At 71.9% G+C, this 56240-nt stretch carries 48 protein-coding genes (1 of these 48 running past the window's edge); 14 read left to right on the top strand and 34 right to left on the bottom strand.

Annotation, left to right across the window (positions count from 1 at the left end):
- The 10 genes from AB0D59_RS33390 to infC form a co-directional block, all read right to left on the bottom strand.
- Positions 1-276, bottom strand: the 5' portion of a protein-coding gene (locus tag AB0D59_RS33390) for an NUDIX hydrolase (RefSeq protein ID WP_362573586.1). The gene continues 261 nt to the left of window position 1, outside the view; only the first 276 of its 537 coding nucleotides appear in the window; it begins with the start codon at positions 274-276; its stop codon lies beyond the left edge, outside the window.
- 88 nt (positions 277-364) lie between these two features.
- On the bottom strand, positions 365-1705 hold the full coding sequence (locus tag AB0D59_RS33385; RefSeq protein WP_362573583.1) for a transcriptional regulator: 1341 nt from the start codon (positions 1703-1705) through the stop codon (positions 365-367).
- Between the two features lie 229 nt (positions 1706-1934).
- Positions 1935-3053: a PP2C family protein-serine/threonine phosphatase gene (locus AB0D59_RS33380; protein ID WP_362573581.1), complete on the bottom strand. Its 1119-nt coding sequence runs from the start codon at positions 3051-3053 to the stop codon at positions 1935-1937.
- A gap of 265 nt (positions 3054-3318) precedes the next feature.
- Positions 3319-5886 (bottom strand): phenylalanine--tRNA ligase subunit beta, encoded by a 2568-nt coding sequence (pheT, locus tag AB0D59_RS33375; RefSeq protein WP_362573578.1) that lies wholly within the window; start codon positions 5884-5886, stop codon positions 3319-3321.
- Positions 5886-7007: a phenylalanine--tRNA ligase subunit alpha gene (gene pheS / locus AB0D59_RS33370; RefSeq protein WP_362573575.1), complete on the bottom strand. Its 1122-nt coding sequence runs from the start codon at positions 7005-7007 to the stop codon at positions 5886-5888. The genes pheT and pheS overlap by 1 nt, the downstream gene beginning before the upstream one ends.
- 161 nt (positions 7008-7168) lie before the next feature.
- Positions 7169-8317, bottom strand: a complete 1149-nt coding sequence (locus AB0D59_RS33365) for an ATP-binding protein (protein ID WP_362573573.1) — start codon at positions 8315-8317, stop codon at positions 7169-7171.
- A gap of 53 nt (positions 8318-8370) precedes the next feature.
- Positions 8371-9225: an RNA methyltransferase gene (locus tag AB0D59_RS33360; RefSeq protein ID WP_362573570.1), complete on the bottom strand. Its 855-nt coding sequence runs from the start codon at positions 9223-9225 to the stop codon at positions 8371-8373.
- A gap of 202 nt (positions 9226-9427) precedes the next feature.
- Entirely contained in the window at positions 9428-9811 is a 384-nt protein-coding gene (gene rplT / locus AB0D59_RS33355; RefSeq protein ID WP_018549117.1) for a 50S ribosomal protein L20, read from the bottom strand.
- Positions 9812-9909: 98 nt separating this feature from the next.
- On the bottom strand, positions 9910-10104 hold the full coding sequence (gene rpmI / locus AB0D59_RS33350; protein ID WP_046726698.1) for a 50S ribosomal protein L35: 195 nt from the start codon (positions 10102-10104) through the stop codon (positions 9910-9912).
- Between the two features lie 134 nt (positions 10105-10238).
- Complete coding sequence (gene infC / locus AB0D59_RS33345) at positions 10239-10901, bottom strand: translation initiation factor IF-3 (RefSeq protein ID WP_362573916.1); 663 nt, start codon at positions 10899-10901, stop codon at positions 10239-10241.
- A gap of 400 nt (positions 10902-11301) precedes the next feature.
- On the opposite strand from infC, the gene AB0D59_RS33340 reads away from it, so the two are divergent.
- The gene (locus tag AB0D59_RS33340) at positions 11302-11685 is read left to right on the top strand and encodes a DUF1844 domain-containing protein (protein ID WP_362573566.1); all 384 of its coding nucleotides are present in this window, start codon (positions 11302-11304) and stop codon (positions 11683-11685) included.
- A 3-nt stretch (positions 11686-11688) separates the two neighbouring features.
- Here the strand turns inward: AB0D59_RS33340 and AB0D59_RS33335 are convergent, their stop codons facing one another.
- Positions 11689-12420, bottom strand: a complete 732-nt coding sequence (locus AB0D59_RS33335; protein WP_362573564.1) for an SseB family protein — start codon at positions 12418-12420, stop codon at positions 11689-11691.
- Between the two features lie 150 nt (positions 12421-12570).
- Here AB0D59_RS33335 and AB0D59_RS33330 point away from each other — a divergent pair, with 150 nt between their 5' ends.
- Positions 12571-13593: a serine hydrolase gene (locus AB0D59_RS33330; RefSeq protein ID WP_362573561.1), complete on the top strand. Its 1023-nt coding sequence runs from the start codon at positions 12571-12573 to the stop codon at positions 13591-13593.
- Between the two features lie 96 nt (positions 13594-13689).
- Here the strand turns inward: AB0D59_RS33330 and mycP are convergent, their stop codons facing one another.
- Positions 13690-14853: a type VII secretion-associated serine protease mycosin gene (gene mycP / locus AB0D59_RS33325; protein WP_362573558.1), complete on the bottom strand. Its 1164-nt coding sequence runs from the start codon at positions 14851-14853 to the stop codon at positions 13690-13692.
- Positions 14850-16010: a hypothetical protein gene (locus AB0D59_RS33320; RefSeq protein WP_362573555.1), complete on the bottom strand. Its 1161-nt coding sequence runs from the start codon at positions 16008-16010 to the stop codon at positions 14850-14852. Before AB0D59_RS33320 ends, mycP begins: the two co-directional genes overlap by 4 nt.
- A 1371-nt stretch (positions 16011-17381) precedes the next feature.
- On the opposite strand from AB0D59_RS33320, the gene AB0D59_RS33315 reads away from it, so the two are divergent.
- A complete protein-coding gene (locus AB0D59_RS33315) occupies positions 17382-18584 on the top strand; it encodes an amino acid deaminase/aldolase (protein WP_362573552.1) in 1203 nt (400 codons plus the stop codon).
- Here AB0D59_RS33315 and AB0D59_RS33310 read toward each other — a convergent pair.
- The 4 genes from AB0D59_RS33310 to AB0D59_RS33295 are packed head-to-tail and all read right to left on the bottom strand — an operon-like array spanning position 18581 to position 22973.
- Positions 18581-19399, bottom strand: a complete 819-nt coding sequence (locus tag AB0D59_RS33310; RefSeq protein WP_362573913.1) for a DUF2510 domain-containing protein — start codon at positions 19397-19399, stop codon at positions 18581-18583. The two genes, AB0D59_RS33315 and AB0D59_RS33310, sit on opposite strands and share 4 nt — an antisense overlap.
- Positions 19400-19438: 39 nt before the next feature.
- The gene (locus tag AB0D59_RS33305; protein ID WP_362573549.1) at positions 19439-20230 is read right to left on the bottom strand and encodes a 3-oxoacyl-ACP reductase; all 792 of its coding nucleotides are present in this window, start codon (positions 20228-20230) and stop codon (positions 19439-19441) included.
- Positions 20227-21606 carry an aldehyde dehydrogenase family protein gene (locus AB0D59_RS33300; RefSeq protein WP_362573546.1) on the bottom strand — a complete coding sequence of 460 codons (1380 nt, stop codon included), beginning with the start codon at positions 21604-21606 and terminating at the stop codon, positions 20227-20229. Before AB0D59_RS33300 ends, AB0D59_RS33305 begins: the two co-directional genes overlap by 4 nt.
- Before the next feature lie 8 nt (positions 21607-21614).
- Positions 21615-22973, bottom strand: coding sequence for a glutamine synthetase family protein (locus AB0D59_RS33295; RefSeq protein ID WP_362573543.1), 1359 nt, complete (start codon positions 22971-22973; stop codon positions 21615-21617).
- A gap of 95 nt (positions 22974-23068) precedes the next feature.
- On the opposite strand from AB0D59_RS33295, the gene AB0D59_RS33290 reads away from it, so the two are divergent.
- A complete protein-coding gene (locus tag AB0D59_RS33290) occupies positions 23069-23803 on the top strand; it encodes an FCD domain-containing protein (RefSeq protein WP_362573540.1) in 735 nt (244 codons plus the stop codon).
- A gap of 53 nt (positions 23804-23856) precedes the next feature.
- On the top strand, positions 23857-24543 hold the full coding sequence (locus AB0D59_RS33285) for a gamma-glutamyl-gamma-aminobutyrate hydrolase family protein (protein WP_362573537.1): 687 nt from the start codon (positions 23857-23859) through the stop codon (positions 24541-24543).
- On the opposite strand, the gene AB0D59_RS33280 is transcribed toward AB0D59_RS33285, so the two are convergent.
- Both AB0D59_RS33280 and AB0D59_RS33275 read right to left on the bottom strand, forming a co-directional pair.
- Entirely contained in the window at positions 24527-25480 is a 954-nt protein-coding gene (locus tag AB0D59_RS33280; protein ID WP_362573534.1) for an aminoglycoside phosphotransferase family protein, read from the bottom strand. The two genes, AB0D59_RS33285 and AB0D59_RS33280, sit on opposite strands and share 17 nt — an antisense overlap.
- Positions 25481-25689: 209 nt before the next feature.
- Positions 25690-26619 carry a LysR family transcriptional regulator gene (locus AB0D59_RS33275; RefSeq protein ID WP_362573532.1) on the bottom strand — a complete coding sequence of 310 codons (930 nt, stop codon included), beginning with the start codon at positions 26617-26619 and terminating at the stop codon, positions 25690-25692.
- 70 nt (positions 26620-26689) lie between these two features.
- Here AB0D59_RS33275 and AB0D59_RS33270 point away from each other — a divergent pair, with 70 nt between their 5' ends.
- A complete protein-coding gene (locus AB0D59_RS33270) occupies positions 26690-27808 on the top strand; it encodes a TDT family transporter (RefSeq protein ID WP_362573529.1) in 1119 nt (372 codons plus the stop codon).
- On the opposite strand, the gene AB0D59_RS33265 is transcribed toward AB0D59_RS33270, so the two are convergent.
- The 5 genes from AB0D59_RS33265 to AB0D59_RS33245 all read right to left on the bottom strand — a co-directional run bounded on the left by AB0D59_RS33265 (position 27720) and on the right by AB0D59_RS33245 (position 33118).
- Complete coding sequence (locus tag AB0D59_RS33265; protein WP_362573526.1) at positions 27720-28436, bottom strand: helical backbone metal receptor; 717 nt, start codon at positions 28434-28436, stop codon at positions 27720-27722. The two genes, AB0D59_RS33270 and AB0D59_RS33265, sit on opposite strands and share 89 nt — an antisense overlap.
- On the bottom strand, positions 28436-29005 hold the full coding sequence (locus AB0D59_RS33260) for an XRE family transcriptional regulator (protein WP_351700387.1): 570 nt from the start codon (positions 29003-29005) through the stop codon (positions 28436-28438). The genes AB0D59_RS33265 and AB0D59_RS33260 overlap by 1 nt, the downstream gene beginning before the upstream one ends.
- A 150-nt stretch (positions 29006-29155) precedes the next feature.
- Positions 29156-30133 carry a hypothetical protein gene (locus AB0D59_RS33255; RefSeq protein WP_362573523.1) on the bottom strand — a complete coding sequence of 326 codons (978 nt, stop codon included), beginning with the start codon at positions 30131-30133 and terminating at the stop codon, positions 29156-29158.
- Between the two features lie 131 nt (positions 30134-30264).
- Entirely contained in the window at positions 30265-32052 is a 1788-nt protein-coding gene (locus AB0D59_RS33250) for an ABC transporter permease/substrate binding protein (protein WP_362573521.1), read from the bottom strand.
- The gene (locus tag AB0D59_RS33245; RefSeq protein WP_362573518.1) at positions 32045-33118 is read right to left on the bottom strand and encodes a glycine betaine/L-proline ABC transporter ATP-binding protein; all 1074 of its coding nucleotides are present in this window, start codon (positions 33116-33118) and stop codon (positions 32045-32047) included. Before AB0D59_RS33245 ends, AB0D59_RS33250 begins: the two co-directional genes overlap by 8 nt.
- Before the next feature lie 216 nt (positions 33119-33334).
- Between AB0D59_RS33245 and AB0D59_RS33240 the strand changes: the two genes are divergently transcribed.
- Positions 33335-34264 carry a 5'-3' exonuclease gene (locus AB0D59_RS33240; protein WP_362573911.1) on the top strand — a complete coding sequence of 310 codons (930 nt, stop codon included), beginning with the start codon at positions 33335-33337 and terminating at the stop codon, positions 34262-34264.
- A 115-nt stretch (positions 34265-34379) separates the two neighbouring features.
- On the top strand, positions 34380-35228 hold the full coding sequence (locus tag AB0D59_RS33235; RefSeq protein ID WP_362573515.1) for a siderophore-interacting protein: 849 nt from the start codon (positions 34380-34382) through the stop codon (positions 35226-35228).
- Between the two features lie 88 nt (positions 35229-35316).
- Here AB0D59_RS33235 and AB0D59_RS33230 read toward each other — a convergent pair whose 3' ends face one another.
- From AB0D59_RS33230 to AB0D59_RS33220, 3 genes are all read right to left on the bottom strand, one after another.
- The gene (locus tag AB0D59_RS33230) at positions 35317-36093 is read right to left on the bottom strand and encodes an ABC transporter permease (RefSeq protein WP_362573512.1); all 777 of its coding nucleotides are present in this window, start codon (positions 36091-36093) and stop codon (positions 35317-35319) included.
- The gene (locus AB0D59_RS33225; protein WP_362573509.1) at positions 36090-37097 is read right to left on the bottom strand and encodes an ATP-binding cassette domain-containing protein; all 1008 of its coding nucleotides are present in this window, start codon (positions 37095-37097) and stop codon (positions 36090-36092) included. Before AB0D59_RS33225 ends, AB0D59_RS33230 begins: the two co-directional genes overlap by 4 nt.
- Positions 37098-37280: 183 nt before the next feature.
- Entirely contained in the window at positions 37281-37931 is a 651-nt protein-coding gene (locus AB0D59_RS33220; RefSeq protein WP_362573506.1) for a PadR family transcriptional regulator, read from the bottom strand.
- 232 nt (positions 37932-38163) lie between these two features.
- Between AB0D59_RS33220 and AB0D59_RS33215 the strand changes: the two genes are divergently transcribed.
- Positions 38164-39693, top strand: a complete 1530-nt coding sequence (locus AB0D59_RS33215; protein ID WP_362573503.1) for an amino acid permease — start codon at positions 38164-38166, stop codon at positions 39691-39693.
- Between the two features lie 193 nt (positions 39694-39886).
- Complete coding sequence (locus AB0D59_RS33210) at positions 39887-40843, top strand: RluA family pseudouridine synthase (RefSeq protein ID WP_362573500.1); 957 nt, start codon at positions 39887-39889, stop codon at positions 40841-40843.
- On the opposite strand, the gene AB0D59_RS33205 is transcribed toward AB0D59_RS33210, so the two are convergent.
- The 6 genes from AB0D59_RS33205 to AB0D59_RS33180 all read right to left on the bottom strand — a co-directional run bounded on the left by AB0D59_RS33205 (position 40840) and on the right by AB0D59_RS33180 (position 46361).
- On the bottom strand, positions 40840-42336 hold the full coding sequence (locus AB0D59_RS33205) for a cytochrome P450 (RefSeq protein WP_362573498.1): 1497 nt from the start codon (positions 42334-42336) through the stop codon (positions 40840-40842). The genes AB0D59_RS33210 and AB0D59_RS33205 overlap by 4 nt on opposite strands.
- A gap of 22 nt (positions 42337-42358) precedes the next feature.
- The gene (locus AB0D59_RS33200) at positions 42359-42979 is read right to left on the bottom strand and encodes an ATP/GTP-binding protein (protein WP_362573495.1); all 621 of its coding nucleotides are present in this window, start codon (positions 42977-42979) and stop codon (positions 42359-42361) included.
- Entirely contained in the window at positions 42960-43388 is a 429-nt protein-coding gene (locus tag AB0D59_RS33195) for a DUF742 domain-containing protein (RefSeq protein WP_362573492.1), read from the bottom strand. Before AB0D59_RS33195 ends, AB0D59_RS33200 begins: the two co-directional genes overlap by 20 nt.
- A complete protein-coding gene (locus AB0D59_RS33190) occupies positions 43385-43792 on the bottom strand; it encodes a roadblock/LC7 domain-containing protein (protein WP_351700336.1) in 408 nt (135 codons plus the stop codon). Before AB0D59_RS33190 ends, AB0D59_RS33195 begins: the two co-directional genes overlap by 4 nt.
- Positions 43789-45411, bottom strand: a complete 1623-nt coding sequence (locus AB0D59_RS33185) for an ATP-binding protein (RefSeq protein ID WP_362573489.1) — start codon at positions 45409-45411, stop codon at positions 43789-43791. The genes AB0D59_RS33190 and AB0D59_RS33185 overlap by 4 nt, the downstream gene beginning before the upstream one ends.
- A 323-nt stretch (positions 45412-45734) precedes the next feature.
- Complete coding sequence (locus AB0D59_RS33180; protein WP_362573487.1) at positions 45735-46361, bottom strand: TetR/AcrR family transcriptional regulator; 627 nt, start codon at positions 46359-46361, stop codon at positions 45735-45737.
- Between the two features lie 185 nt (positions 46362-46546).
- Between AB0D59_RS33180 and AB0D59_RS33175 the strand changes: the two genes are divergently transcribed.
- Genes AB0D59_RS33175 through atzF form a run of 4 tightly spaced genes read left to right on the top strand, consistent with a single transcriptional unit; the run spans position 46547 to position 53154 of the window.
- Complete coding sequence (locus AB0D59_RS33175; RefSeq protein ID WP_362573484.1) at positions 46547-47371, top strand: urea amidolyase associated protein UAAP1; 825 nt, start codon at positions 46547-46549, stop codon at positions 47369-47371.
- Complete coding sequence (locus AB0D59_RS33170; protein ID WP_362573482.1) at positions 47368-47970, top strand: urea amidolyase associated protein UAAP2; 603 nt, start codon at positions 47368-47370, stop codon at positions 47968-47970. Before AB0D59_RS33175 ends, AB0D59_RS33170 begins: the two co-directional genes overlap by 4 nt.
- Positions 47967-51479 (top strand): 5-oxoprolinase/urea amidolyase family protein, encoded by a 3513-nt coding sequence (locus tag AB0D59_RS33165; protein WP_362573479.1) that lies wholly within the window; start codon positions 47967-47969, stop codon positions 51477-51479. Before AB0D59_RS33170 ends, AB0D59_RS33165 begins: the two co-directional genes overlap by 4 nt.
- Positions 51480-51498: 19 nt before the next feature.
- Positions 51499-53154 (top strand): allophanate hydrolase, encoded by a 1656-nt coding sequence (gene atzF, locus AB0D59_RS33160; RefSeq protein ID WP_362573476.1) that lies wholly within the window; start codon positions 51499-51501, stop codon positions 53152-53154.
- A 96-nt stretch (positions 53155-53250) separates the two neighbouring features.
- Here the strand turns inward: atzF and AB0D59_RS33155 are convergent, their stop codons facing one another.
- Complete coding sequence (locus tag AB0D59_RS33155) at positions 53251-56103, bottom strand: DEAD/DEAH box helicase (RefSeq protein ID WP_362573473.1); 2853 nt, start codon at positions 56101-56103, stop codon at positions 53251-53253.
- Positions 56104-56240 lie beyond the last annotated feature (137 nt).

Below are 56240 nucleotides of genomic sequence, written 5' to 3'. Positions count from 1 at the left end.
CTCCTCCAGTTCCCTGGCGGCCGCGACGGCGATGTCCTCCCCGTCCTCGACCACCCCGGCCGGGAGTTCCCACCCCCAGCTGTCGGTGATGAAACGGTGGCGCCACAGGAGAAGGACCTCACCCGCCTCGTTGACCACCGTCGCCACGGCCACGGGCCGCAGCCGTATCAGGAAGTGGTCGAGATGCCGACCGTCCGGCAGCTCGACATCTGCGAGATTGACGCTGAACCAGCGGTTTTCATACACAGTTTGTTCGTTCAGTTTCGTCCACTGCACGGTTCTGCCACCTTCCGCCGAGTAAGTGGCAATATCGCAGCAGGGACTCCTCAGGCCTACAGTGCGCCTCGCTCGACGGGGGTGCGGTCTACAGCGGTACGCGCAGTGCGCTGTCGATGAGCTCGGCGGCCTCGGCGGTTCCGGCCGAACCGCTGCGCACCAGGTGCTCGCGCACCGCGCGGAGTCTGTCGCGCAGTCGCTGGGACTCCATTCCGCGGGCCTGTTCGGCCATCTGCACGGCCGTGGCCACCGCGTTGTCCGCGTTTCCCTGACGCAGTTCGATGGTGCTCAGCATGGCCAGCCGGTGCACCCGGCCCCGGTCGTGGGCGGGGTTGTCGACGGCGGCCGCGGCATGCTCCCGGGCGGCGGCGAGTTCGCCCAGGCTGAGCAGTGCCTCGGCCACCTGCACATTGACCAGGCCGGGTTGGACATAGCCGGTCTCGTCGGGTTCGTAGCCCCGCCGGATGCGTTCGGCGGCCGCCTCCGCCCGCCGGATGCAGGACAGCGCGCTCGTGCCGTCGCCGAGGTGGGCGTACGCCTTGGACTGCATCGCGTAGAGGTCGGAGGCGAGCGCGGGGGTGATGTGCTTGCCGGCGGCACGCAGCGCGGCCTCCGCGAACGCGACGGCCTGCCGGAACTCCCGCATGAACAGGGCCTGGTTGACAAGGAGCGCGATGACGTACGCGCCGAGTCCCCGGTCACCGCTCGCCTTCGCCAGGCGCAGCGCCTGGTGGAAGTAACGCTGTGCGAGGCCGTGGGCGTCGGAGTCGTAGGCGCAGATCCCCACGATGGCGACCAACCCGCCAGTCGCCCGGTGCAGTTGACGCCCCGTGGCGTCCGTGTAGCTGCCCCGCAGCAGCGGAGCCGCCTCGGCGTTGAGGAAGCCGACGACCCGGGTGCGGGTCGCCATCCCGCCGGCCTTGCGGTACATCTGCTCGTAGTGGGCGCGGGCGGCCCGCAGCATCTCCAGGTCGGCCGGGGTGACCCGGTGCCGGCCGCCGCGCGAGACGTCCACGTCCTCAGGGGGGTTCTCCCACTCCCACACGGGCATCACGGCGGGTGTGCCGGTGACGGCGGGGGCGCCGAGTATGTGCGGGCGCTGCTGCTCGTCGGAACGCCACAGAGCGGTGGCCCGTTCGACGAACCCGGAGAGCGAGGTGGTGTGCGGGACACTGGGCCCGCCGGGCACACCGAGGCCGATGTCGTCGAGGGTGACCGTGCGGTGCAGCCGGGCGGCGAGTACTTCGCAGATCAGGTCGGGCACCTGGCCGCGCGGCCGCTGGCCCTTCAACCAGCGGGCCACGGCGGTGTGTTCGTAGCGGAGCGAGAGTCCACGGGCGCGGCCCGCCTGGTTGACGTGGGCGGCGAGACCCGCGTGCGAGATCCCCGCCTCGTCCAGGATCGCGTCGAGCAGAGAGTTGGGCTGCATGGATGCCCCCCGAGTGGCCTGGTGCCGTCAGCGTAGTGCGTGGGTGTTCACACGGGGTGTGAACGGAGTGCGCGAATCCGCAGCGTACGCGCGGTGTCGCGGAGCGTGTCGGGCCGGTTGACTGAACTGCCTCGCAAGAGGCCGGCCGGGCCGCCGGCTCCCCCCTCGTACAGTGCGGTGGCCTGGCCGTCGGCTTGGCTCTCGGCTTGGCCGACGGCTTGGCCAACGGCTAGAGAAGGGGCCGCTGAAGGTGGTTCGTCGGCTGCGGGTCGTATGCGGCTGGTCGCGCGGTACCCCGCGCCCCCGACGTGAGTCTGTGCTGGCGCTCGTTGCGCAGGACCAGGAGTGCGATGTCGTCGGTGGGGCGGCCGCTCGTGTGGTGGAGGAGGGCGGTGAAGACCGTCCTCAGGATGCTCTGGGGGGAGACCGGGCGATCCCGTACCGCTTCCGCCAGGGCCTGCGGCAGGGAGAAGAAGTGGCCCCTGGCATCTCTCGCGTCCTCCGCGCCGTCCGTGAACAGGACCAGGGAATCGTCGGGGCGCAGCTGACCGCAGTGGGTGGCGGCGAGGTCCGACGGGAGCGGGAAGGGGCCGAGAGGCGGCAGCGGATCGGCCCGTGACAGGGAGTCCACGCGCGCCCCGTGCACCACATACGGCCATGGATGGCCGCAGTTGAGGGCATGTACTTCGCCGTCGCCGGTGATCTCCAAGAGGAGTACGGTGACGAACTCCTCGGCGACCGGATTGTTCGGGTCCAGGCCGCCGGCGGGGTGTTCCGCCCTGGCTCGTTCTCGTAGGTGTCTGGCCAGGGCGCGGTCCAGCCGGCCGAGGACACGGCCCAGTTCGGGCTCGTCGTGGGCGGCCTCGCGGAAACTGCCGAGGACGGCGGCGACGGTGCCGATGGCGGCCAGTCCGTGGCCGCGTACGTCGCCCATCACGACCCGTACGCCGTGCTCGGTGGCGACGGCCTCGTAGAGGTCGCCTCCGATGGTGGCGCCCCGGTCGGCGGAGAGTTGGGCGGCGGCGACGTTCAGCCCGGCGAGACGGGGCGGCAGTGGCCGCAGCAGCACGCTCTGCGCGGCGCCGGCGACCTTGCGGGCCTGCCGTAGCTCCCGGAGCAGGGCCCGCCGGACATGGAGTATCAGCCCGGTGCCGACCGCGAAGAACACGGCACTGGTGACGATGCGCGCGCCGAGCCCGTTCTGCTCGGCCAGCGGGCATCCGAATTTGTACGAGACCGCGACGGCCCCCCACACCGTGGGCAACCCCAGGGTGAGCGCACAGCGCGAGCGCCGAGAGCTGGTCCGGGGCCGCCTTCTGTGGGGAACCCCAGCCTTGATGCGGATCATGCCGATGGCCCCCAAGTAGGCCCTGACAGAACAGACGGACCGACCCCGAAAGGCCGGTCCGATTCTGTCGACGGCATGCCCCGAAAGGGCCATGTCCGGGATGGATCTCACCCAAATGAGTGACCATCAACAGGACACCCGCATTTATGCAGGTGGCAGCACATGTTTCACGCCGCGAAGGGCAGCGCCCCGTCAGGGGCGCGGGGAACTGCGCGATCAGCCACGACGAAGGCGCAGCCGACCGACAACAGTCCCCCTACGGCGACTAGCCTCGCAGCACCGCTCCCGTACGCTCCCCCGCGAGGGCGACAGCCGCATCCCGAGCAGCCGACGCCTCGTCCACGGTCAGCGTCCGGTCACCGGCCCGGAACCGCAACGCATACGCCAGGGACTTCTTCCCCTCGCCAAGCTGCGCAGCATTCTCGTACACGTCGAACAGCCGGATGCCTTCGAGCAGTTCACCGGCGCCGTCGCGCAGCGCGGCCTCGACCTCGGCGGCCGGTACCGGCATGTCCACCACGAGGGCGACATCCTGCGTGGCCACCGGGAACGTCGAGATGCTCGGCGCCTGCGGCGTACCGTCGCCGGCCCGCTCCAGCGCGTCCAGGTTCAGCTCCATCGCGGAGGTACGCGCGGGCAGCCCCAGCGCCTTGAGGACACGCGGGTGCAGCTCACCGGCGTGGCCCACGACCCGCTCGATGCCGTCGGCGAGGACCACCAGCTCGGCGCACCGGCCGGGGTGCCACGGCCCGTACTGGCCGGACCGCACGATCAGCTCGGCGCCGGCCTCACGGGCGACCGCGCGCCCCGCCTCGACGGCGTCGGCCCAGTCGGCCGGACGGCCCTTGCCCCACCAGCCGGCCTGCTCGCGGGCGCCCGCGAGGACGACGGCGACATGGCGCGGCTGCTCGGGCAGCACGGCGTTCAGCGCGGCGAGTTCCGCGTCGGTCGGACGGCGGTCGACCGGCAGATGACCGGCGACGCCCTGCTCCTCGCGCGGGAGGAAGACCAGGCCGGTCTCGAAGAGCGCCAGGTCGTGCGCGCCCCGCCCGTCATTGCGCCGCAGCGCACCGAGCAGACCCGGCAGCAGCGAGGTGCGCAGCGCGGGCTCCTCGTCGTTGAGCGGGTTCGTCAGCCTGACGACACGGCGGGCCGGGTCGTCGGCGGCCAGACCGAGCTGGTCGAAGACCTGCTCGCCGACGAACGGGTAGTTCGGCGCCTCGACATAGCCGGCCCCGGCCAGCGCGCGGCCCACCCGGCGGTGCAGCCGCTGCCGGTGGGTCAGGCCCCGGCCGGACGGCGGCTTGGGCAGCGTGGAGGGCAGGTTCTCGTAACCCTCCAGACGGATGACCTCTTCGGCCAGGTCGTTCTGTTCGAGCAGGTCGGGCCGCCAGGACGGCACGGTGACGAGCAGTTCGTCCTGCCCGCCCGTCGCCCGACCACCACCACCCAACGACGCGTTCCACGCGGCAGGATTTCCATAGACGTCGCAGCCGACCTCCTGGAGGCGGCGGACGACGGTCTCCCGGCCGTACTCGACACCCGCGACCTTGTCGGGGTGGTTCGCCGCGATCGTGATGGTGTGCGGCGCGGACGGCGCGATGGCCTCGGTGACGCCGGCCTCGGCGGTGCCGCCGGCGAGCAGCACCAGCAGGTCGACCGTGCGCTGCGCGGCGGCGGCCGCGGCCTGCGGGTCGACCCCGCGCTCGAAGCGGCGGGAGGCCTCGGAGGACAGCTTGTGCCGGCGGGCCGTGCGGGCGATCGCGACGGCGTCGAAGTGGGCCGCCTCGATCACCACGTCGGTCGTGGCGTTGTCCACGTCCTCGTGGTCGGCGATCTCGGTGTTGGCACCGCCCATGACGCCCGCGAGGCCGATCGGGCCGCGGTCGTCGGTGATCACCAGGTCCTCGGCGTGCAGCTTCCGCTCGACGCCGTCGAGGGTGACGATCTTCTCGCCCTCGGCCGCGCGGCGGACCCCGATGGTGCCCTGGACCAGGTTGCGGTCGTAGGCGTGCAGCGGCTGGCCGAGCTCCATCATCACGTAGTTGGTGACGTCGACGGCGAGCGAGATCGGGCGCATGCCGACCTTCTGGAGCCGGCGCTGGAGCCAGATCGGCGAGCGGGCCTCGGGGCTCAGCCCGGTGACGGTGCGCGCGGTGAAGCGGTCGCAGCCGAGCGGGTCGGAGACCTGGACCGGGTAGCCGAAGGCGTTCGGGCCCGGCACGTCGAGCAGCGCCGGGTCGCGCAGCGGCAGGCCGTAGGCGATGGCGGTCTCGCGGGCCACGCCGCGGATGGACAGGCAGTCGCCGCGGTTGGCGGTGACCGCGATGTCCAGGACCTCGTCGACCAGCTCGAGGAGCTCGATGGCGTCCTTGCCGACCTCGGTCTCCGGCGGCAGCACGATGATGCCGTGAGTGCCGTCGGAGCCCATGCCCAGCTCGTCGCTGGAGCAGATCATGCCGTGGGAGGTCTTGCCGTACGTCGTGCGGGCGGCGATCGCGAAGTCGCCGGGAAGCACGGCCCCCGGCAGGACGACGACGACCTTGTCGCCGACGGCGAAGTTGCGGGCGCCGCAGACGATCTCCTGCGGCTCACCGGTGCCGTTGGCGGTGCCGACGTCGACGGTGCAGAAGCGGATCGGCTTCTTGAAGCCCTCCAGCTCCTCGATGGTGAGCACCCGGCCGACGACCAGCGGGCCCTTGAGGCCGTCGCCGAGCTGCTCGACGGTCTCCACCTCCAGACCGGCCGAAATCAGCTTGGCCTGCACATCGCGGCCGGTCTCGGTGGCCGGCAGGTCGACGTACTCCCGCAGCCAGGAAAGCGGGACCCGCATCAGATCTCCATCCCGAACGGCCGGGTGAACCGGACGTCACCCTCGACCATGTCTCGCATGTCCTCGACGTTGTGGCGGAACATCAGCATCCGCTCGATGCCGAACCCGAAGGCGAAGCCGCTGTACTTCTCCGGGTCCACGCCGCAGGCGGTGAGCACCCGCGGGTTGACCATGCCGCAGCCGCCCAGCTCGATCCAGCCCTCGGAGGAGCAGGTACGGCAGGGCCGGTCGGGGTTGCCGACGGACTCGCCCTTGCAGACGTAGCACAGCATGTCCATCTCGGCGCTGGGCTCGGTGAAGGGGAAGAAGTTCGGCCGCAGCCGGGTCTTCATCCCCTCGCCGAACAGCGACTGGACCATGTGGTCCAGAGTGCCCTTGAGGTCGGACATGGTCAGGCCCTCGTCGACGGCGAGCAGCTCGACCTGGTGGAAGACCGGGGTGTGGGTGGCGTCCAGCTCGTCGGTGCGGTAGACGCGGCCGGGGCAGATCACGTAGACCGGCAGCTCACGGTCGAGCAGGGAACGGATCTGGACCGGGGAGGTGTGGGTGCGCAGCACCACACCGGACTCGGTGCCGCCGTCCGGGCCTTGCACGAAGAAGGTGTCCGCCTCGCCGCGGGCCGGGTGGTCCGGACCGATGTTGAGGGCGTCGAAGTTGAACCACTCGGCCTCGACCTGCGGGCCCTCGGCGACCTCGTAGCCCATGGCCACGAAGATGTCCTCGATGCGGTCGGACAGGGTGGTCAGCGGGTGGCGGGCGCCGGCCGGGACGCGGTCGTAGGGCAGCGTGACGTCCACCGCCTCCTCGACCAGCACCCGGGCGTCACGCTCGGCCTCCAGTTCCTCCTGGCGGCCGGCGAGGGCCTTGTTCACGGCGCCGCGGGCCTGGCCGACCAGCTTTCCTGCGGCGGCCTTGGCGTGCGGGGGCAGGGCGCCGATCTCGCGGTTGGCGAGCGCCAGCGGGGAGGTGCCCCCGGTGTGGGCGACCTTGGCCTCCTGGAGCGCGTCGAGGGAGTCCGCGGCGGCGAAGGCGGCGAGCGCCTCGTCCCGCATGCGCTCGATCTCTTCCGGTTTCAACGCCTCGACCTCGACAGGGTCGTACGACTTATTGGGTGCCGACATCTCTTCCCGTGCTTCCGATTGGCTGGCGGTGGTCCCCGAGACCGTTGGTCGGCCGTGTGAAGGACACAAAGGTGCCAAAGGCCGAGTCTAACGGGGTGGAGGAATGCGAAGCGCCCGCGGGCGGCTCAGGCGGTCTCCGTGATCACGGACGGTCTGTGACCTCAGGCGAGATACGCCGGTGCGCTCACGGGCAACGTAAATCGGAACTCGGCGCCGCCGCTCGCGGCGCGTCCGACGGTGATGGTGCCGCCGTGGGCCTCGACGATGCCCTTGACGATGTACAGCCCGAGGCCTGTGCCACCGCGTTTGCTGCCCCGCCAGAAGCGGGTGAAGACGCGGTTCATGGACTCCTCCGGGATGCCTGGCCCCTCGTCGCTCACCGTGACCGAGGTGGCCGTGTTGTCGAGGTCCTCCCCTTCGCGGGGGGACGCCGAGGGCGTGACGTCAATGGTGACGGTTCCCTCGCCGTGCCGCACCGCATTTTCGATGAGGTTGCTGAGGACCTGGTCGACCTTGTCGGGATCGGCCCACAGGGCGGGCAGCGGCTGCTCGATGCGGAGCAGGAAGCGGTCGGCGGGCTGCCCGGCGGCGACGTACGCCTGGATGTGCCGTCCGACGGCCGCGCCTATGTCGACGGGCTGCCGGCGCAGTTCAAGGCGTCCGCTGTCGATCCTGGAGATGTCCAGCAGCTCGGCGATGAGCCGGGTGACCCGGTCGGCGTCCGCGTCGACCGTCTCCAGCATCAGCCGCTTCTGGTCGTCGGTGAACCGTTCCCATTTGGCGAGCAGGGTGGCGGTGAACCCCTTCACCGAGGTCAGCGGGGAGCGCAGCTCGTGGGCGACGGTGGCGATCAGCTCGGCGTGACTGCGTTCGGTACGGCGGCGGGCCTCGGTGTCCCGCAGCGACACGACGACCCGGCGGACGGGCCCGGTGGGCTCGGCCCGCACATAGGTGGCGGACACCAGGACCTCCCGGCCGCCGGGCAGCAGGAGGTTCCGCTCCGGCTGGCCGACCCGGATGGCGAGGCCGCCGTAGGGATCGGTGAGCTGCCACCAGCGCCTGCCCTCCAGGTCCTCTAACGGCAGGGCCTTCTCCAGCCGCTGTCCGAGGGCGTCCGCGGGGGCGGTGGCGGTGATCCGGGCGGCGGCGGCGTTGAAGCAGACGACGATGCCGCGCTCGTCGGCGACCACCAGGCCGTCGGGCAGGTCGTCGGGGTCGATGCCGAGCCCGGTGAGGTCGCCGTGCCGGGGTGCGGGTACGCGTCCGGTACCGCGGCCGCCCGGCGGCGCGTTGCTGGTGCCGACACTCATCCCCGTACTCCACCTCTCAGACGGCGCAGCAGGCCCCCGAGCTGGTCACCCTACTAGCTCTCGGTGACGGAACGGCACCCTCCGGAGGCACGCTGTGCACGGGCCGTTGCGTAGAGACATACGGCGGCGGCGGTGGCGAGGTTCAGGCTTTCGGCTTTCCCGTGGATCGGAACGCGCACGACGGCGTCCGCCAGCGCGCGGGTCTCCTCCGGGAGCCCCCAGGCCTCGTTGCCGAACACCCAGGCGGTGGGTCCGCCCATGGTGCCCTTGTCGAGCTCGTCGTCGAGGTCGTCGGTCCCGGCGCCGTCGGCTGCGAGGATCCGCACGCCCACACCCTTCAGCCCGGCGACGGCCTGCTCCACGGGTACGCCGACGGCGACGGGCAGATGGAAGTGCGACCCGACGGAGGCGCGCACGGCCTTGGGGTTGTACAGGTCGACGGAGGCATCGGTCAGTACGACGGCCTCGGCACCGGCGGCGTCGGCACACCGCAGCACCGTCCCGGCGTTGCCGGGGTCGCGGACGTTGGCGAGGACGGCGACGAGCTTGGGGCGGGCGGCGAGGATGTCCTCGAACGGGGTGTCCAGGAACCGGCAGACACCGACCAGCCCCTGCGGGGTGACGGTGGTGGAGATGTCGGCGATGACCTCTTCGGAGGCGAGGTGGGTCCGGGCGCCGACGTCACGGGCCGCCCCGACGATGTCGGCGTACCGCTCCGCGGCCTCGACGGTCGCGAACAGCTCGACGAGCGTCGCCGTCCCGCCGACCCGGTGCCCGGCCGCCTCCCGAACAGCCTGCGGCCCCTCGGCGAGAAACAGCCGGTCCTTCCCCCGGAAATTCCGCTTGCCGAGCCGCCGAGCAGCGGCGACACGCGCGGAACGCGAAGAGATCAGCTCAGGGCTGGGCATGTATCGGTCACTTTCAAAGAAATGCGGCGGAAAGCGCCCCGTAAGGGGCGCGGGGCTGTATTGATGTGCGGCTCCGCCGCGTGGGCGCGACCAGCCCCCACCGGCCCGCAGCCGAACGAAGAACGCGCGACGGCGACAAAGGACCCGCAAGCCATTCAGCCTGCGGGTCCTCAAGTCACGTCGGCCAAGGCCAGCGTCAGCGTCACGCGGCCTTCGGCGCGTTGACGTCCGCCGGCAGCGCCTTCTGCGCGACCTCGACGAGCGCGGCGAACGCGCCGGCGTCGTTGACCGCCAGCTCGGCCAGGATCTTGCGGTCGACCTCGACGTTCGCGGCCTTCAGACCCTGGATGAAGCGGTTGTAGGTGATGCCGTTGGCGCGGGCAGCGGCGTTGATGCGCTGGATCCACAGCTGACGGAAGTCGCCCTTGCGCTTCTTGCGGTCGTTGTAGTTGTAGACCAGCGAGTGGGTGACCTGCTCCTTGGCCTTGCGGTACAGGCGCGAACGCTGACCGCGGTAGCCGGAGGCCGCCTCGAGGATCGCCCGGCGCTTCTTGTGGGCGTTGACTGCCCGCTTGACGCGTGCCACTTGTTAACTCCTTGTAGCGGGGCCGCGGTTGGACTCACGCGGCCCGGAAACGACTGGGTCCCGGATCTGACTTCAGGGCGCCGACCGGCGCCCGCGTGTCACTTGCCGAGAAGCTTCTTGATCTTCGCGGTGTCGCCGGGGGCCATCTCGGCGTTGCCGGTGAGGCGGCGGGTCACGCGGGACGACTTGTGCTCGAGCAGGTGGCGCTTGCCGGCGCGCTCACGCAGGACCTTGCCGGAGCCGGTCACCTTGAAGCGCTTGCTGGCACCGCTGTGCGTCTTGTTCTTCGGCATAGCGCCGTTATCTCCTCGTCGATGGCGCTCCGGTGCCCGGTCGCGAAACCGGGCACAGTGGAACGTCGCTCTTGTATCGGTTACATCCTGAGGCTTTCGCCCCTGGGTGCTGACCTGGGGCGGTTGCCCCGGGATCACGCCTCTGCAGGCTCCTCGGCGGGCGCCTCGGCCTCGACCTCGGCGTCGGCGTCCAGCTCGGCAGCGTTCTGCGACTTGCCGGGGTTGGCCTTCGCTTCGGCCTTGCGGGCTTCCTGCGCCTGTCGGGCCTCGGCCATCGCCTCGGTCTTCTTCTTGTGCGGACCGAGAACCATGATCATGTTTCGGCCGTCCTGCTTCGGGTTCGACTCCACGAAACCGAGGTCCTGGACGTCCTCCGCGAGACGCTGCAGCAGTCGGTAGCCCAGCTCGGGCCGGGACTGCTCGCGACCACGGAACATGATCGTGATCTTGACCTTGTCGCCCTGCTTGAGGAACCGTACGACGTGACCCTTCTTGGTGTCATAGTCGTGCGGGTCGATCTTCGGCCGGAGCTTCATTTCCTTGATGACCGTGTGCGCCTGGTTCTTGCGCGCCTCACGGGCCTTCATGGCCGACTCGTACTTGAACTTGCCGTAGTCCATGAGCTTGCAGACCGGCGGGCGTGCGCTCGCCGCCACCTCGACCAGGTCGAGGTCGTACTCCTGCGCAAGCTCCAGTGCCTTGGCCAGGGGGACGATGCCCACCTGCTCGCCACTGGGACCGACAAGTCGCACCTCGGGAACGCGAATCCGGTCGTTGATGCGGGGCTCGGTGCTGATGGATCCTCCTCGGTAGCACCACGCGACGGTCTGGCGGACAGCCGCGTAACGTCTCTTCTCGTGAGACCTAACCGCACCGAAGCACAAAAAATGCCCCGGACGATCACAGGCAGGGCTCCTCGAACTACCGGAGCACCGCCGCGGGGATCGCGGGGCGCACTATCGGACGGAACGCCGTCGCCGTAACGGCGAAGCGACCGTCTGACCGGTGACCCGCCGCCCAGCAGGGCGGTCAGGTGGGAGTTCGAAGCCTCCACTTGTGGGCCGGGTCGGTGAGCCGTGAGGCATACCTGTTCGGCCGGTCGTCACACAAGGTTAGCAGCAAAGCAGAGAGAGGACCAATTGGGGCGTCCTGGGGTCAGGTCGGAGCCCCGCGCCCGCTGCGCCTATCGTGTGCGTCATGAGTGAAACGCCCCTTCCTGGCACCGGTGACGCCGGCCGGCCCGACTTCGACGAGATGACCCGCGACATCGCCGAGGTCCCCGCGGTCGAGGTGATCGTGACGGTCGCCGTCAACCTGATGAGCGCCGCCGCCGTGAAGCTCGGTCTGGCCCCACAAGAAGGGGAGGGCGACAAGTACAAGGACCTGGACGAGGCCCGCAAGCTGGTCACCGCCCTCGCCGGGCTGCTCGACGCGTCCGCGACCGAGATCAGCTCCTTTCACGCGGCCCCGCTGCGGGACGGCCTGAAGTCGCTCCAGCTGGCCTTCCGCGAGGCCTCCACCGTCCCCGACGAACCGGGCCAGGGCCCCGGCGAGAAGTACACCGGCCCGGTCTACGGCTAGCCGTCAGTTCCGCACGTACAAGGGCTCGCCCGGCGGCACGGCCCCGGCCGGCAGCAGCGCCAGGTCGAGGCCGCGTACCAGGCGGGCCCGCAGTGTCTCGTCGGCGGCGAGCCGCCCGGCGACGGCCTGGGCGGTCTCGGCGGGCGGTGCGGCCGGGTCGAGGACCAGCGCGAGGGTGCCGTCGGCCTGGCCCGGCCCGAGGTGGGCACGGCGTACGGCGGGCTCGGCGGCCACCACCGTACGGACGGCCTCGATCACGGCCGGGTCGGCGAGCGGGTCGACCGTCGTCCGCCCCTCCGCGAGCGCGAGCAGCGCCGGTCCGGTCAGTTCGAACGGCACCGGCCCCGCCAGGTCCAGCACCACCGTGTCCGCCTTCTCGTGCACGGCGGCCTGGAGCGCCTGGTGCAGGGGTACGGCGACGGGCCGCGCCGCCGGGTCCCAGCGGGCCAGCGACTCGGTGGAGGTGAAGGCGGGCAGGGCGGTGCGGTGACCGGCCTTCAGGGTGGGCACGGCCATGTCGCTGGTCTTCTCGCGGCGCAGTCCGTTCCCGTCCTCCTCCACCTCGCCGAGGACGGCCACCACCGGGACGAGCAGCCGGGCACCCTTCAGTGCCGCCAGGACGGGCCCCACCGCCGTGCGGTCCTCGGCCCAGGCGGCCAGCGCGGCGGCCAGCCGGGGGTCGGCGGAGCCGTCGTCGGCGGAGTAGCCGGAGTCGGGAATGTTCTTGTTCACCACGGTCCCCGACCCTATCGGGGGGATGCTGCTGCGGTTGTGCGACCCCTGAAACCGGATCGACACGGTTTTCACGGGATTCTCAGATATCCCTGACCTACTTCTAACGTCCAGCAAACGGATCGCACAGTCCCCGCCCCGAGCATCGCGGGCATGGAGTCCCCCAGAGCCACCCCAGGATCCCGGCGGGCCCGGCGCCGTGCCCGGCCCCGGCGCCGGGCTCTTCTCTACATCTCCCTCGCCACGGTCGCCGTCCTCGGCGTCACCGCGGCGGGGACCGTGTATGTCAAGGCGCATGCCCGCGACGGCGGCACCGTATCCTCGGCTGCGTCGCCGACGCCCTCTGCCCCTTCCTCTTCCTCTTCTTCCTCTTCACCGGCCTCGGCGAGCGGGGAGGCATCGGTGGAACCCGTGACGGAGCCGGCCGTGGACCGGGACGCGCTGCTGAGCACGGCGATGGAGACGGTGACCGTGCCGTCCGGGGCGAAGGTGTCGGCGGCCGTCCTCGATCCGGACTCCGGCGACAGCGCGGCCTACGGCGAGGCCGCGTTCGACACCGCGAGCATCGTCAAGGTCGACATCCTGGCGACGCTGCTGCTCCAGGCGCAGGACGCGGGGCGGCATCTGACGGCGACGGAGAAGGCGTACGCCACGAAGATGATCGAGAACAGCGACAACACGTCCGCGTCGGAGCTGTGGGACATCATCGGCAAGGCGGCGGGCCTGGACGCGGCGAACAAGCGCTTCGGGCTGACGGACACCGAAGGCGGCGAAGGGGCGCTGTGGGGGCTGACCCAGACCACGGCAGCGGATCAACTCACCCTGCTCCAGCAGGTGTTCGGGGACGATTCGAAACTGAGCGAGGCCTCGCGGTCGTATCTGCAGGGCCTGATGAAGACGGTCGAGTCCGACCAGCGGTGGGGGGTTTCGGCCGCCGCGGACGGTTCGGAGTTCGCGCTGAAGAACGGGTGGCTGGCGCGGAGTTCGACCGGGCTGTGGGATGTCAACAGCATCGGGCGGGTGACGGTGGGCGGGACCGACTATCTGGTCGCGGTGCTGTCCAAGGGGACGGTGAGCCAGGCGAAGGGGATTGCGCTGGTGGAGGCGGCGGCGAAGGCGGCGGTGGGGTCCTTCGCAGAAGGTGATTCGTCTGCGTCTGCTTTGGCTTCGCAGTAGGGGGAGGGTGCAACGGTTCGCGGGCGGGTGCGGGACCGGTGGGGGCTGGTCGCGCAGTTCCCCGCGCCCCTAAAGGGCGCTTGTCCTGGGGGCGTTTCAAATCGTCCGGCGGCGGTTACGCCACAGCACTCCCGCCGCCACCAGGAGCACACCGCCCGCGCCGCCCGCCAGAGGGGCCGCCCAGTCCGTCGCGCTCGTTGTCTCCTTCTCCGTGTCCGGGCCCGGGCCGAAGTACTTCTTGCCGTACGACGCCGACGTGAGGCTCTGTGTCCTCAGCCTGGCCGCGTCCTTGATCGCCGCCGCCGGGTCGATCATGCCGAAGCCCCGTGAGTCGTCCCGGCCGCCGGACGGGGCGTCGCGGGCCGTGTCCTCCAGGAGCTTCTTGATCTGGGCCGGGGTGAGGCCGGGATGGGCGGCCTTGAGCAGGGCGACGGCGCCCGACACGAAGGCGGAGGCGGCGCTGGTGCCCCACCCCTCGTAGTACTTGTGGTCCGGGTCGGCGATGACGATGTCGACGCCTGGTGCGCTGACCGTCGCGTACCAGCGGCGGGTGGAGAAGGCGGCGCGGGTGCCGAACTTGTCCACCGCGGTGGCGGCGATGACACCCGGGTAGGCGGCCGGGTAGGAGATGTGGTCACCCTTGTCGCCGCCGTTGCCGGCCGAGGCGACGACCACGACGTCCTTCTTCAGGGCGTACTGGATGGCCTCGTCCTCGCTGGGCTCGGGGTGCGCGGAGTCGGAGTCGTCGCCGAGGGAGAGGTTGATGACGTCGGCGCCGTGGTCGGCGGCCCAGCGGATGCCCTCGGCGAGGGCGTTGCCCCGGGTGGAGCGGGCCTTGCCGCGGGCGCTGTCGCCGTCTTCGAGGATGACCCGGACCGGCAGGATCTTGGCTTCCGGGGCGACGCCCATCACGCCGTCGTCGTTGCCGGTCCCGTGGCCGTGACCGGCGATGATGCCGGCCATGGCGGTGCCGTGCCGGGCCCAGGTGCGCTCGCCGGGCTTGGCGCCGAAGCCGATCATGTCCTTGGCGGTGAGGACGTTGCCGACCAGGTCGGGGTGGTCGGCCTCGACACCGGTGTCCAGGACGGCGACGGTGACGCCCTTGCCCTTGGTGGTCCCCCAGGCCTCGTCGAGGTGCAGGGCGGACAGGCCCCACTGCTGGGCGCGGATGCCGTCGGCGTAGGCGGTCGTGGACGGCAGGAGGGCGAGCGAGCCGGCGAGCAGCAGGCTCACCGCGGCCCCGGTTGCGCGGCGCTTCATGAGGGCTTCTCCGTTGCCGGGCCTGTGGTGTTCTGCCGCAGTCGCCGCTCGATGCGGTCAGCCAGGCCCTGGGCCTCGTTGCCGAGGCCGGCCTGGGCCGCGGCCGTGGTGGCGCCGGACGCCTCCGCGTCGGCGGCGGACTGCGGGGTGTCGACGCTGCGGCCGTCGGCCCAGCCGGAGACGGCGTAGGCGACGACCGGGGCGTCGGTGAGCACGGAGATCGTCCAGGAGGCGCGCTGGTGCCGGCCGAACCGCTCGGCGGCGGTGCCCTTGGCGGCGTACGGGAGGGGCATCAGGTCGGTACGGCGGTCCAGGTGCTCGTCCTCGAACCGCTTGGCGAGGGCGGTCATCCCGGCCGGGTCGGCCTTGGTGAACAGCAGCCCCACGGTGGTCACATAGCTCTGGGTGGCGTCGGTGTAGGTGGCCCGGATCAGGCGCTGGCAGCCGACGGGGCCGAGCGCCTTGCGCAGCAGCGGATCGAAGGCGTCGGCACAGCCGGTGGCGGGGGCGACGGCGATCCGTGTCCAGGTGCGGTCGGCTCCGCCGGGGCCGGCGCCGGTGCCCAGCACGGTGGGCGGGAAGAGTTCGTCGACGGGCACGTTGTGCCACAGGCCGGCGGCCGCGCTGAAGCTGCTCGCCGCCGCCACGTCACCGTCGTCGTCGATGATCCAGCTTCCGGTCACCGCACCGCCGATGAGGCCCAGGCCGAGCACCATGCAGGCGGCGGCAGCGGCGGTTCGGGGCGCCACCCGACTGACCAACGACCGCCCCCAGCCCCGCTCGTCGTACCCCTCGGGCTCGCCGAACGTGACAACGGGCCGGTTGCCGCCGGGAGTTCCCGCGGCGGCGGCCCAGGACATCGCGGGATCCGGCAACGGGCCGGGGTCGTGCGGCGAGGAGGCGCTGTCACGGGACGGCGGGGCGACGCCGGGGTCCGGGGGTGCCGTGGGCCGGGGCGGGGGCGGCGGGGTGGTCGGCTTGGGGGGCTTCGCCGGGCGGGGCGGCGGAGTCGTCTTCGGAGGCGTCGCGGGGCGCGGCGGGGCCGTCGGCACCGGGAACGTCCGCATGTGCGGGCTCCAGGCGCTCCCCGACTCCGGCGTACCGAAGGAGGCCGGGAAGTCACTGCGCGGCCGCTCGGGCCGCTTGGCCCCGGGCATGTCGGAGGAACCTCGGGCCGTCTCGCCGGCGGACGCCGGTCCGGCGGCACCGCGCCGCCCGTCCGACGACGTCTCCGGTTCCTCCGCGGCACGGACGGGACGAAGCGAGGCGGTCGACTCCGAAGCGGACTCCGGACGCCGGGCCGACAGCCCGGGCCCGTACGGCGGCCGGGACTGCGTACCGCGACCGCCCTCCCTTCCGGGAGACGCCGGCCGTTCGTTTCGGCGATCCTCTTCGGGCGTCGCCGGCGATTCGGTCCGGCGGACCACCGGGTCCAAAAACGCGGGCGGCGCACTCCGACCGCTCTCCCACCCGGAGGCCCCGGACGGTGCGACACCGCCGCTCTCCCGCCCCGGGGACACGAACGATTCGGTCCGGCGGTCCTCACGACCGGCCGACCCGGGCGTCCCGGACCGGCCGCCCTGCCACCCGGAAGCCGCGGGCGGTGTGCTGCCGCCACCCTCCCGGCCGGGGGACGCGAACCGGCCGCTCTGCCGCCCGGAAGCCACGGACGGTGTGCTGCCGCCACCCTCCCGGCTGGAGGACCCGGAGGACCCGGAGGACCCGGAGGACCCGGAGGACGCGGGCGGCGCGGACCGGCCGGTTTGTCCGGCGGAGGTGGCAGGCGGTGTGGTGCGGTCGGTTTCCCGGGCGGAGGCGGTGGGTGGGGTGTCCGGGAAGCGGGCCGAGGCAGGGGGTGGGGGCGCGGTGGGCGGGCTCTGCGGGGGACGGAGGTCGGGATAGCGGGGGCGTGTGATGCGTTCGGCGGACGCCGGGCGGGCGCCCGGCCTGTCCCCCGCACCCTGCTCGCCCTGCGCCACCGCACCGCCCCGACTCGTCCGGTCCTCACGACTCTGCTGCACGCCGGGCCGTCCCGGCAGCTGGTCCTGCCCGGTGGTGTCGGCCCTACCAGTGGATACGTCGGACCCGTGCGACCAGTTCACCCGGTTCGGCCGGTCGAAGAACCCCGGGCCGCCGGTCCGACCGGTCGCGTCGGCCGCAGCCGCATCCGGATCCTCACCGTGGCCGGCCGCCCCGTCGGCGGCCTGCGCGGGATCGGGCGAAGGGCGTCGCGGGATCGGGGCGTGCCGCGCTTCCGTGCTCATACGCCCCCGTTTCCTCCTGCCCGGGCCAACTCCGCGTACGGGCCGGCGTGCTCCTCGGCGCGACAGACGTCCGCCCCCGGGCACGCATACCCGCACCCGCGGATCCGCATCCCGGCGCGGGTCAGGCGGCCGGGGTCGTTCCGCCGTACGTGCGCGTCACTCTACGGGTTGTCCGAGGGCGAACGGGAACCAGTCCACGACCCCGGGGCATCTGCCCGTATCGTCCCCCTACCCTGCGGTAATCCTGTCTGGCAGGCTTCGTTCATGACTGCGCGCGCCGCCGACCGGGCCCGTTACGACCGGGCCACCGCCCATCTGGACGCCCCTCTCGCGATCGTCGATCTGGAGGCCTTCGACGCCAACGCGGACGATCTCGTGCGCCGGGCCGGCGGCAAGCCGGTACGGGTCGCGAGCAAGTCCGTACGCTGCCGGCACCTGCTGGAACGGGTCCTCGCGAAGGACGGTTTCGCCGGGATCATGTCCTTCACGCTCGCGGAGTCGCTGTGGCTCGCGCGCTCGGGGTTCGAGGACATCCTGCTCGCCTATCCGTCCGCGGACCGGGCCCGGTTCGCCGAGCTGGCCGCCGACCCCAAGCTGGCCGCCGCCGTGACGGTGATGATCGACGACCCGGCGCACCTCGACCTGATCGACGCGGCCCGCGCCGGCGGGAACGAAGTGGTGCGGGTCTGCCTGGAGTTGGACACCTCGCTGAAGCTGCTCGGCGGCCGGGTGCGGGTCGGGGCCCGGCGTTCGCCGCTGTACTCCCCCGCCCAGCTCGCCGACCTGGCGCGGACCGTGGCCCGGCGGCCGGGCTTCGAGCTGGTCGGGATCATGGCGTACGAGGGGCACATCGCCGGGGTCGGGGACCGTGTCGCCGGCCGGCCGCTGCGCTCCCGCGCGGTCCGGCTGATGCAGGCCACCGCCCGCCGTGAGCTGGCCGAGCGGCGCGCCGCGGTGGTGCGGGCGGTCCGGGCGGTGGTGCCGGACCTGGAGTTCGTCAACGGCGGCGGCACGGGAAGTGTGCAGACCACGGCGGCGGAGGACGCGGTCACCGAGATAGCGGCCGGGTCGGGCCTGTACGTGCCCCGGCTCTTCGACAACTACACGTCGTTCACCGGCCGGCCGGCCGCCCTGTTCGCCATGCCGGTGGTCCGGCGGCCCGGTGTCGGGGTCGTCACCGTCCTCGGCGGCGGCTACCCGGCCTCGGGCGCCGCGGGCCCCGACCGGCTGCCGGTGCCGTACCTGCCGCAGGGGCTGTCGTACGACCCGCAGGAGGGCCCCGGCGAGGTGCAGACCCCGCTGCTCGGCTCGGCGGCGGACGACCTGCTGATCGGCGACAAGGTGTGGTTCCGGCACGCCAAGGCGGGCGAGCTGTGCGAGCGGTTCGCCGAGCTGCATCTGGTCGAGGGCGACCGGGTGACGGCGACCGTGCCGACGTACCGCGGGGAAGGTCACACCTTCCTCTAACCCTCCGGTTTCCGGTCCACCGGGCGGATGCCGCCGGCGATCGATTCCATGTCGGACAGCGGCGGTCCGTCCGGGCCGGCGTCGAAGACGAACCGGACGACGACCGGGGCCGGGACGCCGGTGTGGGAGGGGAAGGCGAGGGACTGGACGTAGCCGCCGGGTCCCTCGGCTGTCCGCACCCGCCAGCGCACCAGGTATCCGTCGCCGCCGGCGACCGCGACCCGCCCGGCCTTGACGACCTGGTGGGACCGGATGCCGCCGAAGGGCCGGCGGCCGCCGGGATCGTGGCCGTAGGCCGCCTCGGCCGCGTCCGGTACGTCCCGTTCGGCGACGGTGCGCGCGGAGGTGCCGTCGGCGCTGCCCGCCGTACGGCTGAGGACCTCGCCGTGCCGGCACCGGCCGGTGTCGGCCGGGCAGGCGTAGGTGCCGTCGGTGGTCATCACGACGTCGTCCTGGGCGAGGTACGAGGGGCTGGTCCAGCCGGTCGGGACCGGCAGGGTGATGCCGTTGAGCTGGTCGACCACGAGGGACGGCGGCGGTGGGCCGGTGGGGGCGGTGTTGATCGTGGTGTCCGTGCCGGCGCGCAGCCCGTCGGTGCGCAGCACGGTCGCGCCGCCGGCGATCGCCGTCGCCAGCACGGCCCCGGCGGATATCAGCGCGACCGCCTTGGCGCGTCCGGACGCCCCGGCCGCCGGCGGGGTCGGCGGCGCGGGGAGACCGGACGGGGTGCGCCGGTGCGCGGTCCAGGTCCTGCCGTCCCACCAGCGCTCCAGGTGCGGAGCCAGTGGGTCGCAGTACCAGCCGGGCGGCGTCATGCTCACTCCCGCACTGTAGGACGGGAGTTGGGGCGGCTCCTACAGGGGTGTGACGTACGCCCCGGAGATCCCGCCGTCCACCAGGAAGTCGCTGGCGTTGACGAACGAGGAGTCGTCGCTGGCCAGGAAGGCGACGGCGGCGGCGATCTCCTCGGCCTCGGCGAACCGGCCCAGCGGGATGTGGACGAGGCGGCGGGCGGCCCGCTCGGGGTCCTTGGCGAACAGTTCCTGGAGGAGGGGGGTGTTGACCGGTCCCGGGCAGAGCGCGTTGACGCGGATGCCCTCGCGGGCGAACTGGACGCCCAGTTCGCGGGACATGGCCAGAACTCCGCCCTTGGACGCGGTGTACGAGATCTGTGAGGTCGCCGCGCCCATCCGGGCCACGAAGGAAGCGGTGTTGATGATGGAGCCCTTGCCCTGGCGCCGCATGTAGGGGATGGCGGCCTTGCAGCACAGGTAGACGGAGGTGAGGTTGACCTCCTGGACGCGCTTCCAGGCCTCCAGGCCGGTCTCCAGGATGGAGTCGTCGTCGGGCGGCGAGATGCCGGCGTTGTTGAAGGCGATGTCGACGCTGCCGTAGGTGTCGTAGGCCGTCTGGAAGAGGGCCTCGACCTGTTCGGCGTCGGTGACGTCCACCTTCACGAAGAGCCCGCCGACCTCCTCGGCGGCGGCCTTGCCGCGGGTGTCGTCGACATCGCCGCAGACGACGTGCGCGCCCTCGGAGGCGAGCCGCCGTGCGGTGGCGAGGCCGATGCCGCTGCCGGCTCCGGTGATGACGGCGGTGCGGCCGACGAGTCGGCGGCAGACGATGTCAGGGGTCTCAGCGGTCACTGTGCGGGGCCCTCCGTGCTGATGAAGACGTTCTTGGTCTCGGTGAAGGCGGTGAGCGCGTCCGGGCCGAGTTCGCGGCCGATCCCCGACTGCTTGTAGCCGCCGAAGGGGGTCCAGTAGCGGACGCTGGAGTGGGAGTTGACGGACAGGTTGCCGGCCTTGACGGCCTGGGAGACGCGCAGGGCGCGGCCGACGTCACGGGTCCACAGGGAGCCGGAGAGGCCGTAGTCGCTGTCGTTGGCGATGCGGACCGCGTCGGCCTCGTCGTCGAAGGGGATAACGGCGGCGACGGGTCCGAAGACTTCCTCCACGGCCACGCGCGCGTGCGGGTCGACGCCGGTCAGGACGGTCGGCGGGAACCAGAAGCCGGGGCCCTCGGGTGCCTTGCCCCGGATGCCGGGCGCGTCGGGGTCGACGTACGAACGGACGCGTTCCAGCTGGGACCTGGAGATCAGCGGGCCCATGTCGGTCTTCTCGTCGGCCGGGTCGCCGACGGTGACGGACTCGATCGCGGGGGCGAGGAGTTCCAGGAAGCGGTCGTGGACGGACCGTTGGACGAGGATGCGGGTGCGGGCGCAGCAGTCCTGGCCGGAGTTGTCCAGGAAGGACATGGGGGCGGCGGCCGCGGCGGCCTCGATGTCGGCGTCGGCGAAGACGATGTTGGGGCTCTTGCCGCCGAGTTCGAGGGTCACGCGCTTCACCTGGTCCGCGCAGAGCGCCATGATGCGCTTGCCGACGCGGGTGGAGCCGGTGAACACGATCTTGGCGACGCCGGGGTGGCGGACCAGGGCCTCGCCCGCGATGTCGCCGCGGCCGGGCAGCACCTGGAAGAGGTGCTCGGGGAGGCCCGCCGCCAGGGCTAGTTCGGCGAGGCGGAGGGCGGTGAGGGGGGTGGTCTCGGCGGGTTTCAGGATCACCGCGTTGCCGGCCGCGAGGGCGGGGGCGGTCCCCCAGGCCGCGATCGGCATGGGGAAGTTCCAGGGGGCGATCACGCCGACGACCCCGAGGGGTTCCAGGAGGGTGATGTCGAGGCCGCCGGGTACCGGGATCTGGCGCCCGGTCAGCCGCTCCACGCCGCCGGCCGCGTAGTCGAGCAGGTCGCGGACGTTGCCCGCCTCCCAGCGGGCGTTGCCGATGGTGTGCCCGGCTTCCCGGACCTCCAGCTGTGCGAGCTCCTCGCGGTGTTCGTCGACGACGACGGCGAACCGGCGCAGCAGCCGGGCCCGGTCGCCGGGCGCGAGCGCGGCCCACCGCCGCTGGGCCCCGGCGGCCCGTCGTACGGCGGTGTCGATGTCCTCCTCAACAGCCCCCGAGACGGTCACGATCACCTCCTCCGTGGCCGGGTTGAGGACGTCGAGTTCGTACTGTTGCGACAAGTGGTGCCTCACATGCGTTCGAAGGAGCGGCGCAGCTCCCAGTCGGTCACCGCGGCGTCGAAGGCGGCCAGCTCGACGCGGGCCATGTTGCGGTAGTGCGCGACGACCTCGTCGCCGAAGGCGGCCCTGGCGATGGGGCTGTTCTCCCACAGCTCGGCGGCCTCCCGGAGGGTGGTCGGGACGTGCGCGAAGTCGGCGGTGTAGGCGTTGCCGGGGCAGGGCTCGGGGAGTTCGAGTTTCTGCTCGACGCCGTACAGCCCGGCCGCGACCAGGCCGGCGACGGCGAGGTGCGGGTTGACGTCGCCGCCGGGCAGCCGGTTCTCGAAGCGCAGGGAGCGGCCGTGGCCGACGACTCTCAGCGCGCAGGTGCGGTTGTCGTGGCCCCAGGCGACCGCGGTCGGGGCGAAGGAGCCCGGCTGGAACCGCTTGTAGCTGTTGATGTTGGGCGCGTACAGGAGCGAGAAGTCACGCAGGGCGGCGAGCTGTCCGGCGAGGAAGTGCCGCATGACCTCGGACATGCCGTCCTCGGCGGCGAAGACGCCTGCGCCGTCCGGGTCCGTCAACGACAGGTGGATGTGGCAGGAGTTGCCCTCGCGTTCGTTGTACTTGGCCATGAAGGTGAGGGAGACGCCCTCCTGGGCGGCGATCTCCTTCGCGCCGGTCTTGTAGACGGCGTGCTGGTCGCAGGTGACCAGGGCCTCGTCGTAGCGGAACGCGATCTCGTGCTGGCCCGGGTTGCACTCGCCCTTGGCGGACTCGACGGTGAGGCCGGCGGCGGCCATCTCGTTGCGGATGCGGCGCAGCAGCGGCTCGATCCGGCCGGTCCCGAGCACCGAGTAGTCGATGTTGTACTGGTTGGCCGGGGTCAGCCCGCGGTAGTTGGCGTCCCAGGCGGCCTCGTACGTGTCCTTGAACACGATGAACTCCAGCTCCGTACCGACCTGTGCGGTGTAGCCGAGTTCGGCGAGGCGCTCCAGCTGGCGGCGGAGGATCTGCCGGGGCGCGGCGACGACCGGGGAGCCGTCGTTCCAGGCGAGGTCGGCGATGAGCATGGCGGTGCCCGCGTTCCAGGGCACCCGGCGGAGGGTGGCGAGGTCGGGGTGCATGGCGAAGTCGCCGTAGCCGCGGTCCCAGGAGGACATGGCGTAGCCCTCGACCGTGTTCATCTCGGTGTCGACGGCGAGCAGGTAGTTGCAGCCCTCGGTGCCGTGGCGCAGGACCTCGTCGAGGAAGAAGCGGGCGGCGAACCGCTTTCCCTGCAGCCGCCCTTGCATGTCGGGGAAGGCCAGGACGACAGTGTCGATCTCACCGCTCGCGACGAGGGTGTGCAGTTCCTCGACGCTGAGCGGGGGTGTGCGGTCTGCCACGGGAGGACTCCTTGGGCTTCATCGCGCTGCTGCGGCCGGGCCGGGAGTTCTAAGGTATTGGCGAGAACCATTGCTTGGGAAGGGGGTACGGCCATATGTCGCTGGATGCGGACGGCGCCCTCGACGACCCGTTGACGCCGGTACTGCGACCGGTACGGGCGGGCAACGGCTTCGAGGAGGCGCTGGAGCAGATCCTCCAGGTCGTCCGGCTGGGCCTGGTTCCGGGCGGCGAGCGGCTGCCCGCCGAGCGGGAGCTGGCGGAGCGGCTGGGGATCAGCCGGGTGACGCTGCGCGAGGTGCTGAAGGTGCTCCAGGACCAGGGTCTGGTGGAGTCCCGGCGCGGTCGGTACGGCGGCACGTTCGTGCTGCCGCGCGCCGACGCGGGCGGCGAGGACGAGCTGCGGCGCCGGATCGCCGAGGTCGACATCGAGGACGTGCTGCGCTTCCGCGAGGTCCTCGAGGTGGGCGCGGCCGGACTGTGCGCGGCGCACGGGCTGTCGGGCGACCAGGCGGACCGTCTCCGCGACGCCCTGGCCCGCACCCACGAGGCACCGCTCGCGGACTACCGCCGCCTGGACACCCTGCTCCACCTCACGATCGCCGAACTGTGCGGCTCGCCGTCCCTGACCGCCCAGTACGCGGCGGTCCGGGCGACCGTCAACGACCTGCTCGACTGCATCCCGCTCCTGGTCCGCAACCTGGAGCACTCGCAGCGCCAGCACATCGCCCTGGTGGAGGCGGTCCTGGACGGGGACGCGGACGGCGCCCGCGAGATGATGCGGGAGCACTGCGCGGGGACGGCCGCTCTGCTCCGGGGCTTTCTGGCGTAACGGCCCCTCGCCGTGCCATAAAGGTGTGGACGCACACCTTTGAGGGAGGGTCCATGGCCGGACGGCCGCTGATCGGCGTGAGCACATACCTGGAGGCCGGGGCGCGCTGGGGCGTCTGGGAGCTGGAGGCGGCCCTGCTGCCGGCCGGCTACCCACGTCTGGTCCAGCGGGCGGGCGGCCTGGCCGCGCTGCTGCCGCCGGACGACCCGGAGCACGCGGCGGCGACGGTGGCCCGCCTGGACGGTCTGGTGATCGCGGGCGGCCCGGACGTGGAGCCGGTCCGCTACGGCGCCGAACCCGACCCCCGCACCGGCCGCCCCGCGCGCGCCCGGGACACCTGGGAGCTGGCCCTGATCGACGCGGCGCTGACGGCGGGCACACCGCTGCTCGGGATCTGCCGGGGCATGCAGCTCCTGAACGTCGCCCTCGGCGGCACCCTCGTCCAGCACATAGACGGGCACGCGGAGGTGCCGGGAGTCTTCGGCCACCACGCGGTGAAGCCGGTTCCCGGAACGCGGTACGCCGACACCGTCCCGGAGGAGAGCGCCGTCCCCACCTTCCACCACCAGGCGGTGGACCGCCTGGGCACCGGCCTGCTGGCCTCGGCCCACGCCGCCGACGGGACGGTCGAGGCGATCGAACTCCCCGCCGGCCACGGCTGGGTCCTCGGAGTGCAGTGGCACCCCGAGATGGGCGAGGACCTGCGGGTGATGCGGGCACTGATCACAGCCGCGACCTGAGCCAGGCCAGGGCCGCGTCGCCCTGCGCGCGCTGGAACGGGCGCAGGGTGGGCAGGCCGGGCGGCGCGGGCCGCACCGAGTGCTCCAGGAAGTAGCCGGTCAGCGCGGCGAGTGCGGCCGTGACGGCAGCCGGCTCGGCGTCCCGGCCGAGCGGATGCGCGGTGAACACGTCCTCCGGGTCCGGGCCGCCCTGCGCCCGTACGCACGGCAGCATCACCAGGAGGTCGAACCAGGGGGCGGCCCGCACCGCGTGCGGCCAGTCGACGAAGACGACTGAGCCGTCGGCCGTCAGCAGCATGTTGTCGGCGCGCAGGTCGGCGTGGGCGAGCGTGTCGCCGGCGACGGAATCCCGCCAGGGCGCGGCGAGGGCGGCCAGCTCGGCGAGATGGGAGACGGTCCACGTGCCGAGGCGGTCGGCGACGCCGTCGGGTGCCTCGGTCAGGGCGCGCCAGCCGTCGAAGGTGTCTCCGAGGTGCTCGGCGGCGGGCGGGGCGGCGACAGGGGAAGGGGTGAGGGTGCTGCCGAGGGCGGCGACGGCGTCGAGGACGCGACGCAGTTCGTCCGGACGCCAGGGGATGCGGGGCTGGCGGCCGTCGATCTCCTCGAAGACCAGGGCCACCCAGGTGCCGTCGTCGTAGCTGCCGAGGAGGCGGGGCGCGGGAACGGAGACGGGGAGGGCGGCGGCGTTGCGGGCCTCCGCACGGTGGAGGGCGGGGCTGTGGGGGTTGGAGTCGGAGCTGACCGCCTTGACGAAGGCGGTGCGGTGGGCGGCGGTGCGGATCCGGGCGGCGACGCCCGGGGAGAAGCCGCCGGGTTGGGTGGCGGCGTGGGTGACCGGAGCGCCGCCGAGCAGGTCGGCGACGGCGGCACGGACGGGGGCGGGGAGGGCTTCCCAGGGAGTACGGGTGCCTTCGGCGGGTGGGGCGGGGGTGGGCATGGGGTGATGGTGGAGGTCGCGGGCCGACCGCCGCGAAGGGTTTTTCGCCCCGCCGCCGCTACCCGTCCCGTCCTCCAGGGGGCTCGCCCCGCCGGCCCCAGCCCCCCCGCCCCCGCGTCGGCCTGGACGGCATCGTCCTCGAGGGCCGGACGGGGTGTGTTTTCCGACCGCTCCCCGTCAAGTGACCGAGCCGGATGGGCGAAGGTCCCTCACCCCCGGGTCAGGGAAAGCAGCTCGCGGGCCGGGCCGGTCGGGCGGTGGCCCGTCGGCCAGACCGCTCGCAGGTCGCGCCGTAGCGCGATGCCCTCCACCGGGATGCTCACCAGGCGCCGCATCGCCAGTTCCTCGCCCACCGCCAGTTCGCTCAGGACCGCCGGGCCCGCGCCGCCGACCGCCGACGCCTTCACCGCCGTCGTCGACGACAGCTCGATCAGCGGGCGGGCCAGACCGCCCAGCGCCGCGTCGAGGACCTGGCGGGTGCCGGAGCCGCGTTCGCGGAGGATCAGGGGGGTCGCCGCCAGCTCCTCGGCCGCCAGCGGGCGCCGGCGGCGGGCCCACGGATGCGCGGGGGCCGTCACCACGATCAGGCGGTCGTGGGCTATCACCGTCGAGTCCAGGCCCTGCGGAACCGTCAGCCCCTCCACGAAGCCCAGGTCCGCCTCGTCCGCGAGCAGCCGTTCGGCCACCGCCGCCGAGTTGCCGGCCAGCAGGGACACCGCCGTGTCGGGGCGCTGCGCGCGCAGCGCGAGCAGCCAGCCGGGAAGGAGGTACTCGGCGATGGTCATGCTGGCCGCGACCCGCAGCCGCGAGTCCCGTCGGTCCCGCAGCGCCTGCGCCCCCGCGTCGAAGGCCTCGGCCGCCTCCACCACCCGCCGCGCCCAGTCGGTCACCAGCGCCCCCGCGTCGGTGAGCCGTGAGCCGCGGGGTGAGCGGTCGACGAGGGCCACCCCCAGCTGCCGTTCCATCGAGCGGATCCGGCTGCTGGCCGCCGGCTGGGTGATGCCGACCTCCCGGGCCGCCGCCCCGAGACTGCCCAGCCGCGCCACCGCCAGGAGCAGCTCCAGCGCACCGAGGTCCGGCACGCGGTGCGCCAGCGTGCCGCCTGCCGCCCGATCCCCCGTCTCGCCCGTCGTGCTCATAAGACCAGCTTATGCCCCCATAGACACGGACTCCCTGGTCGCGCCCCCGCATCAGCGGGACGGTTGGTTCATGGTCACCTCAGTCCGGCATCTCGGCCCCAACTGGTACGCAGCCGTCATGGGCACCGCGGCCCTCGCCCTCGGCGGCGCCGCGCTCGGTGTCGACGGCCTGCACGAGCTGTTCGTCGGCGTCTGGGCGCTGTCCCTGCTGCAACTCGTGGTCCTGCTGGCCGCCCGGGCCCTGCACTGGACCCACCACCCCGACCAGGCCCGCGCCCACCTCCGCGACCCCGCCGTGGCCCCCTTCTACGGCTGCCTCTCCATGGCCCTGCTCGCGGTCGGCGGCGGCGCCCTCGCCCTCGGGCAGGACTGGATCGGCGAGCCCGCGGCCGTGGCCCTCGACGCCGTGCTGTTCGTCGCCGGTACGGCCGTGGGGCTCGCGGCCGCCGTCACCGTGCCGTACCTGCTGGCCGTACGGCATCGGGTCGAGCCCGCTCAGGCCACCCCGGTGTGGCTGCTGCCGCTGGTCGCGCCCATGGTGTCGGCCGCGCTCGGGCCGCGGCTGGTCCCGCACCTGCCGCCCGGGCAGCCGCGCGAGACCCTGCTCTACGGCTGCTTCGCGCTCTTCGGGCTGAGCCTGCTGGCCACGCTGCTGATGCTGACGCTCGTCTTCGCCCGGCTGGTCACCGGCGGTCCGCTGCCCCTTGCGCTCACCCCCACGATCTTCCTGGTGCTGGGCCCGCTCGGACAGTCCACCACCGCGGTGGGTGCCTTCGCGGACCTCGCCCCCGGGGTCGTACCGGCCCCGTACGCCGCCGGTTTCGGCCTCCTCGCCGTGCTGTACGGCGTTCCGGTCATGGGGTTCGCGCTGCTGTGGCTGGCGCTGGCGGTCGCCCATGTGGTGCGGGCGCGGCGGCACGGTATGCGGTTCGCCATGACGTGGTGGGCCTTCACCTTCCCGGTGGGGACCTGTGTCACGGGCGCCGCCGCGCTGGGCCGGCACACCGGGCTCGCGGTGTGCGACTGGCTGGCGGTGGGGCTGTACGTCCTGCTCGTCGCCGGCTGGCTCGCGGCCGCCGCCGGCACCGTACGCGGACTGCTCAGCGGAGAGCTGCTCGCAGGGCCCCGGCCAGCAGCCGTGGCGCCTCGGCCAGTGACGGGCCGTACCACGTCAGGTGCCGTCCGCTGACCAGGGCGCACGGCAGGCCGGGGAAGGCCTCCGGGCCGTCGTCGGCGGTGAAGCGGTAGGGCTCGTCCGGGAGGACGACCAGGTCGGGCCGTGCGTCGTTCAGTTCCTCGAGCGGGACGCGGGGGTACCGCTCGGGGTCGGCGGCGTACGGATTCCCGACCCCGAGCCGCTTGAGGACATCCCCGGCGAAGGTGTCCCTGCCGAGGACCATCCACGGCCGTCGCCAGATCGGGACGACCGCGGTGGTACGAGGCTCGGGCACCGGCGTCGACCAGGCCTCCTCGGCCTCGTCCAGCCAGCGCGGCCGGCTGGACGCGCCGCACGCGGTCAGCACCCGGGCCAGCTCCCGGAAGGCCTGCGGTACCTCCCGTACCTCCGTGACCAGCACCTCCACACCGGCCGTCCGCAGGGCGTCGAGGTCGGGAGCGCGGTTCTCCTCCTCGTTGGCGATCACCAGGTCGGGGGTGAGGGCGAGGATCCGGTCCAGCTCGGGGTTCTTGGTACCGCCGACACGGGTGACGTCGAGGTCGGCCGGATGCGTGCACCAGTCGGTGGCACCGACAAGGACTTCGGGAAGCGTTTCGGCGACCGCCTCGGTGAGCGAGGGCACCAGGGAGACCACCCGCATCAACGGGGGCGGTCCTGGACCGCCTCGATGTGTTCGGCCACCGCCACCACGATCACCCGGGTGTCCGGGACCGTCGCCCTCCAGCGGTGCCGCACTCCACCGGTGAGGTAGAGGGTGTCGCCGCGGCCGAGCCGGTAGGCGCGGCCTTCTGCCTCGATCTCCACAGCGCCGTCGGCGACGTACATCAACTCGTCGTTGCGGTGCTGGAATTCGCGGCCGGCGTCGTGGTCGCCGGTGAACTCCGAGGCGTGCAGTTGATGGTGGCCGCGCACCAGGGAGCGCACCTTGCGCGCGAAGTCCGGCTCGGTGGCGTCGGCGCGTACGACGTCCACGCTGCACGCCGGGTCGGCGGCGGCGAGGAGTTCGACGGCCGTGGTGCGCAGGGCGTCGGCGAGCTTCTCCAGGGAGGTGCGGCTGGGCCGGGCCCTGTCGTTCTCGATCTGGCTCAGGAAGGGCACGGACAGGCCACTGCGCTCGGCCACGACGGCGAGGGTGAGCTCCAGCGCGCGGCGGCGCCGCCGGACTGCCGCGCCCACCCGCACGGGCTGCTGGTCTTTGTGGTCGCCCATCGCTCCGGCTCCCTCCTTCGCTCGTCGTTCACTCTTCCGGGTGCCCCGCTTCGGCCGGACCCCTCTGTTGGGTTCTCTGCACCCTACGCATGTTCGGCAAACCGTTTCAGGCGGGCGTCACATCCCCGTCACGTCGGGTGAGCGCGACCCTCACAGTTCACGCCAGTAGACGAGCTCGCCGGACTCGCCGGGCGCGGACTCCTCCTTCGGGATGAAGACGCTGACCAGGAGGGCCGGACGGCCGTCGGGGTCGGTGAGCAGCGTGGCCGACGGATTGGCGAAGGCGCCGCTGCCGCCGGGGGTGCGCAGGCCGAGCCGGTCGGCCCGGCCGGAGGCGGGATCGTAGACGTACGCCGACCAGCTGCCGAAGTCGTCGCGCAGGCGCTGGCCCTCGATCAGGACCAAGGGCTGCCCCAACAGTTCAATGCGTGAGCGGTCTCCGATGTTCCCGGCGGTGCCCCAGGCCAGGACGGCCTGGTCGAGGCGCCGATCCGGACGGGTCCGCCAGACGGTGAAGTCCCGCAGGGTGGCCCGGAGTTGACGGTCAGTGGCACAGCCGGCGCGGTAGTGGCCGGTCAGCTCCACGGTGTCGCCGTGGACCGCGGTGATGTCCGGGGTGCCCTCGGCGCAGCGGGACAGGGTACGCGGCGCGTCGAACGCGCGGTCGGCCGTTCCCGCCAGCAGCGCGGTGAGGCTTGGGTAGTGCCGTAGCGCTATGTGGTTGGCCGGATCCTTCTCGTAGGCGACGACCCATCCGCCGGTGCCGTCGGTGTGCAGGGAGGGCTGGCTGGTGCCCGGGCCGAAGTCGTGGCGGCGGGTCCAGGTGCGCAGGTCGGCGGAGGTGGCGACGGCCGTGTGGAAGCGGCCGTCGGAAAGGGTGGTGTGGTAGACCGCGAGGTAGCCGCCGCCGTACGCCCCGGGTATCGGGGTGATCTCGGCGGTGTCCATGGTCCGGCCGGTGTCGTCCCGGGCGTCGAAGAGCGCGCCGTCCGCCCGTGTCACGTCCCCGGCGAGCGCCTCGAACCGGGCGGTGGCGACCGACGCCGGGTCGGGACTCGCCTCGGAGAACTGCGGCACGGTCACCGCGGCCGTCAGCAACAGCAGGAGAGGCAGAAGCCTGCGGATCACGGGCTGCTCACAGGAACGGGCGGGACCGGGGCGTCAGAGAGTACGGGTCCCGGCCCCGCCCGAAGCGGGTGGGAAGAGGTGGGCTTCGCCACACGGACGGTGCGGCTTGGAGCGGGCCCCCTCCCCCTCGCTCACTTCCGGATCGGCGCCCACTTGTCGACGAGTCCCGGGTTGCGCTTCAGCCAGGCCCGCACCGCGTCCTGCTCCTTGCCCTGACCGGCCTTCTGGATCCCGGCCTCCAGGCCGGTGAGCTGTTGCTCCGTCATCGAGAAGTCCTTGAGCCACTTGCCGACCTCGGGGTTGTCCCCGGCGAAGCCCTTGCGGGACAGGGTGTGCACGCCGTCGCCGGAACCCCAGGCGCCCTGGGGGTCCTTCAGCTTCTTGAGGTGGTAGTCGCTGTAGGCCCAGTGCGGGGACCACAGGGTGACCAGGATGGGCTCCTGCTTGGCGTAGGCCCGCTTGAGCTCGGCGAGCATGGCGGGCGTGGAGCCGTCGACGACCTGGTAGCTCCCGTCGAGGCCATATGCCTTGAGGACCTTGGACTTGAGCAGGCCCATCATGCCGGCGCTGGGCTCGATGCCGACGATCTTCCCGCCGAACTCCGAGGCGTGGTTCTTCAGGTCCGCGAGGGAGTTCACGTCCTTCACGTACGACGGGACGGTCAGCTCCAGGGAGGTGGGGCCGTACCACTTGCCGAGGTCGTCGAGCTGCTTGCCGTACTTCTTCCAGTACTCGGCGTGCGTGGTGGGCAGCCAGGAGTCGGTCTCGAAGTCCAGCTGGCCGGTGGCGAGGCCGGTGTAGAGGGGGCCGGCCGCGTACTGGCTGGTGGTGACCTTGTATCCGCGTTCCTCCAGGAGTTCCTTCCACAGGAAGGTGGAGGCGATGCCCTCGTCCCAGGGGATGTAGCCGATCTTGATCTCCTTGCCCTGGCCGATGTTCGTGGCGGAGGCCGGGGTGCTGTCGGACGAGGAGCCGAAGATGCCCAGACCGCTCGCGACCAGGGCGAGGACGACCACACCGACCACGGCGACGGCCGGGCGGGGGCGGTAGGTCCAGGGAGTGGGGCGGACCTTGGCGGCGGCGCGGCGGCCCAGCGGGGACAGCTGGGTGCCGAGCGCGCTGGTCATGCGGTCGAGGTAGATGGCGAGGACGACGATGCCGACGCCCGCCTCGAAGCCGAAGCCGATGTCGAGCTGGCCGATGGCCTCGTTGACGGCGCCGCCGAGGCCGCCGGTGCCGACCATGCCGGCGATGACGACCATCGACAGGCCCAGCATGATCACCTGGTTGACGCCGGCCATGATGGTCGGCAGCGCGAGCGGCAGCTGGACGCGCAGCAGGGTGTCACGGGGTGTGGTGCCGAACGCCTCGGCGGCCTCGACCAGTTCGGCGTCCACCTGGCGGATGCCCAGCTCGGTCATGCGGACGCCGGGGGCGAGCGCGAAGATCAGGGTGGCGATCACGCCGGCGGCGGTGCCCAGGCCGAAGAAGAGGATGGCCGGGATGAGCAGGACCATCGACGGCATGGTCTGCAGCAGGTCCAGAACCGGTCGTACGGTCGCGCTGACCGCCCTGGAGCGGGCCGCCCAGATGCCCAGCGGCACCGAGATGACCAGCGCGATCACCGTGGCGACCAGGACCAGCGCCAGGGTGGACATCGCGCGGTCCCACAGGTCGAGGGAGTCCACGAGCGCGAAGCCGGCGAAGGCCAGGACGCCCGCGGTCAGTCCGCGCAGCCACCAGGCCAGGACCGCGAAGATGCCTGCCAGCAGCAGGGGCGCGGGGGCGGTGAGGACGCCGTCGATGCCGTCGTACATGCCCTCGACGACCGCGCGGATCGCGTCGAAGAGCCAGGACATGTGCGCGACCAGCCAGTTCACACCGGAGTCGACCCAGTCGCCGAGATGCAGCCTAGGCACGGGCGGTCACCTTCTCTCCGCCGTCGCAGACGACAGGTTCGCCCGTGTCCTCCGCGAGGAATCCGACCAGACGCGCTCGCGGTACGACGCCCACGACAGCGTTGTCCCGGTCCAGGACGGCGACCGGGTGGGCCAACCGGGCGCTGAGCGCGCACAGTTCGGTGAACGGGGTGTCCGGGGTCGCGGTGGCGCAGCCGCAGTCCGCCTCGTCGCCGGCCACGTCGGTGTCCATGACGGCGGCGGCGGTCAGCACCCGGGAGCGGTCGACGTCCTGGGTGAAGGAGGCGACGTAGTCGTCGGCGGGGCGCAGCAGGATGTCCTCGGCGGTACCGGTCTGGACGATGCGTCCGTCGCGCATCACGGCGATGCGGTCGCCCAGGCGCATGGCCTCGTTGAGGTCGTGGGTGATGAAGACGATCGTCTTCTTCAGCGTTTTCTGCAGTTCCAGCAGCTGGTCCTGCATGTCGCGGCGGATCAGCGGGTCCAGGGCGCTGAACGACTCGTCCATGAGGAGCAGATCGGCGTCGGTGGCCAGGGCGCGGGCGAGGCCGACGCGCTGCTGCATACCGCCGGACAGTTCGTCAGGCCAGGAGTCCTCCCAGCCGGCCAGTCCGCACAGGGCGAGCGCCTCGTCGGCGCGCCGAGCGCGCTCGGCGCGGGGCACGCCCTGCACGGCCAGGCCGTAGGCCGCGTTGTCGCGGACGCTGCGGTGCGGGAAGAGCGCGAAGTGCTGGAAGACCATGCTGATCTTCTTCGAGCGCAGCTCGCGCAGTTCGCGGTCGGTGAGCGCGGTGAGGTCCTGGCCGTCGAAGCGGACCTGTCCCGCGGTCGGTTCCAGCAGGCCGTTGAGCATGCGCAGCAGGGTGGACTTGCCGGAGCCGGACAGGCCCATCACGACGAATATCTCGCCGGGGTCGACCCGGAAGGAGGCGTCGATCACGGCGGCGGTGGTGCCGTCGGCCCGCAGCTCCTCCCGGTCGGCTCCGTGACGGAGCCGCTCCACGGCGGTGTCGGTTCGTCTGCCGAAGACTTTGTACAGGTGCTCGGTCTCTAGCCTGGGTGACACGCGAACCTCTCTCGGGGGCGCCAAGCCTTGGAAACACAGGCCCCGGCACCTCGGGGTCATGGGACAGAAGCCGCGCCTGCCCTGGTCCACGCAGGTCAAACGCACAAGTGGGCCAGGTCACGAGGTCTCCACAAGCCGCACTCCGGCACCGGCCCCGTGACCGTCCGTGCCGTACGCCCGCGGAGCGCCCCGTCGCTGTCGGTGCCGTACGGCATGATGCGAGGCGTGACCGCACGACTGATGCTTCTCGACACCGCCTCGCTGTACTTCCGCGCCTACTTCGGCGTCCCGGACTCCGTGAGGGCGCCGGACGGCACGCCGGTGAACGCCGTGCGCGGGCTGCTGGACTTCATCGACCGGCTGGTCAAGGACCACCGTCCGGACCGGCTGGTGGCCTGTATGGACGCCGACTGGCGGCCGCAGTGGCGCGTCGACCTCATCCCCTCCTACAAGGCCCACCGGGTCGCCGAGGAGCGCGCGACGGGACCGGACGAGGAGGAGGTGCCGGACACCCTCTCCCCGCAGGTGCCGGTCATCGAGGAGGTGCTGGACGCGCTCGGCATCGCCCGGGTCGGCGTCGCGGGCTACGAGGCGGACGACGTGATCGGCACGTTCACCGCACGCGCCGACGGCCCGGTCGACATCGTCACCGGCGACCGTGACCTCTACCAGCTGGTGGACGACGGGCGCGGGGTGCGGGTGCTCTATCCGCTCAAGGGCGTCGGCACGCTGCAGATGACGGACGAGGCGTGGCTGCGCGAGAAGTACGGGGTGGACGGAAGCGGGTACGCGGATCTGGCGCTGCTGCGCGGCGACCCGAGCGACGGCCTGCCGGGGGTGCCGGGCATCGGCGAGAAGACGGCCGCCAAGCTGCTCGCCGAGTTCGGCGACCTCGCCGGGATCATGGCCGCCGTCGACGATCCGAAGGCCAGGCTCACACCGTCGCAGCGCAAACGGCTGGACGAGGCCCGGCCCTATGTGGCCGTGGCGCCGACGGTGGTCCGGGTCGCCGGGGACGTCCCGCTGCCGGACGTCGACACCACCCTGCCGAAGGCCCCGCGCGACCCGGCTCAGTTGGACACCCTGGCCGGCCGCTGGGGTCTGGGTGGCTCACTGAACCGCCTGCTGGTGACACTGGAAGCCTGACCCGGAAGGAATTCTTCCAGCAAAACTCGCTCATCAAGTGTTCATGGAAGAGGTGTTAACTACGAAGGAGATGCTAACTTAGGTAAACCTAAGCGATGGAGTACGGAGGTCGGTCATGGCAGAGCGCTCGGGACGTAAGCCGCGCAAGCCCCATTCCGCCCAGGTGGTGCGCACCGAGCGGTTGACCCCGCACATGCAGCGCGTCGTTCTCGGCGGTGACGGACTGGTCGGCTTCGCCGCGGACACCTGCACCGATCATTACGTGAAACTCCTCTTCGGGCCAGCAGGCGTCACCTATCCGGAGCCCTTCGACATGGAGCGGATCCGCGCCGAGTTCCCCCGCGAGCACTGGCCGGTGACCCGGACCTACACGGTGCGTTCCTGGGACGCCGAACACCGTGAGCTGAGCCTGGACTTCGTGGTGCACGGTGACGAGGGCCTGGCCGGCCCCTGGGCATGTCGCGTCCAGCCCGGCGAGACCGTGCGTTTCATGGGCCCCGGTGGCGCCTACGCCCCGGCCGTGGACGCCGACTGGCATCTCCTCGCCGGCGACGAGAGCGCGCTGCCCGCGATCGCCCGCTCCCTGGAGTCCCTGCCCGCCGGGGCGAAGACCTTCGCCTTCATCGAGGTCTCCGGCCCCGAGGAGGAGCAGAAGATCGACTCCGATGTGGAGGTGGTCTGGCTGCACCGGGGCGCGCGGCCCGTCGGCGAGGCCCTGGTCACGGCCGTACGGGGGATGGAGTTCCCGGAGGGCCGGGTGCACGCCTTCGTCCACGGCGAGGCGAGCTTCGTGAAGGAGCTGCGGGCCCTGCTGCGCGTCGAGCGCCAGATCCCGCGCGAGGACCTGTCGATCTCCGGCTACTGGCGCCTCGGCCACAACGAGGACGGCTGGCAGGCCTCCAAGCGCGACTGGAACGCCCGTATCGAGGCGGAGCAGGAGAGCGGCGGCGCGGCCGCCGCCTGAGACCGCGAGGCCTGGAGAGCGCACGGCCGGTCGAGCCGTGCGCCGTTGAGACCGGCGGCACCCACAGGTGCCGCCGTTCCCGTGTCGGTCACACCGACCGCTGGTAGGACCGGAACGTCCTGATCGACAGCCACACGGCCGCGACCGCCAGTGCCAGCAGTGCGCCGCCGCGGCCCAGCACCGCACCCCAGTCGGGATCCGCCGACATCGCCGAACGCCCGGCCACCATCGCCCAGTCGAGCGGATTGAAGTCGGCTATGTGCCGCATCCAGCCGGGCATCTGGGACGGCGCCATGAAGGCGCTGGACAGGAAGGTCAGCGGCAGCAGCAGGAAGGTGTTGATCCCGATGATCGACTCCCGCTCCCGCACCAGCATGCCGAGCGCGTTGGACAGCGCCCCGAAGACGGTGCCGAGCAGTACGGCGGCGACCACCAGGATGGCGATGCCCCCGATCCCGCCCGGGTAGTCGGCGCCGCCCAGCAGGCCGAGCAGCACGATGATCAGCGACTGGCCGGCGGTGACCAGGCCGTTGTTCACCACGTTGCCGTTCATCAGCGCGGCCCGGCTGACCGGTGTGGTCAGGAAGCGGTTCAGGGTGCCGCGCTGGATCTCCTCCAGGGTGCCCATGCCCGCCCACATGTTGGAGCTGAGGGCGCTCATCACGACCACACCCGGCACCAGGTAGTCGAGGTAGCTGGTGGTGCCGAAGCCGCCCAGCTCGACGACCTTCTTGAAGAGGTTGCCGAACAGGAACAGCCAGATCACCGGCTGGATCAGGGTGATGACGGCGTACGCGGGCTGGCGGGCGAAGACCAGCAGCTGGCGCTGGGTCATGTACCAGGTCTGGGACAGGGCGTTGCTCATCGGGCACCTCCGGCCAGTGCGAGCGCGTCGGTGGTGTCGGCCTCCGCGTAACGGCGGCCCGCGTAGCGCAGGTAGACGTCGTCGAGGGAGGGGCGGGCGACGGTCGCGGCCAGCACGGTCACCCCGGCCCGCTCCAGTGCGGCGAGCAGTGCGGGCATGGCGGCGGCCCCGTCGTCGGCGCGGGCGCTGATCCGGCGGCCGTCGAACAGCGCCTCGTGCACGCCCGGCAGCCCGGCCAGGGCGCCCGTGAGGAGGGTGCGGCCGGCCTCACCGGGTGCCTCGCGCAGCTCCACATGGACGGCGTCGCCGCGCAGTTCACCCTTGAGCGAGTCGGGGGTGCCCTCGACCACGACCCGGCCGCGGTCGACGATCGCGATCCGCTCGGCGAGCCGGTCGGCCTCTTCCAGGTAGTGGGTGGTCAACAGGATGGTCAGGCCCTCCTGGCCGGCCAGCCGGCCGATCTCGTCCCACATCGCGGTGCGGGCCTCGGGGTCGAGGCCGGTGGTGGGCTCGTCGAGGAAGAGCACCTCGGGGCGGTGGACCAGGCCGAGGGCCACGTCGAGGCGGCGCCGCATTCCGCCGGAGTAGCCCTTGACCGGGCGGGCGGCGGCGTCGCCGAGGGTGAAGCGGGCCAGCAGCTCGTCGACCCGGCGGTTCAGGGCCGCTCCGCGCAGGCCGTAGAGCCTGCCCTGGAGCTGGAGGTTCTCGCGGCCGGTGGCGACCGGGTCGGCGCCGGAGTTCTGGGCGACCACGCCGATCGCCCGGCGTACCCGGTCCGGATGGCGCAGCACGTCGTGGCCGGCCACGGTGGCGGTGCCCGAGTCCGGGCGGGCCAAAGTGGTGAGGATCTTGACGGTGGTGGACTTGCCGGCGCCGTTGGGTCCGAGGAGCCCGAAGACGGTGCCGGGTTCGACGATGACGTCCATGCCGTTCAGCGCGGTGACGTCACCGGGGTAGGTCTTGGTCAGCTGGCGCGCCTGCACTGCGGGCGCACGGGTGCTCATGTCGGCTGCTCTCCTGAGGAAATCGCGAATGATCGCGGGTGATCGCGAATGATCCGCGCGATGAGCGCCGGGCTATCCTGGGTGTGCCGCACCTCGATGGCCCGGAGCCGCCGCACGGCGGGTTCGGTTCGGGGTTCGAGACCCCGGCCGGGCTGCTGCAACAGCCCTGCCGGGGTCTGTTCGTCACTGCTTCTGCTCGAACTCGGCCTCCAGCTTCAGGTACTCCTCGGGGATCTCCCCCGTCTCATGGAAGTGCCGCCAGTCCACGACGCCCGGGAAGTCGCCCTCCGTCAGCTCCGCCAGGAACCCGCGCACCCACTCGGCCTGCGCCTCGACCATGTGCAACTGGTACTCGGCCTCGATCACGAAGAGCCGGGGCAGCGTCTCGCGCAGCTTGTCCAGGCCTCCGCGCAGGCTCGCGGCCCGCACGTCGAGGACATTGAGTCGCTCTTCCAGCAGCCGGGCGACCTCGTCGGGGTGGAGTGCCCCCATCAGCGACAGCGCCGCCTCGAAGATGGGGTACTCCTTCGCGGGCACGGCGATCAGGTCCGAGAGCCACTCGGCCGCCTCCTCGCGCCCGGCGTCGGTGATGCCGTACAGCGTGCGCTCGGGGCGGTTGCCCTGCCGTTCCACGTCGGTGACCTCGACGAAGCCGTGCTTCTCCAGGTTCTGCACGACGGTGTAGAGCGAGCCGTAGTTGATCTTCAGACTGGTGTCCTTGCCGCGTCTGCGCAGGGTCTGGGCGATCTCGTACGGGTGCATCGGCCGCTCGACGAGCAGCACCATCACGGCGAGCGCCAAGGGGTTGCCCAACTTGCGGCGCCTGGTCGCCATCGACACCCACCTCACCCTCTCCGCCAGTCTCCTCGTCACCGAATATCCGTGACAGAACATATCGCGAGTCGAGCGCGAGAGTCAATGGACACGATGTATCGCGTTTGGCGTGGCGCCGCAAGAGCGTGAGGACTTGGGCCCGCCCCGGACATGCCGGTGTGACGCCGTCGAAACAGCGCGTCCCTAATTTCTGTCGCCCGACAGGAAATCCGCCTGACAGGCAGGTATCGCCGTGACGACCACCGACGACCGCTCCCTGAAGGAGTCCGACGACCACTCCCTGGAGGAGTTCGGCTACCGCCAGGAGCTGCACCGCAGCCTCGGCCGGTACGCCTCGTTCGCCGCCGGGTTCTCCTTCATCTCCGTACTGACGACCGTCTTCCAGTTCTTCGCCTTCGGGTACGCGTTCGGCGGCCCGGTCTTCTTCTGGGCCTGGCCGGCCGTGCTGATCGGCCAGTTGCTGGTGGCCGCCTGCTTCGCCGAACTCGCCGGGCGCTACCCGATCTCGGGCGCGATCTACCAGTGGTCCTCACGGCTGTCGAACCCGTCCTTCGGCTGGTTCGCCGGCTGGATCATGGTGATCGGGCAGATCGTGGTGGTCGCGGCGGCGGCGCTGGCCCTGCAGATGGTGCTGCCCGCGCTCTGGTCCGGCTTCCAGCTCATCGGCACGGACGCGGCGCCGACCTCGGCCGACGGAGCCGCCAACGCGGCCGTCCTGGGTGTCGTCCTGCTGGTCCTGACCACCCTCGTGAACATCATGGACAACCGCGTGCTGTCCGTCATCAACCGGGTCGGTGTGACCGCCGAGATCATCGGCGCGGTCCTGATCATCGTGCTGCTGCTCACCCACTCCAAGCGCTCCCCCGGCATCACGTTCCACACCGGGACGGCCGCCGAGGGGGGCCTGCTGGGCGCCCTGCTGGTCGGTTCGTTCACGGCCGCGTACGTGATGATCGGCTTCGACAGCGCGGGCGAGATGAGCGAGGAGACGCACCAGCCGCGGCGGACGGCACCGCGCACGATCCTCACGGCGTTGGGGGCGGCGGGGCTGCTGGGCGGGCTGGTCGTCCTCGGCGGCCTGCTGGCCGCGCCGAGCCTGACCGACGGACGGCTGGGAGTGGACGGGCTGAGTTACGTCCTGACCAGCAGTCTCGGCGACGGGGTGGGCCGGGTGCTGCTCGCCGACGTGGTGGTGGCCATCGCGGTGGCGACACTGGCGATCCAGACCGCGGCCTCGCGCATGCTGTTCTCCATGGCACGGGACGGGCAACTGCCCTTCGCCGGCCGGCTGGCGCGGGTGAACCCCCGTACGGGCATGCCGGGGGCGCCGGCCGTGGTGGTGGGCGTGCTGGCCGGTGCGTTGCTGCTGCTCAACTTCGCGTCGCCGGACGCGTTCCTGGCGATCGGGACGACGTGCATCGTGATGCTGTATCTCGCCTACGCGATGGTCACCGGGCCGCTGCTGGTACGGCGACTGCGGGGGGAGTTCGGCGTCGAGGGGACGGACGAGACCGGGGCGCCGTTGTTCTCGCTGGGACGGTGGGGGGTGCCGGTCAACGCGGTCGCGCTGCTGTACGGGCTGGTGATGAGCGTGAATCTGGCATGGCCTCGGGGGGCGGTGTACGACCCCAGTGGGGGTCACTGGTACTTCCGGTGGTTCACCGTGTTGTTCCTGACGGTGACGGTGACGGTGGGTGCCGTCTGGCGGCTCACCGGGGCGGAGTCCCGAAGCCCGGTGGCCGTGCCGGAGGCTGTGGCGTAGCTGATCGGGTGCGGGGCGCGGGGTCTGGTCCCGGGGGCTGGTCCCGGGGCCGGTACCGGGGGCTGGTACCGGGGCTGGTGCCGGGGGCCGGTCCCGGGGCTGGCGCCGGGGGCTGGTCGCGCCCACGCGGCGGAGCCGCATATCGATACAGCCCCGCGCCCCTGAAGGGGCGCCCCCGTACCCTTGGCTGCAAATGAGACGTAAGACCGCGGCCCCGCCTTCCCCACTCCCCCAGCGCCGAGGGGTGGACCCCGTTCGGGTGCGGCTGCCCTTCGCCGACACCTGGGCCACCGTCGGTGATTACCTGGTGGCCCGGCTCTCCGGAGCCGCGCCCGGCGTCGTCGCGGAGATGCTGGACGCGGGGCTCGTCGTGGGCGTCGACGGACACCCGGTCGCCGCCCACACGCCCTATACCCCCGGCCGTTACCTCTGGTTCCACCGCGACCTGCCCCCCGAGGTTCCCGTCCCCTTCGCCCTCGAAGTGGTCCACCGCGACGCCCACCTCGTCGTCGCCGACAAACCGCACTTCCTCGCCACCACCCCACGCGGCAGTCACGTCACCGAGACCGCGCTCGCGCGGCTGCGGCGGGAGCTGGGAATCCCCGCGCTGGGGGCCGCACACCGGCTGGACCGGCTCACCGCCGGGCTCGTGCTGTTCACGGTACGGCCCGAGGAGCGGGGTGCCTACCAGACGCTGTTCAGCGCGCGGCGGGTGCGCAAGGAGTACGAGGCGATCGCGCCGTACGACCCCTCGCTCGCCGTCCCCCGGACCGTGCGCAGCCGGATCCTCAAGGAGCGCGGGGTGCCGGCGGCGCGGGAGGTCGAGGGGGCACCCAACGCGGAGACGCTCGTCGAACTCGTCGAGCGCAAAGGGGCGTTGGGGCGGTACCGGCTCACCCCGCACACCGGGCAGACCCATCAGCTGCGCGTCCACATGAGCGCGCTGGGCGTGCCGATTCTCGGCGATCCGCTGTATCCCGAGGTGACCGGCCCCGTGCCGGACGGTGACTTCCGGCGTCCGCTGCAACTGCTGGCGCGGAGGCTGGAGTTCACCGATCCGGTCACGGGGGTGGAGCACCGGCTGTGCAGCGTGCGGACGCTGCGGGCCTGGGAGTCGTACGAGGACTGGGCCGGTCGGCGGGACCGCTAGCGGCCGAGCCACCAGCGGCGCAGCCTCGGCCAGATGCCCTGGGGCCTGGCGGGTTCCGGCGGCACGGCCGCGGCCGGCGGGGGTGCCACGGGCAGGGGCTGGGGCTCGGGGGCCGGTGCCGGTGCCGGTGCCGGTGCTGCCGGCCGGGTGGTGCCGACCTGCCAGTCGGTGCGCTGCGGCGGGACCAGCGCGGGGCTCGGCATGAGGGTCACGTCCTGCTTGGGCTTCGGGTCGAAGCGCACCGGCAGTTCCACCAGGTGCCGGGACGCGATCGACGCCCGCCAGCGCAGGTCCTCCTCCTCGCAGTCGAGCTGGATGTCGGAAAGCCGGGTCAGCAGCTGGTCGACCCCGACGTCCGCGATGGCACGGCCGATGTCCTGGCCGGGGCACTCGTGCGGGCCGCCGCCGAAGGCGAGGTGGGAGCGGTTGCCCTGCATGTTGGCGTTCAGGTCGGGGCGGACCCGTGGGTCGACGTTGCCCGGCGCGGGCGCGTACAGCAGTCCGTCGCCCTTGCGGATGCGCTGGCCGCCGAGCTCGGTGTCCTGCTTGGCGAAGTAGGCGAAGACCGTGCTGAACGGCGGCTCGTCCCACAGGGACTGCTCGATCGCCTCGGGCACGGTCATCTGGCCGCCGTTGAGCTGGGCGCGGAAGCCCGGCTCGGTGAGGACCATGCGCAGCGCGTTGGCGAGGAGGTTGGCGGTGGTCTCGTAGGCGGCGTAGAGGACGACCCGCAGGTGCTGGGCGACCTCGTCGTCGTTGAGTCCGGCCGGGTGGTTGACGAGGTGGCTGGTGAAGTCGTCCTCGGGGCGGCCCCGGCGGCGGGCGGTGAGCCGGGTCAGGCAGCCCATGACGTACTCGTTGCTGGCGATCGCGGTCTCGGTGCCCTTGAGCGCGTCCCGGGTGGCCTCCACGATCCGGTCGTTGTACTCCTCGGGCATGCCGAGCAGTTCGCACATGACCGCCATCGGCAGGTGCTCGGAGTACTGGGAGACCAGTTCGGCGCGGCCTCTCTCACAGAACTCGTTGACCAGCAGCTGGGTGTAGCGGCCGATCAGGCGGCGGATGCTGCGGTGGTCGATGGTGGTCATGGCGCCCTGAACGGCCGCGCGCAGCCGCATGTGCTCGTCGCCCTCGGCGTGCGAGCAGATGGGCTGCCAGGCGATGTGCGGCATGAGCGGGTGGTCGGGCTTGACCATGCCCTCCCGCAGCGGGGTCCAGATGCGGCTGTCGCGGGTGTAGACGGCGGGGGTGCGGACCATCTGGAGGTTCTCGGTGAGTCCGAGGACCGCCCAGATCGGTACGTCGTCGTGGAGCAGGACGGGCGCCACGGCGCCGTGTTCCTCACGCAGTTTCTCGTACAGCTCGCCCAGGTGGTCGGCTTCGGCGCCGTAGAGCCGTTGCAGTCCGCCGGGTCCACGGTCGTGTGCGGGGCAGCCGGGCGGCGGGGCCGGGTCCGTGCTGGCGCCGGCCGGGGAGGGGGATTCAGGCGTCACAGTGATCGCTCCGGTGGGGGTGTCAGGTGAGCGCGCCGGACATGGCGAGCGAGTGCAGGAAGCGCATCAGGGTCATCAGGACGTCACGGCTGGAGGCCCGGCGGCGGGCGTCGCACTCCACGATGGGGACATCGGGGGGCAGGTCCAGCGCGGTCCGCAGTTCCTCGATGGGGTAACGGGGGCCGTCCGGGAAGGAGTTGACGGCGACGACGAACGGCACCCCGCGTTCCTCCAGGCGCCCCATCACGTCGAAGCTGACTTCCAGGCGCCGGGTGTCGATGAGCACGACCGCACCGAGCGCGCCTTCGAACAGGCCGTTCCACAGGAACCAGAACCGCTCCTGGCCAGGGGTGCCGAAGAGGTAGAGGACCAGCTGGTCGGTGATGCTGATGCGGCCGAAGTCCATGGCCACGGTGGTGGCGGTCTTGGAGTCGGAGCCGTAGTTGTCGTCGACCCCGATGCCGGCCTGGGTCATGGTCTCCTCGGTGGTCAGCGGTCTGATCTCGCTGACGGAACCGACCATGGTGGTCTTGCCGACTCCGAAGCCGCCCACGATCACGATCTTCACCGCCGCCTGGGCGGTGTGCGGCAGATGGTCCTCGGAGCGGGGGCCGGGGATCGTGTCAGAGCTTTTGAAGTCCATGCATCACCGCTTCGAGAAGTGAACGGTCGGGGAGCGCCTGGCGGACGATCGGGGCTCGCGCCTGCACCAGTTCGGCCGTGATCAGCTCGGTGATCAGTGCCGTCATCGCGCTGAACGGCAGATTGAGGTAGGCCGAGAGCTCGGCCACGGACAGGGGGGCGAGACAGAGCCGGAGCAACGCCGCCTGCTCCGGCGTGACCGAGGGCGGTGGGTCGGCGCGCGCCACGATTAAGGTGACCAGGTCGAGTTCGGCCCGTGCGCCGTCGGCTCCGCTGATGACGTAGAGCCGCTCGGGGTTCTTGTTGTCACCGTCCTCGCCGCCGCTCTCGGGGGTCGTCGGCGTGGGCGGGAGCGATGGCGGCTGGTGTTCCGGCCTGGGCTGACGCCGCTTGCGTTGCGGAGGAGTCATACGGTCTGCCCGTTCCGCCGGGGCGGACTGGTGAGATGGGCGCCGATGCGGACGACGAGGTCGCGCATCATCTCGCTCATCCGGCCGGGTTCGCAGGTCACGTCGGCGAGCACCGCGAGGTAGGCGTTGGCGCCGGCGGACATCAGGTAGAAGTAGCCCCGGTCGATCTCGATGAGGACGAGGTTCATGTCGCCGTTGCTGATCGGGAGTTCCTGGGCGACGGCGGTGGCCAGGCTCTGCACTCCGGCGCAGGCGGCGGCGAGCCGGTCGGCGGCGTCGGGGTCGCCGCCGTGCCGGGCGATGCGCAGTCCGTCGGCGGAGAGCACGACGATCATCTCGACGCCCGGTACCCCGTCGGCGAGTTGCTTGAGCATCCAGTCGAAGTTGCCTCGCTGCTGGATCACTTGAGGTCCCCCTCGTCGTCGGCTTCGGGGCCGGCCTGGTCGTTGATCAGGTGCAGGTAGTTGGTCGGGTTCCGGGTGAAGTCGGTGGGGTGGACACCCGGGTTGTTCTTCTTCAGCCCCTCCCAGAAGGCCTCGACCCAGAGGCCGGGTTCGCGGCGCTCCGGCTCCGGCTTCTCGGGCTCGGCTTCCTTGTGCTGCGACCAGATGGTCGGGGTGCCCTCGCGCTCGGCGCGCTCGATGGCGGCCTGTTCGGCGAGCCGCTGGCTGAGCGGGGTCTTCATCCGGCTGCGCCGCTGCGGCAGTCCGCCCGCGGTCCACTCGGTGACCTCGGGGACGTCGTCCTCCATGGAGATCCCGGCGGGGATGCGGGGGCTGGTGGGCCGGCGCTTCTTGGGGGGCCGCTTGGGGCCTTCGAGGGCGCCGAGTTCGGGCTTCGGGATGCCGGTGGCGCCGATGCCGTGGGCGATACCGGGGGCCGGGTCGGTGGTCATCATGTCGCTGGGCACGATGAGGACGGCCCGGACACCGCCGTACGCCGAGGCGCGCAGCGAGACGTCCATGTCGTACGTGGTGCACAGGCGGCCCACGACGGAGAGGCCCAGGCGCGGGTTCTCGCCGAGGACCTGGATGTCCTTGCCCTGCTTGGCCTTCTCCAGCATGCCCTCGATCCGGCCGCGGGCCTCCTCGTTGAGGGTGACGCCGGCGTCCTCGATCTCGATGCACACGCCGGACTGCACCTCGACGGCGGTGACGTGCACCTTGGTGGAGGGCGGCGAGTAGCGGGTGGCGTTGTCGAGGAGTTCGGCGGCCGCGTGGATGAGCGGTTCGACCGAGGTGCCCTTGATGTTGACCTGGCAGATGGAGTGCAGCTCGATGCGCCGGTACTCCAGGATCCGGGACATGGCGCCGCGCAGCACGCTGTAGAGGGCGACGGGGTTGGGCCACTGACGGCCGGGGCGGCCACCACCGAGGACGGAGACCGAGTCGGCGAGGCGTCCGATCAGCGCGGTGCCGTGGTCGATGCGCAGCAGGTCGTCGAAGACCTCGGGGTTGCGGCCGTGGTCCTCCTCCATCTCCCGCAGTTCGTGTGCCTGCTGGTGGACGATGGCCTGGACGCGCCGGGCGACACTGACGAACGAGCGCTCCAGGGAGTCGCGCTGGAGGTCTTCCTCGTCGACGATGTCGAGCATGGTGCGGATCAGCCGGCGCTGCGACTCGGGGGCGTGGCGCAGCCCGGGGTCGAGATCGAAGACCTGGCGAATCACCTCTTTGGGGGACTCGCCGGCCTTCAGCCGGTAGAGCGCGGTCGGGAACACCTCTTTGCCGAGGCGGTCGATCTCCTGGTCGGTCGTGGTCAGGCGCTGTTCCAGATACGCGCTGTGACGGGCGTGCTCGGCCTTGGCGACCTGGAGCCCACGGCCGCGGCGTACCGCTTCCGCCGCCGTCGCGAGCACCAGCAGCATGCCGACGGCCCCGCACACGCCGACGGCGGTCCGGGCGGGCTCCGTCACCAGGAGGACGGCTGCGGCGGTCGCCGCGGCCATCAGTATGGCGGGCAGCACCAGCACCCGCACCAGGGAAAGTTCACGGCCATTGGGAGGCGATTGCACACTCACCATGTATGCCTTCTGAGACGAATCGGCTGGGTGTCGGGGGAGTCCGTGGGGGGAAGGTTCATGGAGCAGTCAGGATCTTCCGTATGATTGGGAACAGACGCACGAATTCATCTCAACTCGGTGCGCCGCGGGCGAGCTTAGTCCGACCGGATCAACGCCGTGTCATATTCGGCAAGCACCTGAGAACGCCCAAACGACTGGAGTACCCTCGGTCATTTTGTACGCAGGGCATGTATTCGCACACATGGCGTAACGCCGTACGGGTGTACGAGGGTGACTCACCGTGACGGGTGAAACGGCCCTCCGAGCCGAAACCTCCGCCCGGTTCAGACCCCCGCGATCCGCAGTGCGGCGTCGGCCGTGGCGCGGGCGAACTCGTCGACGGGACGCTCCGGTTCGGAGCGGTGGATCAGGATGACGCCCTCGATCAGTCCGAAGACGAGGTCGGTCCGCAGCTCCAGCTCCCCCTTGGCGAGCCCCCCGCCGGCGACCGTCGCGGCGATCAACTGCCGGTAGGCGTCCTTGAGTTCGGCCCGTACGGCATGGAACCCGGCGAACCGCTCGGTGTGCACCTCGGGCAGCAGGTAGAGCGCGCCGAGGTTGTGCGGCCCGGTGCACAGCAGCTCCACGTCGGCCCGGCACAGCGCCCGCAGCCGCTCCTCGGCCGGGGCCGCGTCGTCGGCGAGCAGCTCACGCGCACAGTCCAGCGACGGCGTGACGGTGGACTCCAGCAGCTCGGCGAGGAGTTCCTCCTTGCCGGAGACGTAGTGGTACATCGACGCCTGCCGCATCCCCGCCCGCTCGGCGACGGCCCGGGTGGTGGTGGCCGCGTAGCCGCGGGTGGTGAACAACTCGGCCGCGGCCACGAGCAGTTCGGCCCGCGGGTCCAGGCCACTGTCCGGCCGCTGCGCCGCCCGCGGCCGGCCGACCCGGCGGCCACTGCTCGTCCCCATGCGTTCGATCCTCGCACACGGCACCGCACGACGATCACCACGAGGCCCGGCCGCCGGGCCGAGCGCCCCCGGTGAGCCCTCGGTAACCGGGCCGGAACGCCACGGCAACGCCTCCGACCCGGCCCGCACCTAATTTCTGTCGGGCGACAGAAACAACGCCGAGCCCACGAAGCCGGAGGTCAGCGATGGCGACAGCGACCACGTACGGAGCCCGGGCACATGCCCGCGCCCAGGAGGGCGCCCGCGCCGAGGCCATGCCCGTCGTACCGGCCGCCGACTGGCGGGACCCGCCCTGCGAGGCGGGCCACCTGGTGTGGGCCGAGACGGTGGCGGGCGGCAACTACACGCACCGCGTCCTGGCCCGCGGCACCGAACTGCGCCTGACCGACCCGCACGGCGACGCCTGCGCGCACCTCCTGCTGTATGTCGCCGACCGCCCCTGGGAGCGGCTGAACGTCGCCGACACGGTCAAGGTCCAGTGGAACGCCTACCTCGGCGAGGGGGTGCTGCTCCTCTCCGACCAGGGCCGGGTCCTCGCCTCCGTCGTCGCCGACACCTCCGGCCGCCACGACGCGCTGTGCGGCACCTCCACCCTGGTCCGCAACTCCACCCGCTACGGCGACGGCACCCCGCAGTCGCCCTCCCCCGCCGGCCGTGAGCTGTTCAAGCTGGCGGCGGCGAAGAACGGCCTCGAACCGCGCGACCTGCCGCCGTCCCTGTCGTTCTTCCAGGGCGTGGAGGTGCGCGACGACGGCACGCTGGACTTCACCGGCTCGGCCGGTCCCGGCGGCAGCGTCACGCTCCGCGCCGAGCAGGACCTGACCGTACTGATCGCCAACGTCCCGCACCCGGCCGACCCGCGCCCCGACTACGTCAGCACCGCGCTGGAGGTCCTGGCCTGGCGCGCCGCCCCGACCCCGCCCGGCGACCCGCTCTGGGACGCCACCCCCGAGGGGCGCCGGGCCTTCCTGAACACCGCCGATTTCCTCGCCGCGAGGGGGCTCGCATGACCACGAGGACCGTCGTCCCGGCCCGCGCCGCCTGGTCCGCCGTCATCCGCGACGGCGAGACCCTGACCATCACCGACCTGCACGGCAACCAGGCCGTCGACTTCCTCGTCTACGACGCCCACGACACGGCGGTCCGCTACAGCGCCCCCGACACCGTCCACGCCCAGGGCTCCCTCTTCCTCACCACCGGCAGCGTGCTGCTCTCCAACGAGCACACCCCGCTGATGACCGTGGTCGCCGACGAGGTCGGCCGGCACGACACGGTCGGCGGCGCCTGCTCCAAGGAGTCCAACACCCTGCGCTACGGCCACCACACCTGGTCGCAGCACGCCTGCGTGGACAACTTCCTGGCGGAGGGCGCGAAGCACGGCCTCGGCAAGCGCGACCTGGTCTCCAACATCAACTGGTACATGAACGTGCCGGTCGAGCAGGACGGCACCCTCGGCATCGTCGACGGCCTCTCGGCCCCGGGCCTGAAGCTGACGCTGCGGGCCGAACGGGACGTCCTGGTCCTGGTCTCCAACTGCCCGCAGATCAACAACCCGTGCAACGGCTTCGAACCGACAGCGGTGGAGATGACGATCGGAGCCGCCGGATGAGCTTCGACACGCTGCTGATCGCCAACCGGGGCGAGATAGCCGTCCGCATCATCCGCACCGCCCGCGAACTGGGCCTGCGCACGGTCGCCGTCTACTCCGACCCCGACCGCTCGGCACCCCATGTCCGCCTCGCCGACGAGGCGGTACGGCTCGGCCCGGCCCCGGCGAAGGAGTCGTACCTCGACGCCGACCTGGTCCTGAAGGCCGCCAAGGACACCGGAGCCGGCGCGATCCACCCCGGGTACGGCTTCCTGTCCGAGGACGCCGATTTCGCCCGGCGCTGCGAGGCGGCCGGGATCGTGTTCGTCGGCCCGACCCCGGAGCAGTTGAAGCTGTTCGGCGCCAAGCACACGGCACGGGCTGCGGCCGAGGCGGCCGGAGTTCCCCTCGCACCGGGGACCGGGCTCCTCTCCGACCTGGCCGAGGCCCTGCGCGAGGCGTCCGCCATCGGCTATCCCGTGATGCTCAAGGCCACCGGCGGCGGTGGCGGCATCGGTATGTCGGCATGTCGATCGGCCGCCGAACTGACCGACGCCTGGGACCGCGTCCAGCGCGTGGCCGCCGCCTCCTTCTCCTCCGCCGGGGTCTTCCTGGAACGCCTGGTCGAGCACGCCCGCCATGTCGAGGTGCAGGTCTTCGGCGACGGCACGGGCCGGGTCGTCACCTTCGGCGACCGGGACTGCTCCCTCCAGCGCCGCAACCAGAAGGTGGTCGAGGAGGCCCCGGCCCCCGGCCTGCCGCCGCACGTGCGCGCACAACTCGCCTCCTCCGCACGCGACCTGTGCGCGGCCGTGGGCTACCGCTCCGCGGGCACGGTCGAGTTCGTGTACGACGCGGCCCGCGAGGAGGCCTACTTCCTGGAGGTCAACACCCGGCTCCAGGTGGAGCATCCGGTCACCGAGGAGATCTACGGCGTCGACCTGGTCGCCTGGATGCTGCGCCTGGCGAGGGGCGAGTCCGACGTCGTCCGGGATCCGGGCGAACCGCGCGGCCACGCCGTCGAGGCCCGCGTCTACGCCGAGGACCCCTCCCGCGACCACCGGCCCAGCGCCGGCCTGCTGACCCGGGTGGAGTTCCCGGAGGGGGTACGCGTCGACGGCTGGGTGGAGACCGGCACCGAGGTCACGACGTCGTACGACCCGATGCTCGCGAAGGTGATCGCCCACGGCCCCGACCGCGACCGGGCGCTGCGCGCTCTCGACGAGGCGCTGGCCCGCACCCGTGTCGACGGCATCGAGACCAACCTGGGTCTGGTGCGCTCCGCGCTCACGGAACCGGACTTCCGGGCCGCCCTCCACTCGACGGCGACCCTCGCCACGGTCACCGACCCGACCCCCCGGATCGAGGTCGTCGCCGCCGGCACGCTCACCACGGTCCAGGACTGGCCGGGCCGCACCGGCTACTGGCAGGTCGGGGTGCCTCCGTGCGGCCCGATGGACGACCGCTCCTTCCGGCTCGGCAACCGGGCGCTGGGCAACCCGGAGGGCGCCCCCGGCCTCGAATGCACCCTCCAGGGCCCCTCCCTGCGCTTCACCCACCCCACGACCGTCTGCGTGACCGGCGCACCGGCCCCGGTGACGCTGGACGGCGCCCCGGTCGCGCAGTGGGAGCCGGTGACGGTACCGGCGGGCGGACTGCTGGAGATCGGCGCCCCTGCCGCACACGGCCTGCGCAGCTACGTTCTCTTCGCGGGCGGCGGCCTGGACGTGCCCGCCTTCCTCGGCAGCGCGAGCACCTTCACGCTGGGCCGGTTCGGCGGCCACGGCGGCCGGGCGCTGCGCACGGGTGACGTCCTGCACGGCGGCGCCGTGACGGACGGCGTTCCCGTCGCCGAGCGCCCGCACTTCACCGCCGTCTGGCACCTCGCGGCCGTCGAAGGCCCTCATGCCGCCCCGGAGTTCTTCACCGAGGACGACATCCGGGACTTCTACGCGGCCGAGTGGAAGGTGCACTTCAACTCGGCGCGCACCGGGGTCCGGCTGGTCGGCCCCAAGCCGCGCTGGGCACGCGCCGACGGCGGCGAGGCAGGCCTGCACCCGTCCAACATCCACGACACCCCGTACTCGGTCGGCGCCGTCGACTACACCGGCGACATGCCGGTCCTGCTCGGCCCCGACGGCCCCTCCCTCGGCGGGTTCGTGTGCCCGGCGACCGTCCTGAGCGGCGAACGCTGGAAGCTGGGCCAGCTCCGGCCCGGCGACACGGTCCGCTTCGCCCCGGTCGACGTGACGGGCGCGCCCCGCCCGGAGATCCTCGACGGCGGTGTCCTGGCCCGCGACGGGGACGTGACCTACCGGCGCAGCGGCGACGACAACCTGCTGGTCGAGTTCGGCCCGATGCAGCTGGACCTGGCCCTGCGGATGCGCGTCCACGCGCTGATGGAGGCGGTGACGGCGGCGGACCTGCACGGGGTCAGGGACCTCACGCCGGGGATCCGCTCGCTCCAGATCCAGACCGACCCGGGCCTGCTCACCCAGGCCGAACTCCTTTCCGCGGTACGGGAGATCGTCCTGGATCTGCCGCCCACCGACGAACTGGTGGTGCCGTCCCGCACGGTCCACCTCCCCCTCTCCTGGGACGACCCTGCGACCCGCGAGGCGATCGCCCGCTACATGGCGGGCGTCCGCGACGACGCTCCCTGGTGCCCGTGGAACATCGAGTTCATCCGCCGGATCAACGGCCTGGACTCGGTCGAGGACGTCTATCGCACGGTCTTCGACGCCGAGTACCTGGTCCTGGGCCTGGGCGACGTGTACCTGGGCGCCCCTGTCGCCACCCCGCTGGACCCGCGCCACCGCCTGGTCACCACGAAGTACAACCCGGCCCGCACCTGGACCGCCGAGAACTCCGTCGGCATCGGCGGCGCCTACCTGTGCGTCTACGGAATGGAGGGCCCGGGCGGCTACCAGTTCGTGGGCCGTACGACCCAGGTGTGGTCGGGCTGGCAGCAGCGCGGGGCGTTCCAGCCGGGCTCGCCGTGGCTGCTGCGGTTCTTCGACCGGATCAGGTGGTATCCGGTGTCCGCCGACGAACTCCTCGACCTGCGGGCCGACATCACCTCCGGCAGGTTCGTGCCGCGCATCGAGGAGGGGACGTTCTCCCTCGCGTCCTACCAGGAGTTCCTCTCCGAACACGCGGATGCCATCGGGGACTTCAGGGCGCGCCAGCAACACGCCTTCGCCGCTGAGCGCGACGCCTGGGAGGCGGCCGGCGAGTTCGCGAGGGCTCAGGCGGCGACTGCGCCCGCGTCCACCGCACCGGCCGAGGTGTCCGTCCCGCCGGGCGGCCGCCTGATAGAGGCCGAATTCGCCGCCTCCGTATGGCAGCTGAACGTGGCGCCCGGCGACGAGGTGACCAGCGGCCAAGCCCTCCTCGCCCTGGAGGCGATGAAGATGGAGTCCAGGGTGCACGCACCCATGGCCGGCGTGGTGACGGAGATCCTGGCAAGGCCGGGCGACCAGGTGGAGGCGGGGACGGCACTGCTGGTCCTGGCGCCTACCGCGAACTGACCGACAGGAGCAAGAGAGCATGTCCAGCACCGTCTCCCGGGTCCGTGCCGCCTACGCGCGCATCGAAGCGGTCGACCGTCCCGAGATCTGGATCGACCTGCGCCCGCGGGAGGAGGCCGAGGCGGAGGCCCGAGCCGTCGACGCGCGGGTCGCGGCGGGCGAGCGCCTCCCCCTCGCCGGGCGCCTGTTCGCCGCCAAGGGCAACATCGACGTACAGGGACTGCCCACGACGGCGGGCTGCCCGGCGTACGCCTACGAGCCGGAGTCCGACGCCCCGGTGGTGGCCCGCCTGCGCGCGGCGGGCGCGCTGGTCCTCGGCACGACCAATCTGGACCAGTTCGCGACGGGCCTGGTCGGCACCCGCTCTCCGTACGGCGCGGTCCGCAACGCGATCGACCCGGCCCGGATCAGCGGCGGCTCCAGTTCGGGTTCGGCGGTGGCGGTGGCCCTCGGGATCGTCGACTTCGCTCTCGGCACGGACACGGCGGGCTCGGGCCGGATCCCGGCGGCCTTCAACGGCATCGTCGGCCTGAAGCCCACCCGGGGCCTGGTACCCACCACCGGGGTGGTCCCGGCCTGCGCTTCGATCGACTGCGTGACGGTGTTCGCCCGCACGCTCCCGGAGGCCGAGCAGGCGCTGTCGTACCTGGCGACCCCGCCGGACCGCACGCTCCCGCCGCTCCCCCAGCGGGCCCCGGGCCCCTGGCGGATCGCGATCCCGCCGCTCTCCCAGCTCGGCGAACTGGACGAGGGCTGGGCGGAGGCGTACGAGGAGGCGGTCGCGCGTCTCGCCGCTTCGGGCGCCTCGATCCGCCCGCTCGACCTGACCCCCTTCACCGAGGCGGCGGCGATGCTCTACGAGGGCGCGTTCGTGGCGGAGCGCTACACGGCGGTGGGCCCCTTCATCGACAAGCTGCTCGCTTCCGGCGGCGCGGGCCTCGACCCCACCGTGAGCGGCATCGTCACCGGGGCCCGCGACATCCCGGCGCACCGGCTCTTCACCGACCAGGACCGCCTGTCCGCCCTGCGTGCCCGTGCCCTGGCCGAGCTGTCCGACGCGGACGCCCTGCTGCTCCCCACCGCCCCGGGCCACCCCACCCTCGCCGAGGTGGCGGCCGACCCGCTGGGCGCCAACGCCCGCCTGGGCCGCTTCACCAACTCCACGAACCTCTTCGACCTGGCGGCGGTGGCGGTACCGGCGGGAGAGGTGAACGGCCTGCCGTTCGGCGTGATGCTGATCGGCCCCGCCTTCACGGACGACCGCCTGGCCACCATCGCCCGCGCCCTGGAGCCGAGGGCAAGCCTGGCGGTCGTGGGCGCACACCTGACAGGGCAGCCCCTGAATGCGCAGCTCCTGGCGCTGGGAGCGGTCCTGGACCGTACGACGACAACAGCACCGACGTACCGCCTGTACGCCCTCCGGACGACCCCACCGAAGCCGGGCCTGGTCCGTGTGGACCAGGGCGGCGCGGCGATCGAGACGGAGGTGTGGAGCCTTCCGGCCGAAGGCCTGGGCCGCCTGTTGTCGGCGCTCCCCCGCCCGATGGCCCTGGGCAAGGTGGAGTTGGCAGACGGCAGTCAGATCCCCGGCTTCCTCTGCGAACCGAGCGCACTGGCGAACGCGGAGGACATCACACGCCACAAAGGTTGGCGGAACTATCTGAGCCAGGGGTGAGGCACCCGACCCAGGGGCGCGGGACCGTATCAATCTGCGGCTACCGCCGCGTGGGCGCGACCAGCCACACTCCACCCGCACCCGCCGATGAACCCGTCAGCCCACCGACGAGTAGGCCACAACCCCCCGCAGCACCAGATCAACCGCCTTGCGCGCATTCTTCCCCACGGTCGACCCCTCCACCGGAGAAGCCGCGGAAATCTGCCCGAGTACGTCGATGACCTGCTTGCACCACCGCACGAAGTCCCCGGCCGGCATCTCCGCCTCCCGCAGCACCTCGTCCAGCCCCGTCCCCGACGCCCACATGTACGCGGCCCAGGCGAAGCCGAGGTCCGGTTCCCGCTGCCCGACGCCCTCGGTCTGGGTGATCCGGAACTCCTCCTCCAGCGCGTCCAGCCGCCCCCAGATCCGCACCATCTCACCGAGCGCGGCCTTGGCCTTCCCGGAGGGCAGCTTCGGGGCCATCGCGTCGTCCCCGACCCGTGCCTCGTACACCAGCGCCGAGACGCACGCGGCCAGTTCGGCGGGGGCGAGCCCCTCCCAGACCCCGGCCCGCAGGCATTCGCTGGCGAGCAGGTCGAGTTCGCCGTACAGCCGGGCCAGCCGCTTGCCGTGTTCGGTGACCTCGTCGCCGCGCAGGTAGTCCAGCTCGGTGAGCAGTGCCACGATCCGGTCGAAGGTGCGGGCGATGGTGTTGGTCCGGCCCTCGATCCGCCGCTCCAGCTGCGAGGTGTCCCGCATCAGCCGGTGGTACCGCTCGGCCCAACGGGCGTGGTCCTCCCGGTCGTTGCAGCCATGGCAGGGGTGCGCCCGGATCGCGGTCCGCAGCCGTGCGATCTCGCGGTCGTCGGCGGCCTGCGAGCGCTTCTTGCGGGCCCGCTCCGGCGGAATGTGCCCGGCCTTGGTGCGCAGCGCGGACGCGAGGTCGCGACGGGACTGCGGGGAGCGGGGGTTGAAGGACCTGGGGATCCGCATCCGCTCCAGCGCCTCGACCGGCACCGGGAAGTCCATCGACGCCAGCCGTTTGACCTGCCGTTCGGCGGTCAGCACCAGCGGCCGCGGCCCGTCGTGCTGCTCGAAGCCACGATGGCCGTTGGACCGCCCGGCGGGCAGCCCGGGGTCAAGGACCAGCGCGAGCCCGGCGTACTTGCCGGTCGGCACGTGGATGACATCGCCCGGCTTGAGTTTCTCCAGCGCCACCGCCGCCTCGGCGCGCCGCTCGGCGGCGCCCTGCCGGACGAGTTCGGTCTCCCGGTCCTTCAGCTCGCGCCGCAGTCGCGCGTACTCCTCGAAGTCGCCGAGGTGGCAGGTCATGGACTCCTTGTAGCCTTCGAGTCCTTCCTCGTTGCGCTGCACCTGACGGGAGATCCCGACGACCGACTTGTCGGCCTGGAACTGCGCGAACGAGGTCTCGAGAAGTTCCCGCGACCGGTGCCGGCCGAACTGCTCGACCAGGTTGACCGCCATGTTGTACGACGGCTTGAAGCTGGAGCGCAGCGGATAGGTGCGGGTGCCGGCGAGTCCCGCGAGGTGCTCGGGGCTGAACCCCCGCTGCCACAGCACCACGGCATGACCCTCGATGTCGATGCCGCGCCGGCCCGCCCGGCCGGTCAGCTGGGTGTACTCGCCGGGGGTGATGTCGGCGTGCTGCTCGCCGTTCCACTTGACGAGCTTCTCCAACACCACCGAGCGGGCGGGCATGTTGATGCCGAGCGCCAGGGTCTCGGTGGCGAACACGGCCTTGACCAGGCCGCGTACGAAGAGTTCCTCGACGACTTCCTTGAAGGTCGGGAGCATGCCGGCGTGGTGGGCGGCGATGCCGCGCTCCAGGCCCTCCAGCCATTCGTAGTAGCCGAGGACGTGCAGGTCCTCGCGCGGGATCGACGAGGTGCGCTCCTCGACGAGGGCGCGCACCTGTTCACGTGCTTCCTCGTCGTTGAGCCGGAGGCCGGCGTGCAGGCACTGCTGGACGGCGGCTTCGCAGGCGGCGCGGCTGAAGATGAAGGTGATGGCGGGCAGCAGGCCCTCGGAGTCGAGGCGTTCGATGACCTCGGGGCGTCCCGGTGTCCACACCCTGGACCGCTGCCGGCGCTCCCGCTCCCGGTCGGCCTCGCGCATGGCCCGCCCGCGCCTGCGGTCCTGGTAGGACGGTCGGCTCGCCTCCATCCGGGCCAGCCGGGTGAGGTCGGGGTTGACGGCCTTCTTCTGGCCCTCGCCCTCCTCGAACAGGTCGTACATCCGGCGCCCGGCGAGCACGTGCTGGAACAGCGGGACGGGACGGTGTTCGGAGACGATGACCTCGGTGTCGCCGCGCACGGTGTCGAGCCAGTCGCCGAACTCCTCGGCGTTGGACACGGTGGCCGACAGGGACACCAGGGTCACGGACTCCGGCAGGTGGATGATCACCTCTTCCCAGACGGCGCCGCGGAAGCGGTCGGAGAGGTAGTGCACCTCGTCCATGACCACGTAGCCGAGGCCGAGCAGGGTCTGGGAGCCCGCGTACAGCATGTTGCGCAGCACCTCGGTGGTCATCACGACCACGGGGGCGTCGGAGTTGACGCTGTTGTCGCCGGTGAGCAGACCGACCTTGTCCGCGCCGTAGCGGCGGCACAGGTCGGCGTACTTCTGGTTCGACAGTGCCTTGATGGGTGTCGTGTAGAAGCACTTCTTGCCCTGCTCCAGGGCGAGGTGGACGGCGAACTCGCCGACGATCGTCTTGCCCGAGCCGGTGGGGGCGGCCACCAGTACGCCCTTCCCGGCTTCGAGCGCCTGGCAGGCCTCGATCTGGAAGGGGTCGAGGCCGAATTCGTACATCTCGCGGAAAGACGCGAGCGCGGTGGCCTGCTCGGCGGCCCGCCTGCGGGCCGCCGCATACCGCTCGGCCGGTGAGAGGTCCTCTGTCATCGTGCTTTCGAGCGTACCGGTCCCCACTGACAACAGGACGATCATTATCCGGAACATGGGACGACGGACGACAAGGAGGTGCCCGCGCCGTGCGGCGCGGGGCCCCCACGAGGGGCGGGGCCGGCCCCCGCCGGGGCCCACGGCGTCACCCCTGTGCCCCGCCCGCGGGGCGGGCCGAGAGC

Source organism: Streptomyces sp. NPDC048417, assembly GCF_040651615.1.
Lineage (GTDB): Bacteria > Actinomycetota > Actinomycetes > Streptomycetales > Streptomycetaceae > Streptomyces.
Note: the sequence above shows the minus strand (reverse complement) of the source record. Positions and strands in the feature narration are given on the sequence as shown.

Bases quoted from the DNA above. Each gene is read 5' to 3' on its own strand.
- AB0D59_RS33385 (WP_362573583.1), bottom strand. From the start codon at position 1,705: ATGCAGCCCAACTCTCTGCTCGACGCGATCCTGGACGAGGCGGGGATC.
- AB0D59_RS33380 (WP_362573581.1), bottom strand. From the start codon at position 3,053: ATGATCCGCATCAAGGCTGGGGTTCCCCACAGAAGGCGGCCCCGGACC.
- pheT (WP_362573578.1), bottom strand. From the start codon at position 5,886: ATGCGGGTCCCGCTTTCCTGGCTGCGGGAGTACGTCGACCTGCCGGCC.
- pheS (WP_362573575.1), bottom strand. From the start codon at position 7,007: ATGTCGGCACCCAATAAGTCGTACGACCCTGTCGAGGTCGAGGCGTTG.
- AB0D59_RS33365 (WP_362573573.1), bottom strand. From the start codon at position 8,317: ATGAGTGTCGGCACCAGCAACGCGCCGCCGGGCGGCCGCGGTACCGGA.
- AB0D59_RS33360 (WP_362573570.1), bottom strand. From the start codon at position 9,225: ATGCCCAGCCCTGAGCTGATCTCTTCGCGTTCCGCGCGTGTCGCCGCT.
- rpmI (WP_046726698.1), bottom strand. From the start codon at position 10,104: ATGCCGAAGAACAAGACGCACAGCGGTGCCAGCAAGCGCTTCAAGGTG.
- AB0D59_RS33340 (WP_362573566.1), top strand. From the start codon at position 11,302: ATGAGTGAAACGCCCCTTCCTGGCACCGGTGACGCCGGCCGGCCCGAC.
- AB0D59_RS33330 (WP_362573561.1), top strand. From the start codon at position 12,571: ATGGAGTCCCCCAGAGCCACCCCAGGATCCCGGCGGGCCCGGCGCCGT.
- mycP (WP_362573558.1), bottom strand. From the start codon at position 14,853: ATGAAGCGCCGCGCAACCGGGGCCGCGGTGAGCCTGCTGCTCGCCGGC.
- AB0D59_RS33320 (WP_362573555.1), bottom strand. From the start codon at position 16,010: ATGCCCGGGGCCAAGCGGCCCGAGCGGCCGCGCAGTGACTTCCCGGCC.
- AB0D59_RS33315 (WP_362573552.1), top strand. From the start codon at position 17,382: ATGACTGCGCGCGCCGCCGACCGGGCCCGTTACGACCGGGCCACCGCC.
- AB0D59_RS33310 (WP_362573913.1), bottom strand. From the start codon at position 19,399: ATGACGCCGCCCGGCTGGTACTGCGACCCACTGGCTCCGCACCTGGAG.
- AB0D59_RS33290 (WP_362573540.1), top strand. From the start codon at position 23,069: ATGTCGCTGGATGCGGACGGCGCCCTCGACGACCCGTTGACGCCGGTA.
- AB0D59_RS33285 (WP_362573537.1), top strand. From the start codon at position 23,857: ATGGCCGGACGGCCGCTGATCGGCGTGAGCACATACCTGGAGGCCGGG.
- AB0D59_RS33280 (WP_362573534.1), bottom strand. From the start codon at position 25,480: ATGCCCACCCCCGCCCCACCCGCCGAAGGCACCCGTACTCCCTGGGAA.
- AB0D59_RS33275 (WP_362573532.1), bottom strand. From the start codon at position 26,619: ATGAGCACGACGGGCGAGACGGGGGATCGGGCGGCAGGCGGCACGCTG.
- AB0D59_RS33270 (WP_362573529.1), top strand. From the start codon at position 26,690: ATGGTCACCTCAGTCCGGCATCTCGGCCCCAACTGGTACGCAGCCGTC.
- AB0D59_RS33265 (WP_362573526.1), bottom strand. From the start codon at position 28,436: ATGCGGGTGGTCTCCCTGGTGCCCTCGCTCACCGAGGCGGTCGCCGAA.
- AB0D59_RS33260 (WP_351700387.1), bottom strand. From the start codon at position 29,005: ATGGGCGACCACAAAGACCAGCAGCCCGTGCGGGTGGGCGCGGCAGTC.
- AB0D59_RS33240 (WP_362573911.1), top strand. From the start codon at position 33,335: ATGCGAGGCGTGACCGCACGACTGATGCTTCTCGACACCGCCTCGCTG.
- AB0D59_RS33235 (WP_362573515.1), top strand. From the start codon at position 34,380: ATGGCAGAGCGCTCGGGACGTAAGCCGCGCAAGCCCCATTCCGCCCAG.
- AB0D59_RS33230 (WP_362573512.1), bottom strand. From the start codon at position 36,093: ATGAGCAACGCCCTGTCCCAGACCTGGTACATGACCCAGCGCCAGCTG.
- AB0D59_RS33225 (WP_362573509.1), bottom strand. From the start codon at position 37,097: ATGAGCACCCGTGCGCCCGCAGTGCAGGCGCGCCAGCTGACCAAGACC.
- AB0D59_RS33220 (WP_362573506.1), bottom strand. From the start codon at position 37,931: ATGGCGACCAGGCGCCGCAAGTTGGGCAACCCCTTGGCGCTCGCCGTG.
- AB0D59_RS33210 (WP_362573500.1), top strand. From the start codon at position 39,887: ATGAGACGTAAGACCGCGGCCCCGCCTTCCCCACTCCCCCAGCGCCGA.
- AB0D59_RS33200 (WP_362573495.1), bottom strand. From the start codon at position 42,979: ATGGACTTCAAAAGCTCTGACACGATCCCCGGCCCCCGCTCCGAGGAC.
- AB0D59_RS33195 (WP_362573492.1), bottom strand. From the start codon at position 43,388: ATGACTCCTCCGCAACGCAAGCGGCGTCAGCCCAGGCCGGAACACCAG.
- AB0D59_RS33185 (WP_362573489.1), bottom strand. From the start codon at position 45,411: ATGGTGAGTGTGCAATCGCCTCCCAATGGCCGTGAACTTTCCCTGGTG.
- AB0D59_RS33180 (WP_362573487.1), bottom strand. From the start codon at position 46,361: ATGGGGACGAGCAGTGGCCGCCGGGTCGGCCGGCCGCGGGCGGCGCAG.
- AB0D59_RS33175 (WP_362573484.1), top strand. From the start codon at position 46,547: ATGGCGACAGCGACCACGTACGGAGCCCGGGCACATGCCCGCGCCCAG.
- AB0D59_RS33170 (WP_362573482.1), top strand. From the start codon at position 47,368: ATGACCACGAGGACCGTCGTCCCGGCCCGCGCCGCCTGGTCCGCCGTC.
- AB0D59_RS33165 (WP_362573479.1), top strand. From the start codon at position 47,967: ATGAGCTTCGACACGCTGCTGATCGCCAACCGGGGCGAGATAGCCGTC.
- atzF (WP_362573476.1), top strand. From the start codon at position 51,499: ATGTCCAGCACCGTCTCCCGGGTCCGTGCCGCCTACGCGCGCATCGAA.
- AB0D59_RS33155 (WP_362573473.1), bottom strand. From the start codon at position 56,103: ATGATCGTCCTGTTGTCAGTGGGGACCGGTACGCTCGAAAGCACGATG.